This window comes from Roseomonas chloroacetimidivorans (assembly GCF_049629625.1).
In the GTDB taxonomy this organism is placed as follows: Bacteria; Pseudomonadota; Alphaproteobacteria; order Acetobacterales; family Acetobacteraceae; genus Roseomonas; species Roseomonas chloroacetimidivorans.
Genome location: NZ_JBNBZS010000008.1, coordinates 54,575 through 108,010, shown reverse-complemented (window position 1 = coordinate 108,010; position 53,436 = coordinate 54,575). Strand labels below are relative to the sequence as shown.

Annotated in this window: 56 protein-coding genes (1 of these 56 running past the window's edge); 19 read left to right on the top strand and 37 right to left on the bottom strand. The window is 68.7% G+C overall.

Going from position 1 to position 53,436, the window contains the following annotated elements:
- Nucleotides 1–16: 16 nt before the first annotated feature.
- Complete coding sequence (locus tag ACO1BU_RS07160; RefSeq protein ID WP_424135230.1) at nucleotides 17–703, bottom strand: cytochrome b/b6 domain-containing protein; 687 nt, start codon at nucleotides 701–703, stop codon at nucleotides 17–19.
- A gap of 183 nt (nucleotides 704–886) precedes the next feature.
- Between ACO1BU_RS07160 and ACO1BU_RS07155 the strand changes: the two genes are divergently transcribed.
- The 3 genes from ACO1BU_RS07155 to ACO1BU_RS07145 all read left to right on the top strand — a co-directional run bounded on the left by ACO1BU_RS07155 (nucleotide 887) and on the right by ACO1BU_RS07145 (nucleotide 3,742).
- Nucleotides 887–2,107 carry a LysM peptidoglycan-binding domain-containing protein gene (locus ACO1BU_RS07155; protein WP_424135229.1) on the top strand — a complete coding sequence of 407 codons (1,221 nt, stop codon included), beginning with the start codon at nucleotides 887–889 and terminating at the stop codon, nucleotides 2,105–2,107.
- Between the two features lie 85 nt (nucleotides 2,108–2,192).
- Nucleotides 2,193–2,879, top strand: a complete 687-nt coding sequence (locus ACO1BU_RS07150; protein WP_424135228.1) for a phosphatidylserine decarboxylase — start codon at nucleotides 2,193–2,195, stop codon at nucleotides 2,877–2,879.
- 8 nt (nucleotides 2,880–2,887) lie between these two features.
- The gene (locus ACO1BU_RS07145; protein ID WP_424135227.1) at nucleotides 2,888–3,742 is read left to right on the top strand and encodes a CDP-alcohol phosphatidyltransferase family protein; all 855 of its coding nucleotides are present in this window, start codon (nucleotides 2,888–2,890) and stop codon (nucleotides 3,740–3,742) included.
- An 84-nt stretch (nucleotides 3,743–3,826) separates the two neighbouring features.
- Here ACO1BU_RS07145 and ACO1BU_RS07140 read toward each other — a convergent pair whose 3' ends face one another.
- Nucleotides 3,827–5,062, bottom strand: coding sequence for a CaiB/BaiF CoA transferase family protein (locus tag ACO1BU_RS07140; protein ID WP_424135226.1), 1,236 nt, complete (start codon nucleotides 5,060–5,062; stop codon nucleotides 3,827–3,829).
- Nucleotides 5,063–5,558: 496 nt separating this feature from the next.
- On the opposite strand from ACO1BU_RS07140, the gene ACO1BU_RS07135 reads away from it, so the two are divergent.
- Nucleotides 5,559–6,233 carry an MBL fold metallo-hydrolase gene (locus ACO1BU_RS07135; protein ID WP_424135257.1) on the top strand — a complete coding sequence of 225 codons (675 nt, stop codon included), beginning with the start codon at nucleotides 5,559–5,561 and terminating at the stop codon, nucleotides 6,231–6,233.
- Between the two features lie 26 nt (nucleotides 6,234–6,259).
- On the opposite strand, the gene ACO1BU_RS07130 is transcribed toward ACO1BU_RS07135, so the two are convergent.
- Entirely contained in the window at nucleotides 6,260–7,420 is a 1,161-nt protein-coding gene (locus tag ACO1BU_RS07130; protein ID WP_424135225.1) for a mandelate racemase/muconate lactonizing enzyme family protein, read from the bottom strand.
- 86 nt (nucleotides 7,421–7,506) lie between these two features.
- On the opposite strand from ACO1BU_RS07130, the gene ACO1BU_RS07125 reads away from it, so the two are divergent.
- The 3 genes from ACO1BU_RS07125 to ACO1BU_RS07115 all read left to right on the top strand — a co-directional run bounded on the left by ACO1BU_RS07125 (nucleotide 7,507) and on the right by ACO1BU_RS07115 (nucleotide 9,855).
- Nucleotides 7,507–8,412: a LysR family transcriptional regulator gene (locus ACO1BU_RS07125; RefSeq protein ID WP_424135224.1), complete on the top strand. Its 906-nt coding sequence runs from the start codon at nucleotides 7,507–7,509 to the stop codon at nucleotides 8,410–8,412.
- Between the two features lie 84 nt (nucleotides 8,413–8,496).
- Nucleotides 8,497–9,453, top strand: coding sequence for a Bug family tripartite tricarboxylate transporter substrate binding protein (locus ACO1BU_RS07120; RefSeq protein WP_424135223.1), 957 nt, complete (start codon nucleotides 8,497–8,499; stop codon nucleotides 9,451–9,453).
- 12 nt (nucleotides 9,454–9,465) lie between these two features.
- Entirely contained in the window at nucleotides 9,466–9,855 is a 390-nt protein-coding gene (locus ACO1BU_RS07115) for a RidA family protein (protein WP_424135222.1), read from the top strand.
- Nucleotides 9,856–9,898: 43 nt separating this feature from the next.
- On the opposite strand, the gene ACO1BU_RS07110 is transcribed toward ACO1BU_RS07115, so the two are convergent.
- Together ACO1BU_RS07110 and ACO1BU_RS07105 are read right to left on the bottom strand one after the other, a co-directional pair.
- On the bottom strand, nucleotides 9,899–10,651 hold the full coding sequence (locus tag ACO1BU_RS07110; protein WP_424135221.1) for a CoA-transferase: 753 nt from the start codon (nucleotides 10,649–10,651) through the stop codon (nucleotides 9,899–9,901).
- On the bottom strand, nucleotides 10,648–11,475 hold the full coding sequence (locus ACO1BU_RS07105) for a CoA transferase subunit A (protein ID WP_424135220.1): 828 nt from the start codon (nucleotides 11,473–11,475) through the stop codon (nucleotides 10,648–10,650). The genes ACO1BU_RS07110 and ACO1BU_RS07105 overlap by 4 nt, the downstream gene beginning before the upstream one ends.
- 59 nt (nucleotides 11,476–11,534) lie before the next feature.
- On the opposite strand from ACO1BU_RS07105, the gene ACO1BU_RS07100 reads away from it, so the two are divergent.
- Entirely contained in the window at nucleotides 11,535–12,065 is a 531-nt protein-coding gene (locus ACO1BU_RS07100) for a GNAT family N-acetyltransferase (protein WP_424135219.1), read from the top strand.
- Nucleotides 12,066–12,073: 8 nt separating this feature from the next.
- Here ACO1BU_RS07100 and ACO1BU_RS07095 read toward each other — a convergent pair whose 3' ends face one another.
- Entirely contained in the window at nucleotides 12,074–13,297 is a 1,224-nt protein-coding gene (locus tag ACO1BU_RS07095; RefSeq protein ID WP_424135218.1) for a hypothetical protein, read from the bottom strand.
- 96 nt (nucleotides 13,298–13,393) lie between these two features.
- Here ACO1BU_RS07095 and ACO1BU_RS07090 point away from each other — a divergent pair, with 96 nt between their 5' ends.
- Both ACO1BU_RS07090 and yghU read left to right on the top strand, forming a co-directional pair.
- On the top strand, nucleotides 13,394–13,891 hold the full coding sequence (locus ACO1BU_RS07090; protein ID WP_424135217.1) for a flavin reductase: 498 nt from the start codon (nucleotides 13,394–13,396) through the stop codon (nucleotides 13,889–13,891).
- Nucleotides 13,892–13,999: 108 nt separating this feature from the next.
- Complete coding sequence (gene yghU, locus ACO1BU_RS07085; protein ID WP_424135216.1) at nucleotides 14,000–14,875, top strand: glutathione-dependent disulfide-bond oxidoreductase; 876 nt, start codon at nucleotides 14,000–14,002, stop codon at nucleotides 14,873–14,875.
- Between the two features lie 109 nt (nucleotides 14,876–14,984).
- On the opposite strand, the gene ACO1BU_RS07080 is transcribed toward yghU, so the two are convergent.
- The 9 genes from ACO1BU_RS07080 to ACO1BU_RS07040 form a co-directional block, all read right to left on the bottom strand.
- Nucleotides 14,985–15,890: a hypothetical protein gene (locus ACO1BU_RS07080; RefSeq protein ID WP_424135215.1), complete on the bottom strand. Its 906-nt coding sequence runs from the start codon at nucleotides 15,888–15,890 to the stop codon at nucleotides 14,985–14,987.
- 415 nt (nucleotides 15,891–16,305) lie between these two features.
- The gene (locus tag ACO1BU_RS07075; protein WP_424135214.1) at nucleotides 16,306–17,427 is read right to left on the bottom strand and encodes a branched-chain amino acid ABC transporter substrate-binding protein; all 1,122 of its coding nucleotides are present in this window, start codon (nucleotides 17,425–17,427) and stop codon (nucleotides 16,306–16,308) included.
- A 59-nt stretch (nucleotides 17,428–17,486) separates the two neighbouring features.
- Complete coding sequence (locus ACO1BU_RS07070) at nucleotides 17,487–18,191, bottom strand: ABC transporter ATP-binding protein (RefSeq protein WP_424135256.1); 705 nt, start codon at nucleotides 18,189–18,191, stop codon at nucleotides 17,487–17,489.
- 5 nt (nucleotides 18,192–18,196) lie between these two features.
- Nucleotides 18,197–19,024 carry an ABC transporter ATP-binding protein gene (locus tag ACO1BU_RS07065; protein ID WP_424135213.1) on the bottom strand — a complete coding sequence of 276 codons (828 nt, stop codon included), beginning with the start codon at nucleotides 19,022–19,024 and terminating at the stop codon, nucleotides 18,197–18,199.
- Entirely contained in the window at nucleotides 19,021–20,430 is a 1,410-nt protein-coding gene (gene livM, locus ACO1BU_RS07060) for a high-affinity branched-chain amino acid ABC transporter permease LivM (protein WP_424135212.1), read from the bottom strand. Before livM ends, ACO1BU_RS07065 begins: the two co-directional genes overlap by 4 nt.
- The gene (locus ACO1BU_RS07055) at nucleotides 20,427–21,341 is read right to left on the bottom strand and encodes an ABC transporter permease subunit (RefSeq protein WP_424135211.1); all 915 of its coding nucleotides are present in this window, start codon (nucleotides 21,339–21,341) and stop codon (nucleotides 20,427–20,429) included. The genes livM and ACO1BU_RS07055 overlap by 4 nt, the downstream gene beginning before the upstream one ends.
- Nucleotides 21,342–21,473: 132 nt before the next feature.
- A complete protein-coding gene (locus tag ACO1BU_RS07050; RefSeq protein WP_424135210.1) occupies nucleotides 21,474–22,034 on the bottom strand; it encodes an NADPH-dependent FMN reductase in 561 nt (186 codons plus the stop codon).
- 23 nt (nucleotides 22,035–22,057) lie between these two features.
- Nucleotides 22,058–23,137 (bottom strand): maleylacetate reductase, encoded by a 1,080-nt coding sequence (locus ACO1BU_RS07045; RefSeq protein ID WP_424135209.1) that lies wholly within the window; start codon nucleotides 23,135–23,137, stop codon nucleotides 22,058–22,060.
- Complete coding sequence (locus ACO1BU_RS07040) at nucleotides 23,134–23,748, bottom strand: nuclear transport factor 2 family protein (protein WP_424135208.1); 615 nt, start codon at nucleotides 23,746–23,748, stop codon at nucleotides 23,134–23,136. Before ACO1BU_RS07040 ends, ACO1BU_RS07045 begins: the two co-directional genes overlap by 4 nt.
- A gap of 164 nt (nucleotides 23,749–23,912) precedes the next feature.
- Between ACO1BU_RS07040 and ACO1BU_RS07035 the strand changes: the two genes are divergently transcribed.
- Nucleotides 23,913–24,665: a CatB-related O-acetyltransferase gene (locus ACO1BU_RS07035; protein ID WP_424135207.1), complete on the top strand. Its 753-nt coding sequence runs from the start codon at nucleotides 23,913–23,915 to the stop codon at nucleotides 24,663–24,665.
- Nucleotides 24,666–24,680: 15 nt separating this feature from the next.
- On the opposite strand, the gene ACO1BU_RS07030 is transcribed toward ACO1BU_RS07035, so the two are convergent.
- Nucleotides 24,681–25,472: a glycosyltransferase family protein gene (locus tag ACO1BU_RS07030; protein WP_424135206.1), complete on the bottom strand. Its 792-nt coding sequence runs from the start codon at nucleotides 25,470–25,472 to the stop codon at nucleotides 24,681–24,683.
- 335 nt (nucleotides 25,473–25,807) lie between these two features.
- Here ACO1BU_RS07030 and ACO1BU_RS07025 point away from each other — a divergent pair, with 335 nt between their 5' ends.
- Nucleotides 25,808–26,143, top strand: a complete 336-nt coding sequence (locus tag ACO1BU_RS07025; RefSeq protein ID WP_424135205.1) for a hypothetical protein — start codon at nucleotides 25,808–25,810, stop codon at nucleotides 26,141–26,143.
- 707 nt (nucleotides 26,144–26,850) lie between these two features.
- Here ACO1BU_RS07025 and ACO1BU_RS07020 read toward each other — a convergent pair.
- From ACO1BU_RS07020 to ACO1BU_RS06985, 8 genes are all read right to left on the bottom strand, one after another.
- Nucleotides 26,851–27,036 (bottom strand): hypothetical protein, encoded by a 186-nt coding sequence (locus ACO1BU_RS07020; RefSeq protein WP_424135204.1) that lies wholly within the window; start codon nucleotides 27,034–27,036, stop codon nucleotides 26,851–26,853.
- Nucleotides 26,999–27,427 (bottom strand): substrate-binding domain-containing protein, encoded by a 429-nt coding sequence (locus ACO1BU_RS07015; RefSeq protein WP_424135203.1) that lies wholly within the window; start codon nucleotides 27,425–27,427, stop codon nucleotides 26,999–27,001. Before ACO1BU_RS07015 ends, ACO1BU_RS07020 begins: the two co-directional genes overlap by 38 nt.
- Before the next feature lie 16 nt (nucleotides 27,428–27,443).
- Nucleotides 27,444–28,385 carry an NAD(P)-dependent oxidoreductase gene (locus ACO1BU_RS07010; protein ID WP_424135202.1) on the bottom strand — a complete coding sequence of 314 codons (942 nt, stop codon included), beginning with the start codon at nucleotides 28,383–28,385 and terminating at the stop codon, nucleotides 27,444–27,446.
- A gap of 4 nt (nucleotides 28,386–28,389) precedes the next feature.
- Complete coding sequence (locus ACO1BU_RS07005) at nucleotides 28,390–29,358, bottom strand: Bug family tripartite tricarboxylate transporter substrate binding protein (RefSeq protein ID WP_424135201.1); 969 nt, start codon at nucleotides 29,356–29,358, stop codon at nucleotides 28,390–28,392.
- Between the two features lie 65 nt (nucleotides 29,359–29,423).
- A complete protein-coding gene (locus ACO1BU_RS07000; protein WP_424135200.1) occupies nucleotides 29,424–30,527 on the bottom strand; it encodes an Ldh family oxidoreductase in 1,104 nt (367 codons plus the stop codon).
- A complete protein-coding gene (locus ACO1BU_RS06995; protein WP_424135199.1) occupies nucleotides 30,527–31,204 on the bottom strand; it encodes an RraA family protein in 678 nt (225 codons plus the stop codon). The genes ACO1BU_RS07000 and ACO1BU_RS06995 overlap by 1 nt, the downstream gene beginning before the upstream one ends.
- 200 nt (nucleotides 31,205–31,404) lie before the next feature.
- Nucleotides 31,405–33,486: a tetratricopeptide repeat protein gene (locus tag ACO1BU_RS06990; RefSeq protein ID WP_424135198.1), complete on the bottom strand. Its 2,082-nt coding sequence runs from the start codon at nucleotides 33,484–33,486 to the stop codon at nucleotides 31,405–31,407.
- Nucleotides 33,487–33,545: 59 nt separating this feature from the next.
- Nucleotides 33,546–34,061, bottom strand: coding sequence for a hypothetical protein (locus ACO1BU_RS06985; RefSeq protein ID WP_424135197.1), 516 nt, complete (start codon nucleotides 34,059–34,061; stop codon nucleotides 33,546–33,548).
- A gap of 187 nt (nucleotides 34,062–34,248) precedes the next feature.
- On the opposite strand from ACO1BU_RS06985, the gene ACO1BU_RS06980 reads away from it, so the two are divergent.
- On the top strand, nucleotides 34,249–35,391 hold the full coding sequence (locus ACO1BU_RS06980) for an ATP phosphoribosyltransferase regulatory subunit (RefSeq protein WP_424135196.1): 1,143 nt from the start codon (nucleotides 34,249–34,251) through the stop codon (nucleotides 35,389–35,391).
- A 4-nt stretch (nucleotides 35,392–35,395) separates the two neighbouring features.
- Nucleotides 35,396–36,685, top strand: coding sequence for an adenylosuccinate synthase (locus ACO1BU_RS06975; RefSeq protein ID WP_424135195.1), 1,290 nt, complete (start codon nucleotides 35,396–35,398; stop codon nucleotides 36,683–36,685).
- 264 nt (nucleotides 36,686–36,949) lie between these two features.
- On the opposite strand, the gene ACO1BU_RS06970 is transcribed toward ACO1BU_RS06975, so the two are convergent.
- Nucleotides 36,950–37,168, bottom strand: coding sequence for a hypothetical protein (locus ACO1BU_RS06970; RefSeq protein WP_424135194.1), 219 nt, complete (start codon nucleotides 37,166–37,168; stop codon nucleotides 36,950–36,952).
- Between the two features lie 125 nt (nucleotides 37,169–37,293).
- On the opposite strand from ACO1BU_RS06970, the gene glcF reads away from it, so the two are divergent.
- The 3 genes from glcF to ACO1BU_RS06955 all read left to right on the top strand — a co-directional run bounded on the left by glcF (nucleotide 37,294) and on the right by ACO1BU_RS06955 (nucleotide 39,910).
- The gene (glcF, locus tag ACO1BU_RS06965) at nucleotides 37,294–38,631 is read left to right on the top strand and encodes a glycolate oxidase subunit GlcF (protein ID WP_424135193.1); all 1,338 of its coding nucleotides are present in this window, start codon (nucleotides 37,294–37,296) and stop codon (nucleotides 38,629–38,631) included.
- Between the two features lie 37 nt (nucleotides 38,632–38,668).
- Complete coding sequence (locus ACO1BU_RS06960; RefSeq protein WP_424135192.1) at nucleotides 38,669–39,301, top strand: tetratricopeptide repeat protein; 633 nt, start codon at nucleotides 38,669–38,671, stop codon at nucleotides 39,299–39,301.
- A 78-nt stretch (nucleotides 39,302–39,379) separates the two neighbouring features.
- Nucleotides 39,380–39,910 (top strand): hypothetical protein, encoded by a 531-nt coding sequence (locus ACO1BU_RS06955; RefSeq protein WP_424135191.1) that lies wholly within the window; start codon nucleotides 39,380–39,382, stop codon nucleotides 39,908–39,910.
- A gap of 123 nt (nucleotides 39,911–40,033) precedes the next feature.
- Here the strand turns inward: ACO1BU_RS06955 and ACO1BU_RS06950 are convergent, their stop codons facing one another.
- Nucleotides 40,034–41,230, bottom strand: a complete 1,197-nt coding sequence (locus ACO1BU_RS06950; protein ID WP_424135190.1) for a DJ-1/PfpI family protein — start codon at nucleotides 41,228–41,230, stop codon at nucleotides 40,034–40,036.
- 93 nt (nucleotides 41,231–41,323) lie between these two features.
- Here ACO1BU_RS06950 and ACO1BU_RS06945 point away from each other — a divergent pair, with 93 nt between their 5' ends.
- Entirely contained in the window at nucleotides 41,324–42,283 is a 960-nt protein-coding gene (locus ACO1BU_RS06945; RefSeq protein ID WP_424135189.1) for a GlxA family transcriptional regulator, read from the top strand.
- 124 nt (nucleotides 42,284–42,407) lie between these two features.
- On the opposite strand, the gene ACO1BU_RS06940 is transcribed toward ACO1BU_RS06945, so the two are convergent.
- The 3 genes from ACO1BU_RS06940 to ahpC form a co-directional block, all read right to left on the bottom strand.
- Complete coding sequence (locus ACO1BU_RS06940; protein ID WP_424135188.1) at nucleotides 42,408–43,340, bottom strand: LysR substrate-binding domain-containing protein; 933 nt, start codon at nucleotides 43,338–43,340, stop codon at nucleotides 42,408–42,410.
- A gap of 58 nt (nucleotides 43,341–43,398) precedes the next feature.
- A complete protein-coding gene (ahpF, locus tag ACO1BU_RS06935) occupies nucleotides 43,399–44,985 on the bottom strand; it encodes an alkyl hydroperoxide reductase subunit F (RefSeq protein WP_424135187.1) in 1,587 nt (528 codons plus the stop codon).
- Between the two features lie 115 nt (nucleotides 44,986–45,100).
- Nucleotides 45,101–45,664, bottom strand: coding sequence for an alkyl hydroperoxide reductase subunit C (gene ahpC / locus ACO1BU_RS06930; protein WP_424135186.1), 564 nt, complete (start codon nucleotides 45,662–45,664; stop codon nucleotides 45,101–45,103).
- A 575-nt stretch (nucleotides 45,665–46,239) separates the two neighbouring features.
- Between ahpC and ACO1BU_RS06925 the strand changes: the two genes are divergently transcribed.
- A complete protein-coding gene (locus ACO1BU_RS06925; RefSeq protein ID WP_424135185.1) occupies nucleotides 46,240–47,319 on the top strand; it encodes an LLM class flavin-dependent oxidoreductase in 1,080 nt (359 codons plus the stop codon).
- A 42-nt stretch (nucleotides 47,320–47,361) separates the two neighbouring features.
- Here the strand turns inward: ACO1BU_RS06925 and ACO1BU_RS06920 are convergent, their stop codons facing one another.
- The 8 genes from ACO1BU_RS06920 to ACO1BU_RS06885 form a co-directional block, all read right to left on the bottom strand.
- The gene (locus ACO1BU_RS06920) at nucleotides 47,362–47,877 is read right to left on the bottom strand and encodes a VOC family protein (protein WP_424135184.1); all 516 of its coding nucleotides are present in this window, start codon (nucleotides 47,875–47,877) and stop codon (nucleotides 47,362–47,364) included.
- 121 nt (nucleotides 47,878–47,998) lie between these two features.
- Nucleotides 47,999–48,814 (bottom strand): N-acyl homoserine lactonase family protein, encoded by an 816-nt coding sequence (locus ACO1BU_RS06915; RefSeq protein ID WP_424135183.1) that lies wholly within the window; start codon nucleotides 48,812–48,814, stop codon nucleotides 47,999–48,001.
- Between the two features lie 13 nt (nucleotides 48,815–48,827).
- Nucleotides 48,828–49,802 carry a Bug family tripartite tricarboxylate transporter substrate binding protein gene (locus tag ACO1BU_RS06910; protein WP_424135182.1) on the bottom strand — a complete coding sequence of 325 codons (975 nt, stop codon included), beginning with the start codon at nucleotides 49,800–49,802 and terminating at the stop codon, nucleotides 48,828–48,830.
- Nucleotides 49,803–49,874: 72 nt separating this feature from the next.
- Nucleotides 49,875–50,654: an SDR family NAD(P)-dependent oxidoreductase gene (locus ACO1BU_RS06905; protein WP_424135181.1), complete on the bottom strand. Its 780-nt coding sequence runs from the start codon at nucleotides 50,652–50,654 to the stop codon at nucleotides 49,875–49,877.
- A gap of 40 nt (nucleotides 50,655–50,694) precedes the next feature.
- The gene (locus ACO1BU_RS06900) at nucleotides 50,695–51,537 is read right to left on the bottom strand and encodes an alpha/beta fold hydrolase (RefSeq protein WP_424135180.1); all 843 of its coding nucleotides are present in this window, start codon (nucleotides 51,535–51,537) and stop codon (nucleotides 50,695–50,697) included.
- The gene (locus ACO1BU_RS06895) at nucleotides 51,534–51,911 is read right to left on the bottom strand and encodes a hypothetical protein (RefSeq protein ID WP_424135179.1); all 378 of its coding nucleotides are present in this window, start codon (nucleotides 51,909–51,911) and stop codon (nucleotides 51,534–51,536) included. The genes ACO1BU_RS06900 and ACO1BU_RS06895 overlap by 4 nt, the downstream gene beginning before the upstream one ends.
- Nucleotides 51,912–51,923: 12 nt before the next feature.
- Nucleotides 51,924–53,159: an ABC transporter substrate-binding protein gene (locus tag ACO1BU_RS06890; protein WP_424135178.1), complete on the bottom strand. Its 1,236-nt coding sequence runs from the start codon at nucleotides 53,157–53,159 to the stop codon at nucleotides 51,924–51,926.
- Nucleotides 53,160–53,212: 53 nt separating this feature from the next.
- Nucleotides 53,213–53,436: the final stretch of an acetate--CoA ligase family protein gene (locus tag ACO1BU_RS06885; protein ID WP_424135177.1), read on the bottom strand. The gene runs 1,870 nt beyond the window's last position; only the last 224 of its 2,094 coding nucleotides appear in the window; its start codon lies off the right edge, out of view; its stop codon occupies nucleotides 53,213–53,215.

Here is a 53,436-nt window from a genome sequence, read left to right as displayed (position 1 = left end):
TCGGGCGAAGCGGCCGTCAGCCCTGCCGGGCGATGACCGTCACCACCCCGGCTGCGAGAAGCAGCAGGAGGAGCGCCAGCCAGGGATTGCCCAGGCGCGGCGCTCCTCCGGCCATGGTTGCGGGCAGGCGCTTGAAGCCAGTGACCATGGGCCGCACCAGATCCTGCCGCTTCAGGACGGCATAGGCCAGCACGGCCAGGATGTGCAGCGCGACCGCCACCAGGATCAGGTTGAAGGTCAGCACGTGCAGGCTGCTCGCGGCATCGACCGTCCCGGGCGCCACGCTGCGCGCCAGCGGCCCGCGGGTGAGAATTCCGTCATCGGTGAAGAGGCCGGAGACGGCCTGCACCAGAAGCACGGCAAGCAGGACCAGCACCATCCAGCCTCCGGCGGCGTTGTGGCCGATTTCCGTATCCGGCTCCCGCCGGTGGAGATGGGCGAGGTGCCGCAGGCCCTGAACGGGCGAGCGGAGAAAGCGCGAGAAACGGGCCGTGTCCGACCCCAGAAAGCCCCAGGCCAGCCGGAAGAGCAGCAGCGCCAGGATCACCTCGCCGGAGAGCATGTGCCACTCCATCCGGCCAGTTTCGGCCGTCCACCAGGAGAAGCCGACCAGCACGGCGATGAACCAATGGACCAGGCGGATCCAGCCGTCCCAGACCTTCACCTTCACCCGCTGCTCCGTCACGCCTTCCATGCCGTCCATCCGTCCTCAGGTCCGTGCCGCGGCTGCAGCGCCGCATCCCGCGTGTTGCGGAAAGGATAGGGGAGGGGCTGGCCCGGCGCCCAGGACCGGGGCTGCGAATCCCTTCGAATCCGCGTTGGATTTGGCGTAACGGGAAGCGCGCGCTCTTGTGATGCGGGGGCGCGAAGCCGTAGTTACGCAGGCATGACAGAGCTATCGCGGGCGCGAGTCGTCAGCGGCGCGGCCATCCTGGCCGGCGTTGCGGCGGCCGGGGCATTCTACGGGGCGTCGCATCACGATGCCGCGCCGTCCGTCGCCTCGCGAATGGCGGAAGCCTCCCCCGCATCGGACCGTCCGGCCCGGCCCGGATTGGCCAGCTCTGCTGCCCCGGTGGCCGGCAGCGGCGGAAGCACTGCCCAGGCTTTGGCGGAGGAGGGGCCTGCGGCCCAGGGCCGGGCGAGCGCAACCACTGCCGCGCGCGCGGCCGAGCCGCCACGCTTCGACATCGTTCGCATGGGCGTGCGTGGCATGGTGGTTGTGGCCGGGCGGGCGGCGCCGGGTGCGGAAGTTCTGCTTTACGAGGGGCGTCGCGAGATCGGGCGTGCCCGCGCCGACGGGCGGGGCGAATGGGTGATCCTGCCAGCCGACCCGCTCGGCGCCGGGGCGCGGGAACTCTCTCTGCGGGCGCGCTCCCGGGGCGGGGAGGAGATCGCAGGACCCGATACGGTGCTGGTGGTCGGGCCTGCCACCGAGCCGCCGGTGGCACAGGCCGGGGCCGGGAAGGACCATTCGGAACAGACGAGGGCCAGTGTGGAGGCGTCGCCTGCCCGCGGGGAGCCGCAGGCGGAGGGCACCGCCGGAACCGCCCCGTCGAACCCGGAGCAGAATCTCGTCCTGTTGCTGCCTCCAACCGCCACGGCCGCGCCGCGCGCGCTTTCCTATCCGGCGGCGGGGGAAGGACCGGCCAGGCTAGGGCTCGACGTGGTGGATTACGACGACAGCGATACGATGCGCTTTGCCGGCACCGCCCCGCCCGGTGCACGGCTTCGCGTCTATGCGGACAACCGCCATCTTGGCGATGCGGAGGCTGACTCATCCGGCCGCTGGTCGCTGACCCCCGCCGAGGCGCCGGCGGTCGGCCGCCATCTGCTGCGCGTGGACCAGCTCGGGGCGCCGGGCCCGGCCCGGGTCCGGCCGGTTTCCGGGCGGATCGAGGTCGCCTTCCAACGCGAATCCCTTCCGGCGGGGGCCCTGCGGGACGGGCGGGTGGTGGTGCAGCCCGGGAACAGTCTCTGGCGCATCGCGCGGCAGGCCTATGGGCGGGGCATCCGCTACACGGTGATCTACCGCGCCAACCAGGGGCAGATCCGGGAGCCGGACCGTATCTTCCCCGGCCAGGTCTTCGCGTTGCCCGGCGCGCCCTGAAGGGAAGGCGGCCCGGCGCTCCTGCAGGGTTGTCCGTCGGCGGTGGAGAAACCATAACCGGGCCTCCCCTCTTTCCTGGAGCGTCATGTCACTCGCCTATGGCCTGCGCCTCGTCCTGGCGCCCCCGCATCCGGCGGGTCGTCCCTTCCTGATCGGCGGCACGGTGGTGGCCGTTGTCGGCGGCCTCGCCTTTGGAAGCTGGGTCTTCTGGATCGGCGCGGCCTTCACCGCCTTCTGCCTCTATTTCTTCCGCGACCCGGAGCGCTTCACCCCCGCACGGCCCGGCCTCTTCATCGCGCCGGCGGATGGGCACATCACCTCCATCGAGCCGGCCGTGCCGCCGCCGGAGCTGGGGCTGGGGGATACGCCGCGCTGGCGGATCGCGACCTTCCTTTCGGTGATGGACGTGCATGTGAACCGCATCCCGATTGATGGGACGGTGACGCGCATCGCCTATCGCCACGGTGCCTTCATCAATGCGGCGCTGGACAAGGCAAGCGAGGACAATGAGCGCAACGCCCTGGCCATTCGGCTCGACGACGGGCGCGACATCGCCGTGGTGCAGATTGCCGGACTGATCGCCCGCCGCATCCTCTGCCATGTGCGGGAGGGCCAGCGGGTCCGGGCGGGCGAGCGCTTCGGCATCATCCGCTTCGGCAGCCGCACCGACCTTTATCTGCCGGAGGGCGTGCGCCCGCTGGTGGAAGTGGGCCAGACCATGATCGGCGGCGAGACGGTGATGGCCGATCTCTCCGCACCCGCAGGGAACTGAGGGCAGGAATGGAACAGGCCCCGCGTCGCTTCCGCTTCACCCCGCGCCGCCGGCCGCGGCTGCAGGGCCTTTCCTTCAACCGGCTGCTGCCGAACCTGCTGACCATGCTCGGCCTTTGTGCCGGGATGACGGCGATCCGCTTCGCGATGGATGACCGGTGGGAGCAGGCGGCGACGCTGATCGTGGTGGCGGCCTTTATCGACGGCATCGATGGCCGGCTGGCGCGGCTGCTCCAGGCCACCTCCCGCTTCGGGGCGGAGTTCGACAGCCTGTCGGACTTCCTCTGCTTCGGGGTGGCGCCCGCCTTCATCCTCTATCTCTGGACGCTGCATGACGCGCGGGGGCTGGGCTTCATCCCCTGCCTGCTTTTCGCGGCCTGCATGGCGCTGCGGCTGGCGCGCTTCAACGCTGCGATCGATGCGCCGGAAGTGCCTGGCGTCCCGAAGCCGGCAGGCTTCTTTACCGGCGTTCCAGCCCCGGCCGGGGCGGGGCTGGCGCTGTTTCCGATCTTCGCCTCCCTGACCTTCGATGGCTGGGGCCTCACGGGGCTGGCGGTGGCCATCCGGCACCCGCTTTTCTCGGCAATTCTGCTGGTGGTCATCGCCGGGCTGCTGGTCAGCACCCTGCCGACCTGGTCCTTCAAAAAGGTGAAGATCCCGCGGCAGGCGGTGCTGCCGCTGATGCTGGGCGCCGCCGCCTATGCCGCGCTGCTGGTGGCGGAGCCCTGGGCCGCGCTGGCGGCGGCGGGGATCCTCTATGCTGGGATGATCCCGCTCTCGTTGCGTTCCTACCGTGCGAAGGTGGCTGCGGCGCGGATGGGTGTTACGGCGCCTGCGGAGGCGGAGAGCCCCGCCCTCCGCTGATCCCGAGCTGGCTGATCCCTAGCTGACCGATCCCTTTCAGGCGGCCCGGATGTCCGACAACAAGGGCATCCGGCCGTTTCGGTTCTAGCGAGGCGCCTCGACCAGGATGCCCTGCTGCTTCAGCACCTCGATCTCCTCGGCGGAGTAGCCGGCGGCCTTGAGAACCTCCTCCCCATGCTCATTGAAGCGCGGCGGCGCGGTGCGGGCGCCGCCGGGGGTGCGGGAGAGCTTGATCGGCGTATTCAGCGCGCGGAATTCGCCGATCTCGGCCACCATGTTGCGGGCCTTGGTGTGCGGGGCCGCCACGGCCTCGTCCACATAGAGCACGGGGCCGGCGGGGAGGCCGGCCTTCAGCATCCTGTCGCAGAGGGCGTGGCCGTCCTCCTGCTTCAGCCGCTCCTCCAGGATCTTGTTCAGGGCGTCGCGGTTCACCACGCGATCGCCATTGGTGGCGAAGCGCGGGTCGTTCGCCAACTCATCCAGGCCCAGGAAGGCGCAGAATTTGCGCCAGGCGGGCTCGTTGCCGCAGGCCACGAAGATCTCGCAGGTTGCGGTCGGGAACTTGGAATAGGGGCTGATATTCGGGTGCGGGTTGCCGGTCGCGACCGGGCGCTTGCCGTTCAGGAAATGGTTAGCGGCCTGCGGGTGCAGCAGAGCCATGCCGCAGTCATGCAGGGTCATATCCACATACTGGCCCCGGCCGGAGCGCTCCCGCTCCTGCAAGGCCATCAGGATGCCGATAGTGGAGTAGAGGCCCGTGGCGAGGTCCACGACCGGGGTGCCCATGCGGAGCGGGCCGCTGCCGGGCTCGCCATTGATGGACATGAGGCCAACCATGGCCTGGACGATCGCGTCGTAGCCCGGCAGGCCGCCCAGCGGGCCTGTGGCGCCGAAGCCGGAGACGCGGCAGTGGACCAGGCGGGGGAAGCGCTGAGAGAGGACATCATAGCCGATGCCCCACTTCTCCATGCTGCCGGGCTTGTAGTTCTCGATCAGCACATCGGCGTCTTCCAGCAGGCGCAGCAGCACGTCGCGGCCTTCCTGCTTGGAGAGGTCCAGGGCAATGCTCCGCTTGTTGCGGTTCACGCCGAGGAAGTAGCTGGCTGTGCCATCCAGGAAGGGAGGGCCCCAGGCGCGGACCTCGTCGCCCTGGGGCGGCTCAATCTTGATGACCTCCGCCCCGTGGTCGGAGAGGATCATGGTGCAGTAGGGGCCGCCGAGGACGCGGGTGAGGTCAATCACCCTGATCCCGGCCAGGGCACCGGGGTTCACGGTGCGGGAGTCCGCCCCGGTCTCGGCGGTCGGTGGCGCGTCGGTCATGATTGTTCCTCCGTGTCCCGTTTCTGCCCTCGCCGGACGCCGCACTCAAGGCCGGCCCGGAGGATGGGGCATCCTTGACAGTAACTCCGTGCTGGCGCCCTCCTACCGCGCGGAGAGCGGGAGCGAGACGATGTTCCTTCGGCGCGAGACCGAGAAGCCAACCCTGCGGGCGGAGGCGGTCCAGCCCGGGCGCCGCCGCTTCCTGGCGCTGGGCTGCGCGTGCTGCGCCGCGATGGCGCTTCCCGCCCTGCCGGCCGGCGCCGCCGCCACGCCGGCGGTGCAGCGTCACCTCGACCTCGCCAAGGAGGCCGCGGGCACCGATCTCGGCGCCTATCTGCGGCTGGGCAACACTGCCCTCACGCCCCCGGCCGCGCCGCAGATCAATCTCGGCCCCCTCATCAACCAGCCTGTACCGCCCCCGGGTCAGGCCTTTGACAACCTGTTCTACGTCGGCGCCCGCTGGGTCAGCGCCTGGATCATCCGCACCTCCGATGGGCTGATCCTGATTGATGCCCTGAACAACGACGACGAGGCGGAGCGCGTCATCGGCGGGGGCATGCGCCGCCTCGGCCTGGACCCCGCGCAGATTCGGACCGTGGTAATCACCCATGGCCATGGCGACCACTATGGCGGTGTCGGCTGGGTCAAGCGAGTCGCCTCGCCGAAGGTGGTCGCGTCCGAAGCCGACTGGACGATGATGGCGACGAAGCTCGAATTCGACGCGCCGGAATGGGGACGCCCGCCCCAGCGGGACGTCTCGGTGAAGAACGGGGAGCGGATCGCGCTGGGCGACACCGCCATCGAGGTGCTGGAGACGCCCGGCCATACCAGGGGCACCATCTCCCTCCTCTTCACCGTCCGGCAGGCCGGGCAGGAGCACCGGGCGCTTCTATGGGGCGGTACGGCGTTCAACTTCGGGGCGCAGCCCGATCGTATCCAGCGCCTCCAAGGCTACATCGATGCCACCGCCCGCGTGCGCGACATCGCCCGCCAGCGCAACGTGGATGTCTTCATCTCCAACCACGCGGGCTACGACGAGGCGATCACGAAGCTTGCGGCCATGCCTTCTGCTTCCCGCAACCCCTTCGTGATCGGCACGGACACCACGGTGCGGGCCCTGACCGTCATGCACGAATGCGCCCGGGCGACGATGGAGGCCTGGAAGGCCTGATCCACCGCCGCCCGGCGCAACCCCCCTCAGGCCGCCAGGTCGCGCATCACCCTGATCAGGTCCGACTTGCCCTCGAAGCCGATGCCGGGGAGGTCGGGCATGGTGATGTGCCCATCTTCCACCCGCACCCCGTCCGGGAAGCCGCCATAGGGCTGGAACAGGTCGGGGTAGCTCTCATTCCCGCCCAGGCCGAGGCCGGCGGCGATGTTCAGGGACATTTGGTGGCCGCCATGCGGGATGCAGCGGCTGGGCGACCAGCCGGCGGTCTTCAGCACCTCCAGCGTGCGCTGGTATTCGCACAGGCCGTAGGAGAGGGCGCAGTCGAATTGCAGCCAGTCGCGGTCCGGGCGCATGCCGCCATAGCGGATGAGGTTTCGGGCATCCTGGTGGCTGAACAGGTTCTCGCCGGTGGCCATGGGCGCCGGGTAGAATTCGGCGAGCTGGGCCTGGAGGTTGTAGTCCAGCGGGTCGCCGGCTTCCTCGTACCAGAAGAGCGGATAGTCGCGGAGCATCTTGGCATAGGCGATGGCGTCCTCGAGGTTGAGGCGGCCATTGGCGTCCACGGCGAGCTGGGCCTTGCCGTCCAGCTCCTTCAACACGCCCTCGATGCGCGGGCGGTCCTCCTCGATGCCGTTGCCGATCTTCATCTTCACCACGGAGTAGCCACGGTCGAGGTAGCTGCGCATTTCCGCGCGGAGCTGCTCGATGCCCTTGCCCGGGTAGTAGTAGCCGCCGGCGGCATAGACGAAGACGCGCGGGTTGGCCTCAAGCCCGTGGCGCTCGGCCAGGAGGCGGAAGAGGGGCTTGCCGGCGATCTTCGCCACCGCGTCCCAGACCGCCATGTCGATGGTGCCGACCGCGACGGAGCGCTCGCCATGGCCGCCGGGCTTCTCGTTCTTCATCATGGTGGCCCAGATCTTGTCGGGATCCAGGTTGTCACCGGCTTCGTTCACCAGGGTCTTGGGATCGGCTTCGAGGAGGCGAGGGGCGAAGCGCTCACGGATCAGGCCGCCCTGGCCGTAGCGGCCATTCGAGTTGAAGCCGTAGCCGACCACGCGACGGCCGTCCCGGATCACGTCCGTGACCACGGCGACGAGGGACAGCGTCATCTTGCTGAAGTCGATATAGGCATTGGCGATGGAGGAGGCGATTGGCGCCGTCACTTCCCGCACGTCCACGATACGCATGATGGTCTCCTTGAGGCGGGCGGACCATGGATTGGACGGGGCGCGGAGGCCAATGCTAATCGCGCCTCGCGTGATAAGGCATCGGCATGACCCTGGACCTCGGCCAGCTTGAGGATTTCCAGGCGCTCGCGGAGACCGGTAATTTCTCCCGCGCCGCCGCACTGCGGAACGTGACGCAGCCAGCCTTCAGCCGGCGCATCCGGGCGCTGGAGGACTGGGCCGGGGCGCCGCTGTTCGACCGGGAAGCACATCCGATTGCCCTGACGCCCGCGGGAGAGGCGCTGCGGCCCCTGGTGGCGGGTGCGCTGCGCTGTCTGGCGGAAGGACGCGACGCGGCGAGGGCGGCGGCCGACCGTGCACGGGCGACGCTGCGCTTCGCGGCCACGCATGTGCTGTCCTTCACCTTCTTTCCGGCCTGGCTGCGCGCGCTAGAGGAGGAGGCGCCGCCAGGGGCCGTTGCGCTTGTTTCCGACAGCCTGCGGGCCTGCGAGGAACTGATGCTGCGCGGGCAGGCGCAGTTCCTGCTGTGCCACCGGCATGAGGCGGCGCCGTCGCGCCTGGATCCCGCACGGTTTCCGGCACATCGCGTCGGTGGCGACCGGCTGGTGCCGGTGGCTGCGCCAGGGGCGGGGGATGTGGCGGTTCCGGGTCAGCTGTCGTTCCTGGCCTACAGCCCGGAATCAGGGCTGGGGCGCATCCTGGCGGCGGCCTTGCCGGAAGAGGTGGCGTCGCGGCTGGACCCGGTGTTCACCGCCCATCACGCCGCCACCTTGCGGACCATGGCGCGGGGTGGGCGTGGAATCGCATGGCTGCCGGAGAGCCTGGTCGCTGAGGATCTGGCGGCCGGGGCGCTGCGCCGCGCGGCGCCACCGGCGCTGGAGGTGCCGCTGGATATCTGCCTGATCCGTCCCGCCGCTGCCCTGGGCGCGGCGGGAGAGGCCTTCTGGGCACTGGCAACGTGCCCGGCCGCGGCGGCCGGGCGCATGGCATAGAGGTTGCGAACGGTTCCTTTTGCGTGATGAGGTGGCTGCCGTTCCGGCTGCTTCGCTGATCCCGAAACTGCCGAAGGAGCCCCGATGCGCCGCCGTTCCCTGCTTGCCGTGCCCGCCCTGCTTGCCACGCCCGCGCTGGCGCAGGACTGGAAGCCCGCGACCCCCATTCGCTTCGTCATCCCCTTCCCGCCGGGGTCCAGCATCGACCTGGTGGGGCGGCTGGTGGCGGATGGCGCGCAGCCCGTGCTGGGGCAGAATGTGGTGGTGGAGAACCGGCCGGGTGCGGGTACGCTGGTAGCCGTGCAGGCCGTCAAGGCGATGCCGCCGGATGGGCAATCCGTGCTGGTGGTGGCCAACAGTTTCACGGTCAACCCGAACCTGCACAAGCCGAAGCCCTATGATCCGCTGGCGGATTTTACGCCGCTCGCCCTGCTAGTGGAGATGCCGCATGTGATGGTCTGCCATCCCTCGGTGGCCGCCAATTTCCAGGAGTTCATCGCCAAGGCGCGGCAGCCCGGGCCGGGCCTGTCCTTCGGCAGCAATGGCCAGGGCACCAGCCAGCACATGGGCATGGAGCATCTGAAGCTGATGGCCGGGCTGAACGCGCAGCACGTGCCCTACCGCGGCACGCCGCAGATGATGACGGATCTGATCACCGGCCGGGTGGATTACACCTTCGCCAATCTTCCCGACGTGCTTCAGGGTATCCGGGAGAAGCAGATCACGCCGCTGGGCATCATCGCGAAGCAGCGCCACCGGTTGTTGCCGGATGTGCCGACCTTCATCGAACTGGGTTACCCGCAGGCGGTGTCGGATTCCTGGTATGGCGTGGTCATGCCGGCCGGGGCCAAGCCGGAGGTGGCGGCGGCGCTTTCCAAGGCGTGGCTGGATTCGCTGAACCGCCCGGCCACGAAGGCGAAGATGGAAGAGGTGGGGCTGGACATTCTGGCCGGCGGACCGGACGCGCTGGTCACGCGAATCAAGCGGGACACGGCGATCTATGCCGAGGTCGTGCGCGCCGCCAATCTGCAACCGGGTTAATCAGGGAACGCCATGACACCGCTTGAGCACATCCAGCCCGCCGACCAGTTCAAGGTGGCGGCGCCCCTTTCACCGGCGGTGAAGGTGGGCAATCTTCTCTATGTGTCGGGCATCCCGGCCTATGACGAGAACGGGAAGCTCGCCATCGGCGACTTCACCGCGCAGATGACGCAGGTGATGAAGAGCATCACCGGCATCCTGAAGGAGGCGGGCGGCGATTGGAGCCGCGTGGTGAAGGTGAATGTGCTGCTGACGCGGCGCGAGGATTTCGAGGAGATGAACCGCATCTACGCGGCGCATTTTCCTGATGGGAAATACCCGGCGCGCACCACCGCCATCGTATACTCGCTGCCGCGCCCGAACTTCCTGCTGGAGATCGAGTGCGTGGCGGTGCTGGGCTGAAGCTGGCGCGCCGCGCCTGTTTGAGGCGCGGCGCAGATGCGGATCAGGCCGCGGCGGCGCGGCCCCAGACCCGTGCGCAGAATTCGGGATAGGTCTCGACCATCTCGTCACAGACCGGGCCACGCAGCAAGGACAGTTCGGCATCGGTCGGGTCGGGCGTGGCCGGAACCTCGGGCGGCGTGTCGAAATCGAAGCCGGTCTGGGCGCGAATGGTTTCCAGGCTTTCGCCGGGATGCACGCTTTCGAGCGTGAAGCGGGCGCGCGCGGGATCGAAGCGGAAGATGCAGCGGCCCGTGACGAGGGCCTGCGCGCTGCCGCGGCGATAGACCTCGGGCGGGGAGACGCCGGGGGCGGAGATGTGGTCCACGCGCGGCACCAGCACGCGGGGGGAGTGTTCCTCCCGGAAGAGGATGGTGCGCGGGGTCATGAAATACATGAAGGCGGAGCCGAAGCTGCCGGGGAAGCGCACGCCCTGGCCCGGCCATTCGCCCGTGCCGATCAGGTTGATGTTGGCCTGGCCGTCGATCTGGCCGCCGCCGAGGAAGAACAGGTCGATCCGGCCCTGGCCCGTCAGGTCGAAAAGTTCGCGCGTGCCTTCGGTGAAGGGGTTGCCGCTGCGCTTGTGCAGCAGGGAGAGGCGCACGGGGTGGCCGGATTTGGCGACCAGCCAGCAGGCGGCGGCCGGGATGGGGGAGGCGGCGCCGACGGCGATGTGGCGCACAGGCGGGGCGGCGGGATCGAGGATCAGGCGGGCGAGGGCGGCTGCGAGGCGTTCCTCGGGCTGGATGGTGCTCATTCGGCGGCCACCTGCGCGCTGCGGCCGAAGACATGTTCGGCAACCCAGGCGTCGAAGCCTTCCTCCGTACGCGCGGCACGGGCATAGGCGGCGACATAGGCGGCATCGAAGCCGTATTCATCCAGCAGGGCCACAGGGTGCGCGCCGCGCGGGGCGACCGCATAGGCCTCGACATAGGTGGCGGAGATGGCGCCGGGGGCGAGGCGCTCATCTTCCAGCATGTTTCCGGGCACCACGCGCTCCACCGTCACCAGCAGCTTGCGGGAGGCATGGGCGAGGGTGGCGCATTCGCGGCGGCGGCCGACCCAGACATTTCCGGCTTCGTCAGCCATCACAGCGTGGATGGCGGAAACATCGGGGTGCAGCGCCGGCAGGACCAGGATCGGGTCCGGGCGGTCGGAAAGCGGGTTCTGCACCACGCGCCAGTCCGGGCGGTGGGCCAGGATGTCGCTGCCGATCACGCCGCGGAGCGGCATGAAGGGGACGCCCTTTTCGGCGGCCTGAAGCATGGTGTGGATGGCCGGGCATGTGGCATCGCGCAGGGTGATGCTGCCGGCCTTCACGGCGGCGGAGAAGCGCGGGGCAAAGCCGGCCTCGCCGAGGGAGACGGCGCTGGTCTGCACTTCCGTCACGCAGCCGGCGCCGATCAGGAGGTCGGTGGCGAAGCCGGAGACGGGGACGCCGATCAACCGCAGGCCCTTCGCACCCCGGCGCACCAGGGCCTTGGCCAGGGCGACCGAGGGCAGGGAATTGTCCGGCGGCAGGGCCAGCAGCGCGCCATCCGGCACGGCTTCGGCAAGGGCTTCGAGGCTCAGTTCCGGCATGTTGTCTCCTCCGCTGGCAGGCTATGCCCTGGGGCGGCAGGCTGCCAGGGGGAAGGAAAATGAACGCACCGGGCCATGTCATGCTGCGCGACTGGCGGGAGGAGGACAGGCTGGCTTTCGCTGCCCTGAACGGCGATCCGCAAGTGATGCGCCATTTCCCCGCGGTGCTCAGCCGGGCGGAGTCGGACGCTTTTCTCGACAGATTGCTGGCGCATCAGGCCGCGCAGGGTTTCACTTTCTGGGCCGTGGAGGTGGATGGGGTGCTAGCCGGGCTGTGCGGCTTGCTCCGCGTCTCCTTCGAAGCGCCTTTCACGCCGGCGGTTGAAATCGGCTGGCGCTTCCGCCCGGAGTTCCAGGGACGCGGGCTTGCCACGCAAGCGGCGCGGCTGGCCCTGGCCCGGGGCTTCGGGCCGCTGGGGCTGGACCGAATCGTCGCCTTCACCGCGCCGGCGAATGAGCCGTCCTGGCGACTGATGGAGCGGCTGGGAATGCAACGGGGCGGGTTCTTCGGGCATCCGCGCCTGGCGGCGGAGCATCCCTTGCACCGGCATGTCTGGTACGCGCTGGATCGCCGGGACTGGCGTGTATAGGGGCGAGGTCAGTCAAAGGGGCTGGCATCCAATGCGGCCAGGGCCGCCCAGGCATTCGCCGCGAGATGCCCGCGCGCGGGGTAGAGGAAATCGGCAACGCCCGGCCTTAGCCCGGTGCCCAGGCCTGTGGTGAGCCAGGGGATGCTGGAGGCTGCGATCCAGCCATCCGGGCGGCGGTGGCGAGCGATGGTGGCGGCAAAGCGTCCGGCCGACGCTGGCCGGCCCAGACGGCGCAGCAGCAGGGCGGCCTGGGCGGTGCCCTCCAGCCAGATGCCGTCACGGTCGTCGTTGAAGTCCAGGCCCTCCATCTCCTCTGGTGGGGCGCCGGAGGGCAGGCCGTGGCGGGCGAGGACCCATTCGAGGGCGGGCCCGAAGCCCTGGCCGGGCCAGGCCAGGGCGGGCCAGAGATTGGCATCGAGGGCGCTGCCGGGATTCATCCTGCCGTCCGGGGTCAGGCCCATGGCGAAGCGGCGTTCCGAGGGCAGCCACATGGAGCGAACGAAGGTGGCGGCATGGGCGGCCGCATCGGCACGGCCCAGCCGCGCGAAGGCGATGGAGAGGTCCAGGTTCTGCTCGCTGCTTACCCAGGGCAGGGCGTCCGGTGCGGGTTCATGGCCGATCGTGCCGCCGCGATAGCCGGCGGGCGCGCGCAGGGTATCGAGCCAGTCCGCGGCGCGTTCGGCTGCCTGGCGCAAGGGCGGGTCGCCCAGCGCGGTCCAGAGCAGCATGGCGAAGGCCACCGGGCCCGCGGCGCTGCCGGCCTGGTAGCCGTCCTCCAGCCATTGGCCGCGTGCGGCATCCCACCAGCCCGGGGGGCGGGCACTTCGCGGGGCCTCGGGGAAGACGCGGCCGGCGGGGTAGGCGTTGCGGAGGCGCCCATCCTGCCAATGGCGGTCCTGGCTCTGGGCGAGGCGCAGGGCCTCGGCGATGCGGGTGGCCAGGGCGCGCTCGCCACCGGCCAGCAGGGCGAGGCCGGCCAGGGCGTTGTCATAGGTAAAGGCCACCTCGGCATGAACGCAGTCGAAATCCTCCCGCCCCTCGGTGGTGAAGGATTTCAGGAGCACCGGGCCGTCCGCGGCGGACGCGGCCGCGCGGATCGGTGCCAGGGCGTCGCGCGCCAGGGCCGGCCAGCCCGGCATCGGAGGAGCCGCCGCGCCCGCGAGCGGTGCCGCGAGGATGGCGCGACGGGGCAGGCGAGGGGGGGTGCGCCCAGGGGTGGTGTCGGCGGTCATGCATGCCATCTGGACCCGTGCACCGCCCGGCATCCAGCCCCTTCCGATGGGCGCCGAAGGGAGCGATATCATCGGGCATCAGAAGGAAACGCCGCCATGGAACCGAGCCGCCAGGAATTCCGTGATGCCATGGCCCGGCTGGGCGCCGCCGTGACCATCGTCACGACGGATGGGCCGCTCGGCGGGCGGGTGGGGATCACCGCCAGCGCGGTATGCAGCGTGACGGATTCGCCGCCCACGCTGCTGGTCTGCATGAACCGTAGCAGCAGTCTCAACCCGGCGGCGAAGGCGAATGGCGTGCTCTGCGTCAATGTGCTGTCCGGGCAGGATCAGGCGCTGTCCAACCTCTTCGCGGGCTTCACCGGTGCTAATCAGGCGGCGCGCTTCGCCGAGGGAAGCTGGACGACCCTGGCCACCGGGGCGCCGGTGCTCGAGGACGCGGTGGCCGCCCTGGATTGCGTGGTGGAGGAGGTGCTGGAGAAGGGCACGCACAGCGTGATCTTCGCTCAGGTGCGTGCCATCCGCCTGGGCGCGCCACGGCCGGCGCTGATCTGGTTCTCGCGCAATTACCACCCGGTCGGGCTGCCTGGCTGAGTGTCTGCTTTGAGAGCATTTGAAGTGAACGCTTGTGCACGGAGAATGCTTTGAACGCGGTCGTACGCCGCGATCGCGTGCCCTGACCGACTACCTGGAGCTTTGCATATGACCAGCTCGTCCGATTACACGCCACCGAAGGTCTGGACCTGGAACAAAGCCAGCGGAGGCCGGTTCGCGAGTATCAACCGCCCCATCGCGGGGCCGACGCATGACAAGGAACTTCCGGTCGGCCGCCACCCTTTCCAGCTCTATTCGCTGGGAACGCCGAACGGCGTGAAGGTCACCATCATGTTTGAGGAGCTGCTGGCCCTCGGCCACCGTGGCGCGGAATATGATGCCTGGCTGATCCGGATCGGCGAAGGCGATCAGTTCGGAAGCGGTTTCGTCGCCGTCAATCCGAACTCCAAGATCCCGGCCATGGTGGACCGCAGTGGCCCGACGCCGATCCGGGTCTTCGAGTCCGGCGCCATTCTGATGCATCTGGCCGAGAAGTTCGGGGCCTTCCTGCCGACCGATGTCGCTGCCCGCGCCGAATGCCTGTCATGGCTGTTCTGGCAGGTCGGGAGCGCGCCCTATCTGGGCGGGGGATTGGGCCACTTCTACGCCTACGCGCCGACGAAGATCGAATATGCCATCGATCGGTTCGCGATGGAGGTGAAGCGTCAGCTGGACGTGCTCGATCGCCGGCTGGCCGAAAGCGAATATGTGGCGGGCCCCGATTACACCATCGCCGATATGGCCATCTGGCCCTGGTATGGCGGCCTGGTGAAAGGCTGGCTGTATGACGCGGCGGAGTTCCTGCAGGTGCAGGAATACAAGAATGTGCAGCGCTGGGCCGATGCGGTCGGCGCACGGCCGGCAGTGCAGCGTGGGCGGATGGTGAACCGCGTCTCCGGCGAGCCTGCAAGCCAGCTGCATGAGCGCCATGACGCCAGCGATTTCGAAACGAAGACGCAAGACAAGCTTGCGGCGCGCGACTGAGTGGTTCTGGCGCGGCTGAGCCGCGCCAGCCCGCTACATCCGGCTCGCGCCCGAAGGACCCGGGGGAAGCGCCGCTTCCCCCGGGCCAGCCGAGCGGCCCGCGTGAGCCTCAGACCATCCGGCGCTGGCTGGTCAGGTGGATCAGGTCCCGCGTGCCGGTGCGGGCCCCGAGGATCGCGGCGAGCGCGCCCAGGGCGAGTACGGCGAAGCCCCAGTAGGCAGCAATGGAGGCAGCGCGCGCCGCAGCGTCGGCGGCCTCGCGCGCCCGCTGCTCGGCCTGCTGGGCGGTCCGCTGGGCCTCCTCCTCATAGGCCCGGACGCGGGCGCCAGCCTCGTCCTCGGGGATGCCTGCCTCGGCGGCGACAAGGCGGTTCAGGCGGGTGCGGTCCGCGTCGGACAGGTTGCCATTGGCCGCCCGCTTGGCGACCAACTCGCCGATCTCGGCTCCGCGCTGTTCCGGCGTCATGCGTGCCGGGTCGGCGGGGCCGGACAGGGCGATGCGGGCGCGGTCCACCAGGGCGTTGGGGTCAACCTGCGGCGCCATGGACTGGGCTGCTTGCCCAGCGGCCTGGCCAATTCCCCCGACGACGTTTGAAACGGCACTCGTGGCCGTCTGGGTCGCGCTTGTGGCCATGCTGCCCAGCAGCAGGACGGAGATGAGGCTTGCGGTGGCCCAGACGGCGGCGCCGTGCAGGGTGGCATCCTGCCCATCCGCGGTGCCGGAGAGGCGCGCGGCGACATAGCCGCCCAGGGCGAGACCGAGGAGGTTCGACACGAGCATCCAGATGCCGGCTGCGATGCCGAGCGTGCTGGCGGTGGGCGTGTCGCGGGCCTGGGCATCGACCGTGGTCAGGCCGATGCCAGCCCCCAGGAGGTTAAGGGCGATACCAATGGCAATGGCGACGAGCGCCCCCGCCAGGATAGCCGCCCAGGAGACGCGGTGCCGCAGCACAGGGGCCCCTTCGGGCATGCCGGGCGGGGATGACTGGTATTGTGACTGACTGGTGCCGGACATGGTCCTGCTTTCCTTCATTGGGCCTTGCTGGCCTGGCCGTGCAACGACATCCGGACGGCCCGGTTGCCCCAGCGGAACGGCTGAACGGAAAGCTATGTCTTGCCGGCAACACCGGCTGTGGCCGCAGGGCTGCCTTCTTCTACGGCCGGTGCCCTGAAACGCAGAAGCCCCCGGCGGTTTCCCGCCGGGGGCTTCCCATCGCGTGGCCGGTTCGCGGCCCGCGTCAAACGGTGACCCGCCGGATTGTTGGAGGAGCACGCTTCATGTCTTCAGCCCTTGGCCTCAGACAGTCGTGCTCACCCGCCGACGGTGATCCGAGTGGCGGCCGCGAGGACCTGGTTGATGCGATGAGACACCGGATCACCTCCTTTCATGTTGTTGACGTGAGCGCAGATGGATCGCTGGAAGGCCGTTTTCAAGACACCTCGGCATAGCTGCCGTTCTTCCAGACATAGAAGACGTAGTCCGGCACGGTCACATCGCCCTTGCGGTCGAAGCTGATCGGGCCGAGCACCGTCTGCCACGGACCGCCCGACTTCATCGTGTCGGCCACCTTGCGAGGTTCGATGCTGTTCGCCTTCTTCGCGGCTTCAGCCCAGATCTGCAACGCCGCATAGGTATAAAGAACGTAGCCCTCCGGATCGATATTCTTGGCGCGGAAGCGCTGCACCACCTCCGCCGCCTGCGGGCGCTTCCGCGGGTCGGAGGAGAAGGTCATCATCGTGCCCTCGCCGGCGGCGCCCGAAATCTGCCAGAACTCATTCGTCACCAGGGCATCGCCGCCGATCAGGGTGGCGTTCAGCCCCTGCTCCTTGGCCTGCCGGATGATCAGGCCGCCCTCTGTATGGTAGCCGCCGAGATAGATCACCTCGATATTCCCGGCCTTCAGGCGGGAGACGATGGCGTTGTAGTCGCGCTCGCCCGGCGTGTAGGCGGCGTAGATCGTCTCCGTCACGCCTGCGGCGTTCAACGCCTTCTTCGTCTCGTCCGCCAGCCCCTTGCCATAGGCGGAGTTGTCGTGGAGCAGGGCGACCTTCTTTCCTTTGAAATGCTCGGCGATGTACTTGCCGGCCACGGCGCCCTGCTGGTCGTCACGCCCGCAGGTGCGGAAGGTGTTCCAGGAGCCTTCGTCGGTGAAGCGCGGGTTGGTGGAAGCGGGGCTGATCTGCAGCACGCCTTCCTCCGTATAGACCTTGCTCGCAGGGATGGAGGCGCTGGAGCAGAAATGCCCGAGCACCAGCCGGACCTGCCGCCCGGCAAGCTGATTGGCCACCGATACCGCCTGGCGTGGATCGCAGGCGTCGTCGCCCACCTCAAGCGCGAGCTGCTGGCCCAGCACGCCGCCAGCGGCGTTGATGTCGGCCAGGGCCTGCTCGGCGCCGTTGCGCATCTGCGCGCCGAAGGCGGCGTTGGAGCCGGTGAGCGGGCCGGCCACCGCGACGCGGACGGTACGGCCCTGCGCCATGGCGCCGCCGGCCGAAAGGATCACGGGTGCCGCAAGCGAGGCACCGAGAAGGGTGCGGCGCTGAATGGTCATCGGGGAGATCCTCCGGTTCACTGGGGTAACGGAAGCCTAGGGCTTGGTCCGGCTTGTCTTCAATGGGTTCCGAGATAGGCGTCGCGGATCTCCTGCCGGGCCAGTAGATCGGAGCCTGTGCCTTCGAGCGTGATGCGCCCGGTCACCAGCACATAGCCCCGATGCGCGAGCCGCAGCGCCTGGTTGGCGTTCTGCTCCACCAGCAGCACGGTCAGCCCGGTTTCCGCGTTCAGCGTGCGAATGGCAGAGAAGATCTGCCGGACCACCAGGGGCGCGAGGCCGAGAGAGGGTTCGTCCAGCAGCAGAAGGCGCGGCTTCGACATCAGGGCCCGCGCGATGGCGAGCATCTGCTGCTCCCCGCCCGAGAGGGTGCCGCCGCGCTGCGCTTCGCGTTCCTTCAGGCGAGGAAAGAGAGCGAAGGCTTGTTCCAGCCCGGGCGCGGGATCGACGCCCATGGCCTGCGCGCCCATCAACAGGTTCTCCCGCACCGTCATGCGCGGGAAGATGCGGCGGCCTTCGGGTGATTGCGCGATTCCGGCCCGTGCGATCTGGTGCATGGGAAGGGTGGTGATATCGCGGCCCTCGAAGGTGATGCGGCCCTGCTGCGCACGGGGGGAGCCGAAGATGGTCATCAGCAGCGTGGACTTGCCGGCGCCATTGGCGCCGATCAGGGTCACGATCTCGCCGGCACCCACATGGATGGAAACGCCCTTCAGCGCTTCCACCGCGCCATAGGCGGCGGTGACGCCTTCCATCCGCAGCATGGCTGTCACGCCGCGTCCTCCGCCGCCGCCGACGATTCCTCGTCTTCGTCTCCGGTGCCGAGATAGGCGGCGATCACCTTCTCATCCGCCCGTATCTGGGCAGGCGTGCCATCGGCGATCTTCTTGCCGTGGTCCAGCACCACCACGCGGTCTGAGATTTTCATCACGACGCCCATGTCGTGTTCGATGAGCAGGATGGAGCACCCACCCGCACGAATCAGGCGCATCAACTTGGCCAGCTCCTCGGACTCGCGGGGGTTCAGGCCAGCGGCGGGTTCGTCAAGGCAGAGCAGGACGGGGTCGGTGCACATGGCGCGCGCGATTTCCAGACGCCGCTGCGCGCCATAGGGAAGGCTGCCGGCGGCGTCGTCGGCGCGGTCCAGAAGCCGGGTGGCTTCCAGCCACCGCCTCGCACGCTCCACCGCCGCGCGCTCGGCGGCGCGGTAGCCGCCGATTCCGAGAATGGCGGCGATGCCGAATCCCGTCGCGGCCTGGAGGCGGTTATGCTGCGCGACCAGCAGGTTCTCCAGCACGGTCATGCCGGGGAAAAGACGGATGTTCTGGAAGGTGCGCGCCACACCCGCCCGGGCGATGCGGTGGCCGGGCGTGGTGTGCAGCGCACGCTGGCCGTCGCGGCCATGCAGGATGATCTCGCCCGCCGTGGGCGTGTAGAAGCCGGTGATCAGGTTGAAGACGGTGGTCTTGCCGGCGCCGTTCGGGCCAATGATGGCGGTGATGTCGCCCGCCACCGCTTCGAAGGAGACATGATCCACGGCAGTCAGCCCGCCGAAGCGCATGACGAGGTCGTGGACCTGCAGGATGGGCGTGCTCATCCGTGGCCCTCTCCGACCAGATCGCCCGAGATGGCTTTGCGCTTGCCGAGGGAGATGGAAGGCGAGCGGGTGGAGACGAGGCCGCGCGGGCGCCAGACCATGATCACCACCATGGCGCCGCCGAAGACGAGCATTCGCCATTCCTCGAGGTCACGGAAGGCCTCGAAGCCACCGATCATCACCAGCGCGGCCAGGGCGACGCCGAGCTGGCTGCCGAGGCCGCCCAGCACGACGATGGCGAGGATGATGGCGCTCTCGATGAAGGTGAAGCTTTCCGGGCTGATGAAGGCCTGGCGGGTGGCGAAGAAGGCGCCGGCAAAGCCGCCGAACATGGCGCCGATGGCGAAGGCCGTCAGCTTCGTGTTGGTCACGTTAATGCCCAGGGCGCGGCAGGCGATCTCATCCTCCCGCAGCGCTTCCCAGGCGCGGCCCAGGGGCTGGCGGCGCAGGCGGAGCGTCACCCAGTTCGTCAGCAGGGCGAGGACCAGGATGACGTAGTAGAGGAAGACCACGCGATGGGTGGGGGAGGGTTCCAAGCCGAAAAAGTCGGCGAAGGAGCCGGGGCCGCCGCCCGCACTGAAGCTGAGGCCGAAGAAGGTGGGACGGGGAATGCCGGAGATGCCGTTCGGGCCGCCGGTGAGGGAGACCCAATTTATCAGGACGATACGGATGATCTCGCCGAAGGCGAGTGTCACGATGGCCAGGTAGTCGCCGCGCAGGCGCAGCACGGGAAAGCCGAGGGCCACGCCCCAGAAGGCTGCGAGGATGCCGGCGAGCGGCAGGCAGATCCAGAAGGAGAGGCCGAAGGTCGTGGAGAGCAGCGCGTAGGCATAGGCGCCGACGGCGTAGAAGGCGACATAGCCGAGGTCCAGCAGCCCAGCGAGGCCAACCACGATGTTCAGCCCCCAGCCCAGCATCACATAGGTCAGGACGAGAATGCCGAGATCGAGCCCGTAGCGCGACGTGCCGGGCAACATCGGGAAGGAGATGGCAAAGATCAGCAGGAGAGGCGCCACGAAGGTGCCAATGCGGGTCAGCAGTGCCGTGCGGCGGGCGGAGCGCGGCGAGGAAGCGGGGCGGAAATGCTCCCAGATATTGAGGAGCAGGCGGCCCGCGAAGGTGATGGCGACGAGGATGGCCACGTCGCTCCAGCGCGTGCGGAGGATCAGGCCGCCGCCGCCGGGGCCGACATCCGTGCGCAACCCGACCAGCGGGACAAAGAGCACAGCGGCGACGAGGGCGGCGATGGCGGCGTCGCGCAGCGCATGGGTCAGGGGCGGGCGCGGGCTGGCGGGGATGGGCGCGCGCGGGATGCCGCCCATCTCGCCGGGTTCGGGCACGCCATCGTCGCTGCGGGGCACGCCGCCCTCATGCGGCGTGCCGAGGACGGATCCGGCGCCGCTCATACCTTTTCGACCTCCGCGCGGCCGAGCAGGCCGGTGGGCATGAAGATCAGCGTGACCACCAGAATCGCGAAGGTAGCAACATCTTTGTATTCGACAGTGAAATAGGCGCTCCAGAAGGTCTCGATCAAGCCGATCAGGAGGCCGCCGAGCACCGCGCCGGGCAGGGAACCGATGCCGCCAAGCACGGCGGCGGTGAAGGCTTTCACCCCCGCGAGGAAGCCGATGTAAAAGTCGATCACGCCATAGCGCAGCAGGTACATGGTGCCGGCCACGGCGGCGAGCGCCGCGCCGATGACGAAGGTGATGCTGATGGTGCGGTCGGTGTCGACGCCCAGCAACCCTGCCATCTTCCGATCCTGTTCGCAGGCGCGCATGGCCCGGCCAAGCGGTGTTCGTGTGACGAGCCAGGTGAAGATCGCCAGCACAGCCAGCGTCACAATGACGATCATGGCCTGCATGGTGGAGATGGAGACGGCGAAGCCATTGCCGTGCCAGATTTCCACCCCGCCGGTGACGAGGGACTCGATCGGCTTCACCCGCGCGCCCTGGGCGACCTGCACATAGTTCTGCAGCACGATGGACATGCCGATGGCGGAGATCAGGGGCGCCAGGCGGAAGGAACCCCGCAGCGGGCGGTAAGCCACACGCTCCACCGACCAGCCATAAAGGGCGGTGACGGCCATGGAGACGAGCAGCACGAGAAGGATTGCACCGGGGCCGGCCGCCCATCCGCCCGTGCTGATCAGCACGAAGGAGATGAGGGAGATAAAGGCACCGACCATGAAGATGTCGCCATGGGCGAAGTTGATCATGCCGATGATCCCGTAGACCATCGTGTAGCCCACCGCGATCAATCCGTAGATCATGCCCAGCGCGACACCGTTGATCAGCTGCTGCAGGGCATAGGCCAAGCGTTGTCTCCGTCCGTCCCAGTGTTGGTTTCGGCGCCCGGTTTGCCCGGTTCCACCATCGGCCGTGAAGCGTCCCGCATGCAGGCTAGGCCGGGATCGCGCGCCCCGCCAAGGGGGCGCGCGACGGTCTCCTCAGGCCTTGATGCGCTGGGCCCAGTCCCGCAGCGCCACGACGAGCTGCGCGATGAAGCCGCGCGTGGCCTCATCGGTCAGCCGACCATCGGCGCCGATCTTGGCGCCGGACTGGGCGATGAACACCTCCGGCTTGTTCAACGGATAGGCATTGAGGAAGACGCACATCTTGCGCAGGTCGTATTGCGCGCGGGCGGTGCCGAGCAGGCCCTGGCTGGCGCCCATGATGGCGATGGGCTTGTTGTCGAAGGGCTGCTCGGGCGGGCGGGAGGCCCAGTCGATGGCGTTCTTCAGCACGCCGGGGATGGAGTAATTGTACTCGGGCGTCGCGATCAGCACCGCGTCGGCGGCACGGAGGGCGCGGCGGAAGGCCTCCACGGATTCGGGGTAGCCGCTGCCCGTACGGACGTCGTCGTTATAGGGCGGGATGTCGCCCAGCCCCTCATAGATCGTGACAGTCACGCCCTCGGGCGCGAGCTCCGCCGCCGCGCGCAGGGCGGCGGTGTTGTGGGAGCCGTTCCGGAGGCTGCCGGAAATGCCGAGGATCCTGAACTCGCTCATGCGTGTGTCTCTCCAGAAGGCTGTCAGGGCGGATCGGCCAGCGGCGGCTCGCCGGCCAGCGCCCGGGCGAGCAACGCTGCCACTCCCGCCTCCGTCACCGGCCGCGGATTGGCATAGGGGCTGGCGGTCGCCAATCGCACGGCACGGGGCAGGTTCGCCTCCTGCAATCCCAATGCCGCGAGCGAGCGAGGCACGCCCAGCCGCCCGGCCAGGGCCCAGAGGCCAGTGGGAGCGTCCTGCACGCCCAGGGCGCGGGCGATCCGGACCATGGCCTCGGGCGCTGCGGGGGCGTTGAAGGCGGCGGCATGCGGCAGGATAACCGCATGGGTTTCGGCATGGGGCAGGTCGAAGCCGCCGCCCAGCGCGTGGCAGAGCTTGTGGTGCAGACCCATGGTGGACTGGCCAAGCACCGTCCCGCAGAGCCAGGCGCCGTAGAGGGCTTCCGCCCGCGCCGCGAGGTCGCGCGGCGACTCGAGAATGCGGGGCAGGGCGGCGGCCAGGGCGCGGAGCCCCTCCTCCGCCATCAAGGCTGTGATCGGCGTGCGGTCGGGGGCGTAGAGCACCTCTACCGCATGGGCGATGGCATTGAGGCCGGACACGGCGGAGATGGCGGGCGGAAGGTCCAGGGTCAGGGCTGGGTCATAGAGCACCACCTTCGGCAGGGCGCGCGGGTCGCGCCCCGTGCTCTTCGCGCCGCCCTCGGTCAGGCCCCAGATCGAGGTGTTTTCCGATCCTGAATAGGTGGTGGGGATCGCGAGGATCGGCAGTCCGGTGGAGAGCGCGACCGCCTTGCCCAGCCCGATCGCGCTGCCGCCGCCCACGACCACCAGGGCATCGGCGCCCAGTTCATCGGCACGGGCAGCGGCCGCCTCTGCCACCCGAACGGGCACATGCATCCGCGCCTCGGCATGCAAACCGGCGGCGAACGGACCGATGGTGGCTGTGACCCGTTCCCCAAGCGCGCGCTGGCCGGGGGTGGAGAGGATGAGGGCGCGGCGGGCACCCAGCGCCTCCAGCTCCGGCGCGGCGCGATCCAGGCTGCCTTCCCCGAAGACCACGCGCTGTGCGACCGGTGCGTGGACGAAGGCGAGGGGTGGGGTCATTCTTCCCAGGACAGGGCCTCCCCGCGCAGCCAGGCCGCGCCGGCAGCGTAGAGCGCCTGTACCTTCTCCCCCTTCAACCCGGGCATATCGGTCTTCACCTCATAGCCGATGCCGGTCTGGAGATAGGCGAGGTGGCGGTAGCCCTCGGGGAAGCGGGCGAGCAAGGCCTGGTCCAGCTCAAGCCGCGCGGCGGGGTCCACCGGGTCCATCCGGTCCTTCTCGTAAATCGGCTGGCGGAGGACCAGCTTCCAGCCATCCGCCTTCTCCTCGATGAAGTCGTAGAAGCGGCCGGTGCAGACCACGTCCACCACCACGCCATGCACCGGGGCACGCTGGGAGATGGTCATTTTCGTTTGCGCAATGGCACGGCGGCCGGAGAGGTCCACCGAGCAGCCGCCGAGAAAGTGAAGGATGGAGACGCCCTTGGCCCATCCTTCCTGGCTGGCCTTGATGAAGCCCGCGGCGGGGGCCTGGCACCAGGTGGCCATCATCCGGCCCTCGGGCGCCCAGACAGTCGCGAAGCGTTCCCAGTCGCCGGCATCGCGCCAGATCGCCCAGTTCTGCACAAGTTCCATGACCTGCATGCGGCGCATCAGGGCGTCTTCCCTCATCCCGGCTTTCCCTCCGACCCTCGCTTTCCTTCGACTATGGGCGAGCGGGGCCGTTCTGGCGAGCGCGCGGCCTGAGGAGGCGGCAGGAGGGTTCTCCCTTGGTGCTTCTCACGGAAGCGCGATAAGGCCCGGCGCGGTGCAGTTCTGCCCTTGGAAAATTGCCTATGGACGTGACCCTGACCGAGCGCAGCATCGCCTGGCTGCGTGAGGCCCGCCTGTTCTTCGAGTTCAATAAGGCGATGTTCCGGCTGAAGCCGGGAATGACGCTGTCCTTCGGCAACACCACCACGGTCGAGCCCTATTGCGGCATCCTGAATGGGACGCAGATCTGCGAGATCGGGGCTTTCTCTTATTCCCGATCGCCTTTGCCAGCGGCGATGAGGATCGGCCGGTACAGCTCGATTGCTCACGGCCTTTCCGTCCCGAGCCCGCGGCACCCCCTCGAGAAGATCAGCACCTCCCCGGCTTTCTATGATCCGCGCTTCTCGGTTGTTCAGAGCTTCATGGAGGATGCGGGAGAACGGGACATCCAGTTCGAGAAGACCGTTCAGAGGCCCGCGCCCGTGATCGGGAACGACGTATGGGTGGGGGCGAATGCGGCGCTTCTGCCGGGGGTGAGCATTGGCGATGGTGCCGTGGTGGCCGCACATGCGGTGGTCACCCGGGACGTGCCACCCTATGCGGTCGTGGGTGGGAATCCTGCTCGGGTCCTACGATACCGCTTCGAGAAGGAGATGGTGGACGCGTTGCTGGAGGTTCGCTGGTGGCAGTACCGGTTCACCGACCTCAAGCATGTGAGTCCTTCCGACCCCGCCGCGGTGATCGAGGTTATCCAATCCGGCAGGACGGCAAGTGGCGCTCCGCTGGAGCCCTATGCGCCAGAGCCGGTGTTGCTTGCGCGGATACCCCGGGGCTAGGGAGGGCCACGGCTTTCAGGGCAGGGCTGGGCCGCTGAGCCATTGCCGCTGCTGTTCCATGAAATAGTCCAGCGGGCGCACACGGATGCTGTCCAGCAAGCTGTCGGCGTCCATGCCTGCGTTCGACAGGATGTCGCGGACCTCCGTGACAACGATGTCCCATCGCCGCGCCAGGTCGCCGAGCTTCGGGCGATGTTCGAGGACCCAGGGCTTCATGCCCGCGAAATGATAGAAGACGGCGTCCGGCGCATCCGCGGTGGTCCGGGCGTTGTACTGCCGGGGAAGATTGGCGACGCCGGGGCGGCCGATCCAAAATCTGTTCAGGAACTGCTGGTCGGGCAGCTTGAAGCCCTGATGGCTGGCGGCGTAGCGCTTCAGCATGTCAGCGGCGACGCGGCGATCCGGCCGGATGATCATCACGCCGCTGTTCCACCTTCCATCCTGTGCCTCGACCGCGGCAAGACATTGCTCGCTCCCCAGCAACGGGATGTCATCCGGATTTCCGAGGATCAGCAGATCGCTGTCCAGCACGCAGACCTGTTCGAAGTCCTCCAGCTCCCACATGCGGAGCTTGGTCATGGTGAGCCTGTACCGGAAGGCCGCCACATGGGGGTTCTTCATCTCGACGGGCCTGGTCTTCACCATCTCCTTGCTGAAGAGCCGAAGCGCATGGATCTGCTCGGGCGCCAGCGGGCCCGCTACCACGAAGAGGAGCGGCTTCGCGCTGTGCCGCATCTGGTGCGCCAGGCACATCGCCAGTGCGACATCGGCATAGACCAGATTGGCCCAGGCAAAGTCCTTCTTCACGTCGTCCCTCCAACCTGCCCGGCCTGTCCGGCCACTTAGGACGAGTGCCAGCATCGGCCCGCCTGCGCGCCATCCCACCGTGGGGAGCGACCTAGCACGTGAATTGCGTGGAGATCAGATACGGCCGGGCGGCAGGCAGCATGGCCGGGAATTCAGCCCCGTGCCGCGACAGGGTGCAGTCCGGCGGCCCCGAGGACCGGCGCGTGTTTCGGCGAGGCCTGCAAGCGATCTGGTGAGTGGGGCGCTTGACCCGTCCGCGGGTGAACGTCCCAATCGGGAATGTCCACGCGATGGAAAGGCCCGGAAAGGGCGGGGGCAATGGGAGAGGAGTGTCCATGCCCGAATCCCCGCCCCTGGTGCGTCGCGCCGCGCTCGGACAGCCGGCGGTGGTGGAAAGGCGGCCAGGGGCGGGGGCACCATCGCGGCAGAAAGCCTGGCCCGCGCGCCATCCGCCGTCGGGGGCAACCACCGCGAGCGAGGTGCCGGTCTGGCTCAAGATCGTGGGGACGGCCGGCGGTATTCTTGTCGCGGGCCTGACGATCCTTGGCATGGTCTGGAACCTGGCCATGACGCCGGTCACGGCGCGGGACTACGGTCTGACCCAGCGAACGGGGTACTGCGGGCCGGGCTCGATACCGGCTCTGCCGCCGGCAAGGGCAAGCAGGGTTTAACGCTGTTCCATCGCCACTGGGCCTTGCCACCCTCGGCAACTACTCCAGCCACCGCGTGTCCGTCCACGCCGCCGCAGTGGGCAGGAGATCGGCGTCCTACACAGAACATGCAATAATGTTGAAGTTTAAACATTCCGCAAAGCGGAACGGATAGGTGCTGTTGACCAGCAATCATCCCGCCGCGCGGCAGCAGCACCTGATGAGCGGAACAAGCTCCTCGCCCCAGAACGCGTCGAACATGCGGAGGGCATGCATGCGCTCAAGGGACACCAGTGTCTCGGTCAGCCCGTCGGCGGTTTCACATTCTACAACGTAGCGAATGGGGCCAGGTTCGGAGCTCCGACTGACAGTGATCCCGGTGATACGGGCGAAGCCAGGCGGCGGCGGAAGAGGCACCCGGCGTGAATACCTAAGTTGCTGCATGGCTCCGGGTAGTACCAAAACAGATCGTTCTGCAACCCGGAATCCCGTTGCGAGCGCGCCCGCCAGAACCTTGGCGAACTGGAGAACGACGATGGCACCCCCTGGTGGCCGTCGGCGCCTCGTTGCTGCCCAGCCTCATCGACCTGCTCGCAGGCGATAAGACGGATAGGGGGGACGGCACCGTTGCTGATACTGTGCGGCCGGTTGACGGCACGGACGACCCTGTTGGCGCCGGGAAGATCAGAAATTCTCCTCCGGCCCTTCTCACGGCGGTGCGCCGGGGGTCAGTGGGACGCAGTGATCGGCTCGAGGCCGGCGGCCTCCAGGGTGGGGGCGGCTTCGGGGGAGGAAAGGAAACGGATCAGCCCGCTGGTGACGGGCTGCGCGGCACCCTGGAAGGCGGCGGCCGTGAAGATCGCGACCGTGCCCATCTCAGGGGGCAGGCGGCCGATCACCTCGATGCCGGGCACGGCTAGCAATTCGCTGACCTGCTGCACGGCAAGGGCGGCCTCGCCGCGCGCCGGTGCGCGAATAGGCGATCGAGGGCGCCGCCAGCAGCGTCGCACGCAGCTCCTCCACCGTGGCCATGGGTGGATGTGGCGCCCCGGCCCGCACGGCGAGCCCGATATGGAAGCGCACGAGATCCGTGCGGCTCTCCGCGTCAAGCAGGCCCTCGGCAATCAGTTCCGACACGCCCTCGGCGGTCAGGATCACCAGATCCGCCCGCTCGCCGCCGCGGATGCGGGCGAGCAGCCCGACGGTCGGGCTGAAATCCGCGTCGATGCGCGTGCCGGCCGCGGTCTCGCCCGCCGCCGCCGCCAGGGACCGCATGGCCCCGACCACCGCAAGGGTGGAGAGCATCCGCAGCCCGGCCGGATTAAGCCCGAGGCTCCAGTCCCGACAGCTCGGCCACCAGCAGGCTGAGGGCGGCCGAATCCATGCCGCCGCGCCCGCTATTCACCAGTGCTTCCATCATCTGCGCCACCATGGCGGTGGCGGGGGCGAAGACGCCGTGGTCGCGCATGGCGGCCAGTGAGAGGCGCGTGTCCTTGCGCATGAGCTCCGCTCGGAAGCCGGGCTGCAACGTGCCCTCGATCATGCGCTTCGCATGGTTTTCCAGCACGAAGGACTTGGCCGAGCCGCCCAGCAGAGCCTGGCGCATGGCCATTGGGTCCAGCCCGGCCTTGCGGCCCAGCGCCAGCGCCTCCGATACCGCCTGCATCGTCGCGGCGACGAGAAGCTGGTTCGCCGATTTGCAGACCTGCCCGGCGCCGGGCGGGCCGAGATGGGTGAAGGTCCGACCGACGGATTCCAGGAAGCGCCTTGCGGCGGCGAAGGCGGTAGCATCGCCGCCAATCATGCAGGTGAGCGTGCCGTCGCGTGCGCCGGCGGGGCCGCCGCTGACCGGGCTGTCCAGCAGATAGGCGCCGCGCTCTTCCAGCAGCCGCTTCGCGAAGCTGGCGGCGGGGGCGGCGGCAATGGTGCTGAAGTCGATGACCACCGTGCCCGGCGCCACGCCTTCGGCCACGCCCTGGGGACCAAAGAGCACCCGTTCCACATCCGGCGTGTCGGGCAGGCACAGGCCGATGCAGGCAGCGCCATCCGCGGCCTCGGCCGCCGTCGGCGCCCAGCGGGCGCTGGCCGCCTCCAGCGCCGCCGCCTTTTCGCGGCTGCGATTGTGCACGGTGAGCGCGAAGCCGTTCTTGGCGATGTTGGCCGCCATGGCGGCGCCCATGACGCCAAGCCCGATGAAGGCGACATGCGCGGGCGGCGTGATCGGATCCAGCGCTTTCGTCCCCTCCGACATGGCGGTGTCCATGGGGTTAACTCCTTCCTAGTGCGGCGCGGATGGAATCCAGCAGCCGGTCCATTGATTGCTGGAAGGCCGGGCCATCGGCATAGCCATCGGCCTCGCCCACTCGTTCCATGAAGCGGGACCAGGTGGCGGTTTGCATGCCCTGCCGGAAGCGGTCATGCAGATAGGTCACCATCTCATCCGTCATGCCGGCGGGGCCGACCCAGCCCTTCATGTTGTCGGCGACGATGTCGTAGCCCAGTTCACGCAGCGTTGGCACATCCTTGTAGGCCGGCGCACGCTTTTCCGAGGCGATGGCAAGGGCCTTCAGCTCGCCGGAGGTGACCTGGCTGCCCAGCTCGTCCGTCGCGTTGACGTTGAGTTGTGTCTGACCGGCCAGCAGCGCCTGCAGCGCCGGGCCGCCGCCGGTATAGGGCACATGCAGGAACTGCACGCCCGCCGCACGCTCGATCAGGATGAAGATGGCGTGGGAAAGGGAGCCGATGCCCGCGGAGCCATGCGCCAACCCGCCTGGGTCGGCCTTGGCCACCGCGAGCGCCGCGGCGAGGTCGGGATAGCGCGGCTGCGCGCCGCCCTTGCAGGACAGGATGTGCCCGTTCCGAGTTAGGCGGATCACGGCGCGGAAGGATTTCTTGGGGTCGTAGGGCACGTCGCGGAAGGCGGGCAGGGAGGTGCTCTCGCTGCCCCCATGCATGACCAGCGTGTGACCATCGGGCGCGGCGCGCGCCACGAACTCGGCCGCAAGCGCACCACCCGCGCCGGGCTTGTTAACCACCACCATCGGCACGGGCATCAGTGGCGCGCAGGCTTCCGCGATGGTGCGGGCGATGATGTCGCTGCCCCCACCCGGCGCGTAGCCGACGATCAGCTGGATGGGACGTGTGGGCTGCCAGGGGCCGATCTGCTGCGCGAGCGCCGGGCAGGCGAGCGCCGTGCCGGCTGCGCCGAGGAGGCCCCGGCGGGTGGTCGTCATCATCTTGTTCTGTCCTCCCCTTCTCGCCTCGCGCCTGTCATCAAGAAACAGCCGCGCGGCGATGCGCGCTAGCCGTCGGTCAGCACGTAGCCTGCCCCCGATCGCTTGCAGATGTCGCGGATAAGCGTATCCAAAGTGACGGGCACGGGGATGCCTTCGGCCAGGCGGCGCTCCCGCTCTGCCTCCTCCGGATCGCCGGCCACCAGCACGGGGCGCGCCGGATCGGCGGGCGGCGTCGCATGCAGTTCGTCGATCATGGCGTCCAGTTCCTCCTCGAACCCACCCTCGGGCCGGAAGGCTCGCGGGTCGATCGCCATGAAGAAATGGCCGACATCATCGGGATCGCCGGGCTTGCGCGTCTTGTTCCGGATGGCTCCGAAGGCCGCGCCGGTGAGGGTGGTGGAGAGAATCTGCACCATCACGCCCAGGCCATAGCCCTTATGCCCGCCCGTCACCTCCGCGCCGCCCAGTGGCGTAACCCCGCCACCCGGACGCTTGAAGATGACCTCCATGGCCTCGGCGGAATCGGTCACGGGACGCCCGGCCTCGTCCACCACCCAGCCCTCGGGGATCGGCTTCCCGTTCAGGTCGTAGACCTTCACTTTGTTGGCCGCGACGGTGGTAGAGGAGATATCCAGCACGAAGGGGCGGTTCCGCAGTGCCGGCGCCGCGAAGGCGATGGGATTGGCGCCGAGCAGCGGCAGCGTGCCGCGCGTGGGCACCATCAGCACGGTGCGCGCGGAGCTGGTGATGAAGCCGATCACCCCTGCTGCGGAGGCAATGCGGGCGTAATGGCCGGCCGCACCGAAATGGTGCGAATTCCGCACGCCCACGGCGCCGATCCCGGCCGCGCGCGCCTTCTCCACCGCAAGGCGCATGGCGAAATCCGCGTTGGGATGGCCGAGATTCGCGCCGCCATCCACCAGCGCGGTGGCGGGCGAATCCAACACCACGCGCGGCCGTGCCGTCAGGTCGAGCTGCCCGCTGTTCCGGAAGGTCTCGTACATCATCAGCATCGACAGCCCGTGGCTGTCGATGCCCATGAGGTCGGTCTCCACCATCGCCTCGGCAGTGGTGGCGGCCAGATCCTCCGCCATGCCCCAGGCGTGGAGCACGTTCAGGATCTGGCGCCGGACGCGTTCGGCAGGGACCTGCAGCGGGGCGGCGGGCATCAGCGGGTGACCGACACGCCCTTGGCCGCCAGGGTCTCCTCGACCCAGCCGCGCACCCAGCCGCCGCCATGGATGGCGGCGGTCGTCTCCGCCTCCTTGGCCGCGTGCTTCTCGGCATCCGCGATGACCTTGGCGGCCTCGGCCCGCGGAATGACGACCACGCCGTCCTCATCCGCCGCGATCAGGTCGCCGGGCATCACCACCTGACCGCCGCAGGCGATGGGGTAGCCGATCTCGCCCGGGCCGTCCTTGTAGGGGCCCGAGGGATTCGCGCCGCGCGCCCAGACGCCGATATCCATCTTGCGGACGCCCTCGATATCGCGGATGGCGCCGTCGATCACCAGGGCGCCGACGCCGCGCGCGGTCGCATGGCCGATCATCAGGTCGCCGGCGAGGGCGATGTTCAGGTCCCCGCCGCCATCGCAGACGATCACCTCTCCCGGGCGGGCCAGGTCGATCGCGCGGTGCAGGAAGAGGTTGTCGCCCGGGCGCGCCTTCACGGTCAGGGCGGGGCCGACAAAGGCCCTGCGGCCGCCATAGGCCAGGAAGCCGCCGCGCATGGACTGAAGGCGGCTCATGACATCGCCGATATTCGCGACGGGCAGTTTCGCGGCGCGGGCGATCAGGGCGGCGTCGGATTCGGGGCGCGTCTCCGCGATGCGAAGGCCGATAGTCATACGGAACACTCTCCTGGCGAGGTGCCGGAAGCGGCTGGAGCGGCGCGGGTCCCGTGACGCGCGCGGCGGGGTGCCCCGCGTATCATGACGTTCCTCTCCGTGCCGTTCTGGCGGCGTCGCGCAGGATCGACCCGTTCGCGCCGGCTTGGCAAGGCGCCGTCCCATAATGATGGAGGCGGCGTGATCTGCCCTGCGCGGTTTCAGGCCGCGAGGCGCTCCGCTCCTGCCAGGCAGGTGGCGGCACGCGCGATCACCGCCTCCCAGCCTTCCTCGCGCGTGCGGCGGTGCAGGCGCAGGCTCGGGTACCAGGGGCTGTCCGTGCGGTGGAGGAACCAGCGCCAGTCCGGCAGGGGCGGGATGAGCATATGGACGGGGCGGCCCAGCGTCGCGGCCAGATGGGCGACGCTGGTGTCCACGCAGAGCACAGCATCCATGGTGTGGAGCGCGGCGGCGGTGTCGGTGAAATCCCGCAGGCGCGGGCGGAGATCGGTGAGCGCTGGCGTGGTGGCCAGAAAGGCCTCGTCCTCCGGGCGTAAATCGGTCTGGACAAGGAAGGCCTCCACGCCCGGGCGCAGCACGGGGGCAAAAAGGGCGAGGGGAATGGAGCGGTGGCGGTCGCCCAGATGGGCGGGATTGCCGGAGCAGGCGATGCCCAGGCGCATGCGGCCGCGCGGCAGGCTGGCCTCCCAGGCGGCGATGCGGGCGGGGTCCACGGATGGGGCGACCGGGGAGGGAATGGTGCCGAGGGTGGTGCCGAGCACCAAGGGCAGGCTCATGAGCGGGCATTGCGCGTCATGGGGCGGGGTGGGGTCCTCGGGGGTGAGGAGGGCGTCGATGCCGGGGAAGCCGCGCAGCAGGGGGACCAGGGAAGGCTGCACCTCCAGCACCAGACGGCCACCGCGTGCGGCGGCCTGGGGGAGATAACGGAGCATCTGGATGGTGTCGCCCATGCCTTGTTCCGCATGGAGAAGGAGGGTGCGGCCTGCCATGGGCTCGCCACCCCAGAGGAGGCTGGCGGCGTGGCGATGGGGCGGGCGGCCCTTGCGGCGCCAGCGCCATTCATAGCCCGCGAAGCCGGCCTCCAGCTCCCCAAGGGCAAGGCGGCTCAGCGCCTCGTTCCAACGGGCATCGGCGAATTCGGGATCGATCGCCTGCGCCTCGGTGAAGGCCGCGATTGCCTCGGCATGGCGGCCGAGGCCACGCAGCGCGTTGCCACGGTTGTAGGGGATGCTGCGATTGCCGGGATGCAGGGCGGCGGCACGGGCGAAGCAATCCAGCGCCTCCTCGAAGCGGCCCAGTTCGGTCAGGGCGTTGCCCCTGCCGTTCCAGGCCTCGCCGGAGGCGGGATCGGAGCGCAGGGCGGCACGGTCGGCCCGCTCGGCTTCCTCATGGCGGCCCAGGCGCGCGAGGGCAGCGGCGCGGTTGCGATGGGCGTTGGCGGTTTCGGAAATGGTAAGGGCCCGGTCGGCGCTGGCCAGCGCCTCCTCATGCCGGCCGAGGTCGCAAAGCGCGGCGGTGCGGCTGGCATGAGCGTCAGTCAGGTTCGGGTTCAGGGAAAGGGCGCGGTCGAAGCTCGCCAGGGCCTCGGCGGGGCGCCGCAGGCCGCGCAGGATGATGCCGCGGGTGGTCAGTGCGCCGGGATCGTCGGGGCGGAGCATGAGGGCGATCTCGATGCTGGCCAGGGCTTCCGCGTCCCGGTCCAGGTCGGCCAGGGCTGTGGCGCGGTTGGCATGGGCGGTGGCGTAGGTGGGATTGCGGGCGATCGCCTCGTCATAGGCGGCCAGGGCCTCTGCCGGCCGGTTCAGCTCGCGCAGGACATTTCCGCGGTTGTTGTGCAGCTCCGGCAGGTCGGCCCCCAGGGCGCGGGCGGATTCATGGGCGGCCAGGGCCTCGGCGGCGCGGCCCAGGGCATGGAGGGCGTTGCCCCTGCCGATCCGGGCCTCCACCAGCCCCGGGTCGAGCGCGATGGCGCGGTCGAAGGCGGCCAGGCCTTCATCGGCATGGCCGAGCTCCACCAGCGCATTGCCGAGATTGCTGTGGACGAAGCCCTGGCGCGGATTCTCCGCGATCGCGCGGCGGAGCAAGGGAACGGCGCCGGCTGGGTCGCCTGCCATGGCCCGCAGCAGCCCGAGCAGGTGCAGGGCGGCGAAGTGGCGGGGGAAGCGGGCGAGGACCGCACGGTAGATGGGCTCGGCCGCTACGAGGTCCCCGGCGCGGTGCAGCGCGAGGGCGCGGGCCGTATCTGGCTCCGGGTCCTGCGGGTCGGGGCTGTTATGGGGCAATTCCGGTCCTCCGGCTTCCTGGCCGGCGGGAGGGTACGGCCGTCGCGGTGAAGAACCCGTTAGCCGTTGCCGCGATGCCGCTCGTTCACCTCGATGGCCAGGGCCTGGGCGGCTTCCTCCACCCTGGGGAGGCGAGGGAGGTTCGAGAGACGGGCGAGGGTGGCGGCGCCGCCGACCGGGGCCAGCGCTGCCTCGGCTGCCGGGGTGTTGTACTGGCTCAGCGCCTGAGAGGCATCGGCGAAGGCGCGGATGGCGACCTCGGGCGGGGTGGATGGCGGAACGCCCAGGGCTTGGCGGAACTCGCGGCGCGCGATCTGAAGCTGGGGCTGCAGCAGCGCGTTGCGGGTGTGGGTCCAGAGCGGGTTGATCTCGGTCGCCCTGGCGAAGGCCTCGATTTCCGCGGCGACCCGAGCGGCCTCGGCGGGGCGGCCGGCGAGACGCTCCGTATCGCCGAATTCGAAGGGAGCCTGGCGCGCCACGTCGCGCAGCGGGTCGGCGAGGCCGATGCGGTCGGTGAGGCGAGCGTCGCCGCAGGCCGCGAGAAGAAGCGGGAGGGCGAGCAGGGCATGTTTCATGACAGGATTCCTCTCCTGCCGAGCTGGGGTGGGGAAACGTACTTTCCCAGGTCCAGCCAATGACGGCGCGGTTAAGGCGGCGCCATGACCGGGCGTTTCGGCTGACCCGAGCACGGCGGGGTTGCGGCGCGGGGCCCGCGCTGCCATTCACGGCGCGAAAAAGCTGCGAGCGTCCCGTTTCCTCCCGATGACCGACGATCCGCCCAACCCGGCCCTGCTGCCCGCCGGCCTGTCTGACCTGCTGCCGCCCGAGGCGGCGCGGGAGGCGGCGCTTGTGGAGGCGATGATGGCGGTCTTCGCCAGCCATGGCTACGAGCGGGTGAAGCCGCCGCTGCTGGAATTCGAGGAGGGGCTGCTGACCGGCTCGGGCGCGGCCCTGGCGGACCAGACCTTCCGGCTGATGGACCCGGTCAGCCAGCGCATGATGGGGCTGCGGGCGGATACGACGCCGCAGGTTGCGCGGATCGCAGCAACGCGGCTGCGCGACGTGCCGCGGCCGTTGCGACTTTCCTATGCCGGGCAGGTGCTCCGCGTGCGCGGCACGCAGATCGCGCCGGAACGGCAGCTGCCGCAGCTTGGCGTGGAGCTGATCGGCGTGGATAGCGCGGAGGCCGATGCGGAGGCGGCGGCGCTCGGCGTGGAGGCGCTGGCGGCCGTCGGAATCCAGGATGTGGCGCTGGACATCACCCTTCCCGCCATGTCGCCCGCGCTGCTGGATGCGGCCGGGCTGGAGGGGGCAGATCGCAACCGGCTGGCCCGGGCGCTGGACCGGAAGGATGCAGCCGCCGTGGAGCGGCTGGCGGAGCAGGCTGGGCCGCCCGCCATTTTCCTGATCGGGCTGCTGGCGGCGGCCGGGCCGGCGGACGGGGCGCTTAAGGCACTGCGCGCCGCGCCTTTGCCTGAAGGGCCGCGCCGGATCGCCAACAATGCCGCCGAGGTGATCGCGGCGCTGCGGCGGCGTGTGCCGGGACTGCGGATCACGCTGGACCCTGTGGAGTTCCGGGGTTTCCGCTATCACACGGGCGTGGCCTTCACGCTTTATGGACCCGGACGCACAGGAGAACTGGGACGCGGCGGGCGTTACATGAGCGGTGAGGAACCGGCGACGGGGCTCAGCCTTTATCCGGACGCGGCGCTCCGGGCGGCGCCGGTACCGGCGCCGCCGGACCGCGTCTTCCTTCCCGCCGGGCATGATCCCGCGGCGGCGGCCGCGCTGCGGCGGGCCGGGTTTGTGACGGTGGCGGCGCTTTCGGCCGCCGATGAGGCGCGTGCGCTGGGCTGCACGCATGAATTGCGCGGCACGCAAGCCGTGCCGCTGAGCAAGGAGTAGTTCCATGGCCAATGTCGCCATCATCGGCGCCCAGTGGGGTGACGAGGGCAAGGGCAAGGTGGTGGACTGGCTCGCCAGCCGCGCCGATATCGTCGTGCGGTTCCAGGGTGGCCATAATGCGGGCCACACGCTGGTGGTGGGCAACCAGACCTACAAGCTGAGCCTGCTTCCCTCCGGCGTCGTGCGCGGCAAGCTCGGCATCATCGGCAACGGCGTGGTGCTGGACCCCGATGCGCTGCTCTCGGAGATTGAGAAGGTGCGCGCGCAGGGGCTGGAGGTCGGCCCCCACAACCTGCGCATCGCCGAGAACACGCCGCTGATCCTTCCGCTGCACAGCGCGATCGACAAGGCGCGCGAGGCGGCGCGCGGGAAGAATGCCATCGGCACCACGGGCCGTGGCATCGGTCCGGCCTATGAGGACAAGGTGGCGCGCCGCGCCATCCGCCTCTGTGACCTTGCTGAGCCGGAGACGCTGGACCGCAAGCTCGACGAGCTGCTGTTGCACCACAACACGCTGCTGAAGGGCCTCGGCGCCGAGACTTTCGAGAAGTCGGCGCTGATGGAGAAGCTGCTCGGCTGGGCGCCGAAGCTGCTGCCCTTCATGGAGGCGGTGTGGGAGCGGCTGGACGCCGCGCGCCATGAGGGCAAGCGCGTGATGTTCGAGGGCGCGCAGGCCGTGATGCTCGATGTCGATCACGGCACCTATCCCTATGTCACCTCCTCCAACACCGTGGCCGGCAATGCGGCGGCGGGGGCGGGGGTGGGGCCGCATTATATCGGCACCATCCTGGGCATCGCGAAGGCCTACACCACCCGCGTTGGCTCCGGCCCCTTCCCGACGGAGCTCTTCGACGACACGGGCAAGCTACTGGGCGAGCGCGGCCATGAGTTCGGCACCGTCACCGGCCGCCCGCGCCGCTGCGGCTGGTTCGATGCCTGCCTCGTCCGCCAGGCCGTGAAGGTCGGCGGCGTGCAAGGCCTGGTCCTGACCAAGCTGGACGTGCTGGACGGGCTGCCCGAGCTGAAGATCTGCACGGGCTACGAGATCAATGGCGAGGTGCTGAAGCGCCTGCCCTCCGGCATGAAGGCCCAGGAGGCCGCCAAGCCGGTCTATGAGACGATCGAGGGCTGGTCGGGCAGCACGCGCGGCGCCCGCTCCTGGGCAGAGCTGCCAGCGCAGGCCATCAAGTATGTGCGCCGGATCGAGGAGCTGGTGGAGGCTCCGGTGACGCTGCTCTCCACGAGCCCGGAGCGCGACGACACCATCACCGTCAGCGATCCCTTCGCGGGCTGACGACTTGGCCCGGCGGCACGGGCAGGGGCGCCCGTCAGCTTCCGGGACCGCTGCGGCGACCTCCGCTGGGCTTTGTCAGGCCGGGCTGCGACATCGCGCGGTTCGTTCTGACCGCCGCAAATCTGGATGTCCCCGAGCCCTCTCGCCTGGTCTTTGGGAAGTATGAGTATTCCGGCCTCGCCTGGGGCTGCGAGGGGGCAGGCAGCGGTCTGTTTGCTGACCGCCCCAGGATGCCTCGCCACGGAGGTCCGGAAGAGCCAGGCGTCAGTTATCGCGCGACCAGACGAGGCGGACTTGCCGCTCCACGGCGCGAGGGGCATGGCCGCCGCCAGTCCGAAGGACTTGGCCGCCATCTCCGGGCAGGCGCGACGCAGCGCGGCCGGGGATGGTGAGGAGCATGGCCTGACGCTCCGCCTCAGCCCGCCCGAGGCGATGCATGTCCGCCTTGGCCGGCCGTGCGAACTGCATGGGCAGGGTGGTCATGCTGATAGGAATTCCCTTTGTGAATGGTGGGCGCCGCTGGCGCAGGCCAAGGCGGCCCATTATCTGCTTATCTGAGCAACGAGACCGGGTGCGTGCAGTTGCGCCCGGCTAACCGGGGGAGCGGCATGCGGACAGAGTTCACGGAGGCCCAACTCGCCGATCCCGAGATGCGGGAATCCAACCGCATCCTGCGGACCTGTGTGCATTGCGGCTTCTGCACCGCGACCTGCCCGACCTTCGTGCTGCTGGGTGACGAGCTGGATAGCCCGCGCGGGCGCATCTACCTGATCAAGGACATGCTGGAATCCGGCCGGGCGGCTGCGGAGGAGGAGGTGCGGCATGTGGACCGTTGCCTGTCCTGCCTGTCCTGCATGACGACCTGCCCGAGCGGCGTCCACTACATGCATCTGGTGGACCATGCCCGGCATCATATCGAGGAAACCTATCAGCGGCCGATCGTGGAGCGGATGCTGCGCGGGGTACTGGCGCTGGTGCTGCCACGGCCCCGGCTGTTCCGGGTGGCCCTCGCCGGGGCGCGGCTGGCCAAGCCGCTGCGGGGGCTCTTTGGCGGAACCTCGGTGACGGCCCGGCGGGTGCGGGCGATGCTGGATCTGGCGCCGCCAGCCCTGCCGCCGCCCAGCGATTCCGCGCGGGCCGCGGTACATCCGGCCCAGGGATTGCGGCGCGGCCGCGTGGCGCTGCTGACAGGCTGCGCGCAGACCGTGCTTGCACCCTCCATCAACGAGGCGACGATCCGGCTGCTGACCCGAATGGGGCTGGAGGTGGTGGTGACGGCCGGGCAGGGCTGCTGCGGGGCGCTCACCCACCATATGGGTCGGCAAGAGTCCTCCCACGCGCTGGCCCGGCGCAACATCGAGGCCTGGGCCGCGGAGGCTGAGGGCGAGGGTCTGGACGCCATCGTCATCAATGCCTCGGGCTGCGGCACGACGGTGAAGGATTACGGGCACATTTTCCGGGAAGCCGAGCCGCGGCTGCGGGACCGGGCGGCGCGGGTGGCGGAACTCGCCAAGGATATTTCAGAGGTGCTGGACCGCTTTGGCTATGAGCCGCTGCGGGAACGGCCGGGGCTCACCGTGGCCTATCAGGCCGCCTGCAGCCTGCAGCACGGCCAGCAGATCACGGGCGTGCCGAAGGCGCTGCTGGAGCGGGCAGGCTTTGGTGTCCGGGTGCCAGCCGAGGCACATCTCTGCTGCGGCAGTGCGGGCACCTACAACATCCTGCAGCCCGAGATCGCCGGGCGGTTGCGGGAGCGGAAGCTGGAACACCTGCACCGGACGGGCGCGGATCTCATCGCCTCCGGGAATATCGGTTGCCTGACGCAGTTGGGGGATGGCGGGCTGCCGGTGGCGCATACGGTGGAACTGCTGGACTGGATGGCCGGTGGGCCGGCGCCCGCGGCTGTGACGGCGGCGCGGACGCGGCAGGCGGCGCCGGCAGGCTGAGACGGCCCGGCGGGCTTCGGATGCGAAGGAGGTTGCGATGAGGCGCATGGGAGCGGTAGCGGGCCTGGTCCTGCTTCTATCCGGCCCGGCTTCGGCGCAGGTCCTGCCGCCGCAGGGCGGACCATCGGTCATGCCCGCCATTCCGCCGCCGGCCATGGCGATGCCCAAGCCCGGCGCGGCAGAGCGGCGGCGGGCGGAGCTGGACCAGTTGCTGGACGCGCTGGCCAAGGCGCCGGACGAGGCAACGGCGGCGCCCCTGCAGGCCCGTATCCAGGCACTCTGGGCCGAGGGCGGCACGCCGGCGGTGGGGCTGCTGCTCCGCAAGGGGCTGCGGGAGCTGGCGGCGAACGCGACCGAGGAGGCGGTGGAGGACATGGATGCCGCCATCACGCTGCAGCCGGATTTCGCTGAATCTTGGGTCCTGCGATCCCAAGCGCTGTCCGCCGCCGGAGACCGGCGCGCGGCGGCGGCCGATCTACGGGAGGCGCTGCGACTGGAACCCCGGCATTTCGGGGCGTTGCTGGCACTTTCGGAACTGCAGGAGGAGGCGGGGGATCTGAACGGTGCCTTGCGGAGCATGCAGGCCGCATTGCGGATCCATCCGCATCTGCCGGGGGGCGCGCAGCGGGCAAGGGAGCTGCGGCGCCGTGCACTGGGCGACGCGACCTGAGGGCATCTTTGCGGGCCGCTCCGTTTTCGGCGCGGGGCGGGCCAGCGTTGGTGTTCCTGGCCGGCTGAGGGGACCGATGTGCCGCGTTCCAATGCTGTGATCCGTGTGAACCGGGCGCCTGTCCTGACCCTTTGGTCCACCGTGGTGGCGGAGCGCCTGGGCCACCCGCCTGATACGGCCCTGAGCCTGGCCAGTTATGTCGCGGGAACAGCGGCGCGGGCGAAGGCGCGACGGCTTGGGATCGCGGAGGAGAAGGACCGGGAGAGGGAAGGCGCGCCAGCCGGAGAGCGGAGGATGGTGCGGCTGCTCGGGCGGGACGTGCCGATGACCCATGACAAGGATGGCCAGGACCTTGCCGATGCGGGTGATGGCCGGCCCGCGCCGGCCGCGCCGGTGCGGGCCTATTTGGAAAAGGCCTTCGGCAAGCGCCTGGATGATGCGCGTGCCGCGATGGAGGAGATCGCGGCCTCGCTGGAACCCGAGGAGCTGAACCGGACGGGGTTCCGCCTCTACGAGCGATTCAGGCCGGACGTGCCGGCCGATGTCAAAGGCTGGGGAGCGAAGGGCGAGCTGGACCTCGACCGGATCCGGCGGGCGGGAGAGCAGTGAGCGCCTCCGGCGTGGCGCTCTGCAGGGCATTCACGAACTGGACTATGGATGTACCAGGGTGTCCGTCGGAAGCCTTCTCATGACGCGAATTCACGCGAGGCGCACCGGAAGCGGCGCTTCGCGTCACGACGCACTCTCTCTCCGCCGCGCTGTTTGCATCGCTTGGCGCTGAGGCAGGGCGGCGTCCTTCGGGTATTCGAGTTGCATGGCCACGAAGGAAGCCGTCGACTTTCCGTAGCGTGCCGCGATGTCCTGGAGCACCTGCTCCAGGGCTCTTGCCGGTTGCAGATGCTCGGTCGCTGGAAGCAGCCGCTCCGCCGGCCAGCTTGTGGCAAGCTGATCGGGAACGATGCCTATGCCGTTGCGGCTCCGCTGTGCAGCGGCCGTGCTCGCGAAGGTCACCGCGCGCGAACGATAGGTCCGGGACCAGGCATCCGCGACGAGGGCAAGCGACACTTCATCAACGCCCGGCAGAAGCCGCATGCCGAGTTGCTCATGGTTCCAGAAGGCGAGCCGATTCCTGATCGCCGTCAGGGCGAATGGGCGCGTGAGGGTGAAGGCGCCGCTGTCATGGCTCGCATCCCAGCCCGCAAGGCCAAGATCGCGGCCGACCGTCTCGGCCTTGTTCCGCCCGGCAATAGCCTGGATCAGCGTGAGCGCCATCGGCATGGACGCGGTAATACCCGTCGTCGTCGCGACGCCCGCATCCACCACCAGCCGCCGGTCCGCGACATAGCGCGTCGTTGGATGCCTCTCCTGCAACTCCTTCCGGTAGTACCAGTGGGTTGTCGCTCGCTTGCCGTCGAGCAGCCCGGCCGCGCCGATGATCTTTGCTCCGGCGCAGACGCCGATGATGATCGCGCCCTTGGCGGCCTGCTTCCTGATCCATTGCAGGACGGCCGGATCGTCGTCGCGGTGCATGGCGGGAACGATGACATGGTCAGCGCCATCCGGGTGCCGCTGATCGAATTCCGTGACCGTCGCCTGTGGCTCGACCTGAAGGGCCGGGTAAAGCATCACCCGCCCAGGCTCCGTTCCGAGCGCCACCACATCGGCGATACCGGCGCGCTGGAGGATGCCATAGGGCATGAGGTAGTCGGTGACCTCGGTACCGGCATTGGCGCCGACGATCGCAATCAGCGGACGCTGCCGCTTCGGCGGCCTCAAACCTGTCAGCGTGGCATCCGCCTCATCCCGGGCGACCGGCGGTGGGGCTTTTGCGGCTGGCGCCGCAGGCAGCGAGAGCATCCAGCCCGAGCCGGCAGCCAGGGGCAGGGCCGCCAGGCCCAGGCAGCTCCATATTGCAAGGCGACGATTCATCGTTCCCTGGCCGTGCGTCGCTGTTCTGACTTGACGCGGAGCCTACGGATCTCAATTCACGGCTGAAATGACATAATTCCGGCGAATCCTGCCATGGGCCGCTCCGTCGCCATTGTCATCTTTCCCGGGTTTCAGCTGCTTGATGCGGCCGGCCCCACGGCGGCCCTGGAAATGGCGGAGCGGTTCTGCCCCGGAAGTTATAATCTGGCGCTGCTGGCGCCTTGCGGAGGCGAGGTGGCGAGTTCCTCCGGGATCAGACTCTCAGCCACACCCTTGAGGAAGCGTTCCTTTGACACGGTCATTGTATCGGGCGGCGACATCCTTCGCTCAATGGTGGCCGCCCAGGAGATCGTATCCTGGCTGAAGCGCGTTCGGGCCCGGCGGATCGCCAGCGTTTGCTCCGGTGCCTATCTCCTCGCCGAGGCGGGGCTGCTGGATGGCCGCCGCGCAACCACGCACTGGGGCAGCACGGACGACTTTGGCCGCCGCTATCCGAAGGTCAGGCTGGAGGCGGAGCGCATCTTCATCAGGGATGGCGATGTCTGGACCTCGGCCGGGATCTCAGCAGGTATCGATTTGGCCCTGGCCCTTGTCGAGGATGATCTGGGGATGCAGGTCGCCCGCCAGACGGCGCAGCAGCTCGTGGTGCACCAGCGTCGGCCTGGCGGCCAGTCGCAGTTTTCGGCTCTGGTGGGACTGGGCGGCCGGACGGGCCGGTTCGTCGGGCTGATTGAATGGATGAGGGCACATCTGGCCGAAGTGCTGACGGTTGAACGGCTGGCCGACCGCGCCGCCATGAGCCCGCGCCACTTCGCCCGCACCTTCACCGCGGAAACGGGAACCACGCCCGCAAAGGCGGTGGAGCGCTTGCGCCTTGAGACCGCCCGGACGGCCGTTGAAACCAGCCACGCTCCGCTGGAGCATATCGCGGAGAAAGCCGGCTTCGGCGACCCGGGGCGCATGCGCCGCGCCTTTCTCCGGAGTTTCGGCCAGCCGCCGCAGGCGCTGCGTCGGGCAGCCCGGGCGCTGGGTGGCCATCGCCGGGTTCTTTAGAGGGGGGCTGCTGCCAGAAGCCGGGCGATGCCGCGGAGAGCCGTTTCTGGCCGAACCCGGCGGTCCAGGCGGGGGGCCGCATTCGCGATACTCCGCCGATCGCGGGCGAGTCCCGCGGCACCCGTCAGGCGGGCGCGGGGGAAAGAGGCTCGTTACTGGGTTCCAGCAAACCGTCGGGCAGCGCGCGCAGCACCTCTGCCAATTGCAGCAGGAGCGGCCCAAGGGCCGAACTCTTCCGCCAGAGGAGTGCGATTTTCCGGCTCGGATTCCCGTCCTCGAAGCGCAGCAGGTGGAGGTTGTCGGAGTAGGGAGCCATGCCCCTGGCTGCGAGGGCCGGCATCAGTGTCACGCCAAGCCCGGCCAAGACCATCTGCCGCAGCGTTTCCAGGCTGGTGGCGCGGAACTCCGACTGTTCCCGCGCTCCGGACATCTGGCACACCTCCAGCGCCTGGTCCCGCAGGCAATGGCCGTCATCCAGCAACATCAGGTTGAGCTGGGACAACTCTTTCATCCGCAACGTTTCCCGCGCGGCGAGCGGGTGGTCCTTCGGCACGGCGAGGCGGAAGGGTTCCTCGAAAAGAAGTTCGCAATGCAGGTTGGCGTCGTGCACGGGCAGGGCAAGGAGCGCGGCATCCAGCTTGCCATCGCGCAGCCGCCCTAGCAGCGAGTCGCTCTTCTCCTCGACCAACAGGAGTTCCAGCTGTGGGAAGCGGGCGCGGATGCGCGGCATCACATGTGGCAACAGATAGGGGCCGAGGGTAGGGAAGACCCCCAGCCTTACCGTTCCCGCCTCCGGACGGCGCAGGCGCCGTGCCGCCTCCTTCATCTGCTCCACCTCGCCGATGATGCGCCGCGCGCGTGCGACGGCGTCCTGTCCGGCTGGAGTCAGCATCACGTTTCGGGGGGAACGTTCAAACAGCGCCACGCCCAGCTCCTCCTCCAACTTCCGGATCTGGGTGGAGAGCGTGGGCTGGCTGATGAGGCATGCCTCGGCGGCCCTCCGGAAGTTCCGGTGGTCCGCCAAGGCGATCAGATACTGCAGTTCTCGCAGATTCATCGGGATGGGGGCGCCCGCCTCCTCGTGGGGCCTTGGGGAGGCGGGCGGATGGCGGGCGTCAGGCTGCCTTCTTTTCCGCGACCGCGGCTTCCGGGGCGGAGCTGCGGATCAGGTAGTCGAAGGCCGCCAGTGAGGCCTTTGCGCCTTCGCCCGCCGCGATGATGATCTGCTTGTAGGGCGCCGTGGTGCAGTCGCCGGCGGCGAAGACGCCGGGCAGCGAGGTCTGGCCATGGGCATCCACGACGATCTCGCCGCGCGGGGAGAGCTCCAGCGTGCCCTTCAGCCATTCCGTGTTCGGCAGCAGGCCGATCTGCACGAAGATGCCCTCGAGCCTCAGCGTGTGGTGCTCGCCCGTCACCCGGTCCTCATAGACCAGGCCCGTCACCTTCTGGCCGTCGCCCTTCACCTCGGTGGTGCGGGCGGAAACCAGCACGGTGACGTTCGGCAGGCTGCGCAGCTTGCGCTGCAGCACCTCGTCGGCGCGCAGCTTGGTGTCGAATTCGAGCAGCGTGACATGCTTCACGATACCGGCCAGGTCGATCGCCGCCTCGACGCCCGAATTGCCGCCGCCGATCACCGCCACGTCCTTGCCCTTGAAGAGCGGGCCGTCGCAATGCGGGCAGTAAGCGACACCCTTGTTGCGGTAGATGTCCTCGCCGGGCACGCCCATCTGCCGCCAGCGCGCGCCGGTGGAAAGGATGACGCTCTTGGCGCGCAGCGTGGCGCCACCGGCCATGCGCACCGTGAACATGCCGTTCTCGGCATTCAGTTCCTCGGCGCGCTGGAGGTTCATGATCTTCACCTCGTTCTCGCGCACATGCGTCTCAAGCGCCTGGGCCAGCTTCGGGCCTTCGGTGTGCGGGACGGAGATGAAGTTCTCGATGCCCATGGTGTCCAGCACCTGGCCACCGAAGCGCTCGGCGGCGACGCCGGTGCGGATGCCCTTGCGCGCCGCGTACACAGCCGCAGCGGCGCCGGCGGGACCGCCGCCGACGATGAGCATGTCGAAGGGCTCCTCGGCGGAGAGCTTCTTCGCCTCGCGCGCCGCGGCACCGGTGTCGAGTTTGGCGACGATCTCCTCGACGCCCATGCGGCCCTGGCCGAAAACCTGCCCGTTCAGGTAGACGGTCGGCACCGACATCACCTGCCGCGCCTCGACCTCCTGTTGGAACAGGGCGCCGTCGATGGCGACGTGCTTGATGTTCGGGTTCAGCACCGCCATCAGGTTCAGCGCCTGCACGACGTCAGGGCAGTTCTGGCAGGACTGCGAGAAATAGGTCTCGAAAGTCATCTCGCCATCCAGATCCTTGATCTGATCGATGACGGATTGCTCAAGCTTCGAGGGATGGCCGCCCACCTGGAGCAGGGCCAGCACCAGCGAGGTGAACTCGTGGCCCATCGGTAGGCCGGCGAAGCGCAGGCTGATGTCCTGGCCCGGGCTGGTGAGCGCAAAAGAGGGGGCGCGCTCCCCGTCATTGTGGCTCTCAGTCAGGGAGATCTTGTCGGAGGCGTCCTGCAGATCGTGCAGAAGCTCCAGCATTTCACGCGACTTGGGGCTGTCATTGACGGAAGCCGTGATCTGGATGGGACGGACAACCCGCTCCAGATAGGCCTTGAGCTGAGTTTTCAGATTAGCATCCAGCACGGGGAATCTCCGGTGAATGGAGGGGAAAGGGCCGGGCCCGCGGCGTTAACGCGCAACCCGGCATGGCGGTGCCGGCCAGAAACCGGCACCACCTGGCCCGGAAGGGCCGCCCTGGTCAGATCTTGCCGACGAGGTCGAGCGACGGGGCGAGGGTCTTCTCGCCTTCCTGCCACTTGGCCGGGCAAACCTCGCCCGGATGCGCGGCGACGTACTGAGCGGCCTTGACCTTGCGCAGCAGGTCCTGGGCGTCACGGCCGATGCCCTCGGCGGTGACTTCGTAGGCCTGGATGATGCCCTCGGGGTCCACGATGAAGGTGCCGCGGTCGGCCAGGCCCTGGCCCTCGCGCATCACCTCGAAGTTGTTGCTCAGCGTGCCCGTCGGGTCGCCCAGCATGGTGTACTGGATCTTGCCGATGGTCTCGGAGCTGTCATGCCACGCCTTGTGGGTGAAGTGCGTGTCGGTGGAGACGGAGTAAACCTCCACGCCGAGCCTCTTCAGCTCCTCGTAATGATCAGCCACGTCGCCGAGCTCGGTCGGGCAGACGAAGGTGAAGTCAGCGGGGTAGAAGACGAACACGGCCCACTTGCCGAGCACGTCCGTGTCGGACACCTCGACGAACTTGCCCTGCTTATAACCCTGGGCCTTGAAGGGCTTGATCTTGGTGTTGACGAGGGACATGCAATCTCCTTTTGCAACGCGGTGCAGGGGGGCCTGCCACCATGCCGGCGGAAGGTAGTGTCGCCGGGTGGATATGCCAAATAGATAAAAATTTGCGGAATGATAGCCTGCGTCTATCACTGGGGGCGCCGGGTAGCCTCGCATCTGGCGGGGCGGGCAGGAGGGCAGTGGCCAGAAGCTGATCGCCGGGCCGGTTACCTGACGCTGGCCGCGAGGTCGGCTTCACAGGCATTCAGCGCCGCTGAACCCGCGCAGGAGCGCTGTAGCGAAAATTCCTGAGCATCGGCCAGAGAGAAGTTACGTCAATTCTGGCCCGGATCTTGCTGTCGGTTCTTGCTGTCGGTTCTTGCCGCGGTTGGCGCTCATCATGCCTCTTCGCCCAGCCAGGAGGGCCAATGCGCCATCGCGGCCAGACAGTCATGCCCGCCGCCATGCGGCTGCGTTGGTCGCGCCGTGGTGCATCCGCGAGGCCGCCGCGCAGGTGCTGGAACGGGTAACGAACAGGCTCAGCAGAGGCTGATCGGCTGAAGCCTGTTCGCCTTCTGCATACCCCGCTTAGTCAGAAAGGTCGGATCGTGGAGTTCGGTATTTTTTCAAACGGCTTTCGCCCGCATGTCAGCGCCGCCCACAGCTATGACGAGGACATCGCCGAGATCGTTCTGGCGGACAGGCTCGGGTTCCGCGATGCCTATATCAGCGAGCATCACGGTGAGCCGCCCTATATCGGGACGGTCGACACGATTCCCTTGCCTGAACTGATGATGTGCAAGGCGGCAGCACTGACAAAGTCGATCCGCATGGGCTCTGCCGTCAAGCTGATCCACCTGCACCATCCCGTCGATGTGGCCATTCAGGCGGCGGTGGCAAATCACCTGGTCGGCGCTGGCCGATTCATCTTCGGATTCGGTTCGGGCTTCGCAGCGCCGATGATGTCGGAGGGCCGGGGGCTGAGCTTTGAGGACCGGCATGCGCGGCTGGCGGAATCGCTGGAGGCAGTGCTGAAATGCTGGAGCACCGAGGAGCCCTTCGATTGGAATGGCCGCTTCTGGCGGGGAAGCGGCATCGTGGCCCTTCCGAAGCCGCCGGATGTCGCGAACATGCCGATGGCAACGGCTACTTCCTCTGACTCCATGATCCGCCTCGCGGCGGAGCGCGGCTACATCCTGCTCTCCGCCTTTCTGGAATCCGCCGCCATCGTCCGGGCGCGGGGCGAGACATACACGGCCCATGCGATCGCAGCTGGAAGGGATAGGCCGCGGAACAAGCTCACTGTCGCCCGCCTCGTCTACATGGCCGACAGCCGCGAGGAGGCGATCGAGGATCTGCGCGAGGCAGTGGCCTATGAGGTCAGCATCCAGGCCAAGCGCGGCTTCCTGACAATGCTGAAGAACCAGATGAACCTGGAAGTGCCGAATGACGAACGCGCCATCGACTACCTGACGGATGCGAATGTCTACATGCTTGGCACGCCCGAGGAGGTGACGCGCAAGCTCGAGGCCTTCTATGAGGAAACCGGGGGCTTCGGCACCTTGCTGATCACCACCGGCAAGGACTGGGCGACCCGGGAGAAGCGCCACCGTTCCATGCGGCTGTTCATGGAACAGGTGGCGCCCCGGCTGCGGCATCTGCAGCCGCACGCGGCCGTGGCGGCCTGAGGCGGTATTCCCCCGGGCGGGCCTGCCCGGGGGAGGGCGGCGTCACTGGGCGAAGACGCTTTCGAAGTCGCGGAAGCCCTTTACCTCGATCGGATTGCCCGAGGGGTCGAAGAAGAACATCGTGCGCTGCTCGCCGGGCTCGCCTTCGAAGCGCACAACCGGCGGGATGTCAAAGCCGATTCCTGCCTTCTCCAGCCGCTCCGCCAGGGCGAACCAGTCATCCAGCGGCAGCACGGCGCCGAGATGCGGCATCATCACCATGTGGTCGCCGACCTTGCCCGTACGCGTGACAGGGAAGGGCTCGCCGAGATGCAGGGAGAGCTGGTGACCGAAGAAGTCGAAATCCACCCAGGTCTCGGTGGAGCGGCCTTCCTTGCAGCCGAGCACGTCGCCGTAGAAGCGACGGGCCTCCTGCAGATCCGTAACGTGATAGGCGAGGTGAAAAAGGGCCTTCATCACTTGTCCTGAGAGCGGTTCGGCGGGCGCCTTGGAATGACGCTGGCCGGCGATGGCCGGCCGGCGCTTCTCCAACCTCGTGCCCGGGATGTCCAGCAGCATTCATCGGGCGGGAGCAGCTCTCCTGGGGCATGACGGATGCATGCCGGGAGATGTGAAGCTATGGCCGGCTGGAAGGCAGCGTAACGGAACGGCGGCTCCGGGCCGCTGCACTAAACCATCTTCAGCCGATGGCGGTGTCGCGCGGGGGCAGATCGAGCCGCACGCCATCGAGGCCTCCATCAATGGCGGGATACTGCTCCAGGACCAGCGGGTCGTGGCCGGGAATGATATGCGCGGGGCTATCGGCCAGCTCGCGGCAGGTCCGCAGGGCTTCCAGCGCTCCGGCGAGGTCGGGCGCGCCCGGAAAGGGGTTGGCGTTGGTCAGGCTGCGATAGAAATGTGCCGCGTCACTCGCCAGGACCACCCAGCCGCGTGCCGTGTGCACCCGCACGACCTGCAAGCCACCTGTGTGCCCGCCGGTCCGATGCAGGCTGACGCCAGGCGCGATCTCGGCCGTGCCATCATGGAAGCATACCCGGCCGCCATGGACGTAGCGCACCATCTGGACGACATGGTCCAGCTCGAAGGCGCCGCGCAGGCGGGCATGGCACATGCAGCGGCCCGTGCAATAGGCCATCTCCCGGTCCTGCACATGGAAGCGGGCGCGGGGGAACATCGCCGTGCCGCCGGCATGGTCCAGGTGAAGATGGGTGAGCACGACATCCGGCACCGTTGCGGCGTCGATGCCGATGCGGCCGAGCGCCTGGTCCACCCGCTGCCGCAGCGGCCAGCCCCGCTTGCCGGAAACCGTTTCGTCGAAACCCGTGTCCACGATGATGGTCCGGCCGCCACCGCGGATCGCCCAGACATAGAATTCGAGCTGTTCTTCCACCTCATGCGGGTCCGGGAAGCTGTAATTGATCCGCGCGGGGCGAGGCGCGCTGCTGGAAAAGCGCAGCGCGTGCACTTCGTAATCGGGAAGCTGATGGCCGCTCATCCCGCTTCGCCCCTCATTCCGGGCGTACGCCTGTGGCAGCGACGACGCGGCGCCACTTCTCCAGCTCTCCGGCGACGAAGCGCCCGAAGGCTTCCGGCGTCTCCTGGCCGGGAGTGGCGCCGAATTCCCGGTAACGGCGGCTCACCGTCTCGGAACGCAACGCGGCGTTCAGCACGTCATGCACCTGCGCCACCAGCTCGGGCGGCGTGCCTTTGGGGGAGAAGAGGCCAAACCAGGCGGTGGCCTCATAGCCATTCACCGTTTCTCCCACGGTCGGTACCTCGGGCAGGCTCTCGTCGCGGGTCCGGGTGGTGACGGCAAGCGGTTTGATGCGGCCGCTTTTGATATGCGGCACGGAGGTGGTGGTGGCATCCACCATCAGCGGGATATGGCCGGCCAGCAGGTCATTCATCGCGGGGCCACCGCCCCGATAGGGGATGTGAACGAGGTTCGCGCCGGTCATCATCTTCAGCAACTCGGCGCTCATATGGGTGGTGGTGCCGACGCCCGCCGTGCCGTAGCTGACCGGTCCCTTCTTCGCCTGGGCGAGCAGGCCCGCAATATCGTTGGCGGGGAAGCTTGGATGGGCGACGAAGATGTTGGCGGTGGTGCAGGCCAGCGCCAGGGGCGCGAAGTCATTGGCCGCGTCGTAGCCGGGGTTCGGATAGAGCGCCTGGTGGATGCCGTTGGTGCCACCGGAGCCGAAGAACCAGGTGTAGCCATCGGGCGCGGCGCGTATGGCGGTCGATGTGCCCACCGTACCGCCGCCGCCCGAGAGGTTCTCGATAACGATCGTCCAGCCTTTCGCGGCGTGGATCTCGGCGGCGAGAATGCGGGCGAGCACATCGGTGGGGCCGCCCGCCGCGAAGGGGATGATCATGCGGATCGGGCGGTTGGGGTAGGCGCCCTGCGCCCAGCCGGAAGCCGGGAGCATGAGGGGCGCCGCCAGCGAGGCGCGCAGCAGCTTGCGCCGCTGGATGGGCGGCATGGGACGTTCCTTCCTCTGCGGGCTCATTTTTGTGGTGGCGCCGGGCTGGCCCCTTTGGCCCGGCGCTCTTGTTCAAGCGGTCGTGCCGCCATCCACCGGCAGCGCGGCGCCGGTGATGAAGGAGGCTTCGTCGGACAGCAGGAAGAGCGCGGCATTCGCGATCTCCTCTGGCCGCGCCGGGCGGCCCATCGGGTTCACGGCGCCACGCTTTTTCACCAGCTCCTCCACGTCCAGCCCAGCCGTGGAGGCCTGGTCGGGCCGCGCGACGAAGACGCGGAGCATGGGCGTGTCCACGCTTCCCGGGCAGATGGCGTTGCAGCGGATGCCCTCGGGCGCAAGGCGCTTGGCGAGCGCGCGCATGAAGCCGACCACGCCGAACTTCATGGCGGAATAGACGGGGCTGAAGACGGAGCCCTGCAAGCCGGAAGTGGAGGCCGTATAAAGGAGCGCGGCCCCGGGACGGCCGCGGAGCTGCGGGATGGCGGCATCCGTCGTGGCCATGATGCTCCGCAGGTTTAGATCGAGAGCGAGGTCGAGATCTTCCTGCTGGAGGCCCTCGACGACGGAGGGGCCGGGATGGCCGACATGGTTCCAGACGAAATCGAGGCCGCCGAAGGCCCTCACCGCCTCCGTCACGATCTGCTTGGAGAAGCCGACATCCCGCAGGTCACCCGGCAGACCGATGGCACGGCCTCCGGCTGCCTCGATCTCAGCGACCGCCGAGGCGACACCGGCTTCATCGCGATCCACCACGGCAACCGCGGCGCCTTCGCGCGCGAAGCGGATGACACCGGCACGGCCCATGCCCGAGGCGGCCGCCGTAACCAGCCCGACCTTGCCCTGAAGTCTCATTCTTCGTTCCTCTCCCTGCCGCGTTCTCGCGGCTTGTGCGTCAGCGCGCGGCGCGGATGCGTTCGAGCACCGGCTGCAGGAATTCCGCGAAATGCGCGTAGTTCTCGCTCATCGGAAAGTGGCCGAGCCGCGTCATGATCTCGACCTGGCTGCCGGGGATGTGGCGGGCCGTTTCCTGCGTGGCCTCGGGCGAGCAGGAGTAGTCGTATTCGCCGGTCAGCAGCCAGACCGGGCATTGCGCCGTGTCGATCTTCGCCAGCCGGTCGCGCAGGTCGCCTTCGGCCTTGTAGAAATGCAGGTCGCCGCGGAAGACGCCGGGGCCGCCCTGCATGTAGTGCCAAAGGGTTTCCCAGCGCTCCGCCTCCGGCGATTGCGGGGCCATCAGGCCGGAGACGATGCCGGCGCAGACCTCGCCGCCATGCACATCCGGGCGGTGCGTCCATTGCGTGTCGTAATAGGGATCGACATGCGAGGAGGATTGCAGGCCGATGACGCCGCCGAGGCGCGCACCATGCGCCGCGGCCAGCTCCAGCACCACGCGGCCGCCGATGGAGCAGCCCATGACGATGGGCTTGTTCAGCCCGAGCGCATCAGAGACGCCCAATATGGCTTCCACATAGGAGGCGGTGGTGAGCTTGTACTCCTCCTTCCACCAACCGTCGGGCGGGGAGGACTTGCCATGCCAGGGCAGGTCGAAGGTGATGCAGCGGAAGTGCCGGGTGACCGAGGCGTCGTTCAGCAAGCCGCGCCACTGGCGCGTGTCGGAGCCGGCGGTGTGCAGGCAGAGCAGGGGGATGCCTTCACCCGCTTCCTCGACATAGATGCGATGCGGCACGCCGCCGAGGGTGACGGACATGTAGCCGCCACGAATGGGTTCCATCATGCCGCGGCTTCCTTCTGCGTGGCGCGGAGCGTGGCGAGCGCGGCCTTGAACCAGAGCAGGTGGCTGAAGAAGGGATGCAGGTTCCCTTCCACGCGCAGCTTGCCGTGGCGGAGCATGGCCAGGAGATCGTGCCGGCCGGGCGGCGGCTCGGCTTGCAGGAACTGCGCCCAGGCCTCGGGGTCGATATGGATGGCCAGGGTCCAGGAAGGCATCAGGAAGGGACCGCGGCGGACCCATTCCACGGCACCGTCATGCAGGCGCAGCAGCCATTCCTCCGGGCCGATGGTGAGCAGCAGATCGGCCTCAAGGAAGCGGCCCCAGCGTTGCAGCATGGGGTCTCCATTCACCAGCGCGGGAAGGTTTTCCGGCGTCATGCGGCGTTTCCTTTACGCGGGCGCCAGGGAGCAGCCACCGCCTTGCATGGGGCGGAAGGCCTGCTCGGGCGGAATGGTGCGCACGGTGGCGTAGTAGTCCCACGGTCCCTTGCTCTCCTCCGGCGTCTTCACGCGGAAGAGATACATGGGATGAATCTTGCGGCCGTCGGCACGGACCGTTCCCTTGCCGAAGAGCGGATCGTCGGTGCCGTTGGCCTTCATCCAATCCACCGCCGCCCGGCCGCTGGCATTGCCGCCCAGGGCCGCGCGGGCCTTCAGGTAGTGCCATACGGCGGAATAGCCGCCCGCATGGATCATGCCAGGCTTGAAGCCGTTCATCTGCGGCGCGAAGCGGGCGGAGAAGGCGCGCGTGCCCTCATTCATGTCCCAGTAAAAGGCCTCGGTGAGCGCCAGGCCCTGCGCGGCCTGAAGGCCGAGCGCGTGGACATCGGTGATCTGGAAGAGCAGGCCCGCGAGGCGCGTGCCGCGGCGGGTGACGCCGAATTCGGCGGCCTGCTTGAGGCAGGTGACGGTGTCGGTGCCGGCATTGGCGAGCCCGATCACCTTCGCACGGCTGGACTGCGCCTGGACGAGATAGGAGGAGAAGTCAGTGGTGCCGGGGAAGGGGGTGCGCACGCTACCCAGCACGCGGCCGCCGGCCTCCTTTACGAAGCCAGCCGTATCGGCCTCCAGCGCATGCCCGAAGGCGTAGTCGGCCGTGATGAAGAACCAGGTGTCGGCGCCTTCCGCCACCAGGGCGCGGCCGGTGCCAGCGGCGAGGGACCAGGTGTCATAGGTCCAGTGGACATGGTTGGGACCGCAATTGGCGCCGGTAAGGGCCGCGGTGGCCGGGCCGGTGAAGAGGCCGACCTTGTCCTTGTCCTTCACGAGCCCGCCGACGGCGAGGGCCACGGAGGAGACGGGGACATCCAGGATGGCGTCCACGCTTTCGTTGTCGAGCCAGTTGCGCGCGATGGAGAGGCCGATATCCGGCTTGTTCTGGAAATCGGCCTGGACCACCTCCACCCGGAAGCCCGGGTTCTTGTCCATGAAGTCCTGGGCAGCGAGCCGGGCGCCAATAACAGAGCCCTGGCCGGTATTGCCGGCATAGGGACCGCTCATGTCGCTCAGCACGCCGACGCGCACGAGGCGCGTGGGCTGGGCGTGGATGGCGGGCGCGGCGAGCGCCGTGGCGGCGAAGGCGCCGCTGCCGAGCAGCAGGCGCCGACGGCCGGTGGTGATGATCATCTTTTCTATCCTCCCATTCTTCCCCGGCCTTTCCGGCCGGCGTTATGCGTCGCTTAATCGGTGGGCGCGGTCTCCGGCACCTGGACGCCGGCGAGGCGAATCACGGCGTCCACGGCCATGACGCCCTGTCCTTCGGCCAGGACCATCAGCGGGTTGATCTCGCACTCCGCGACATCGCCGCGCTCGGCCAGGCGGGAGACGGCGACGATGGCGGCGGCCAACGCCTCCATGTCGCCGCGCGGCTTGCCGCGATAGCCTTCAAGGGCGCGCAACGCAC

Excerpts from the sequence above, each read along its gene's own strand:
- ACO1BU_RS07160 (WP_424135230.1), bottom strand. The coding sequence starts at position 703 with ATGGACGGCATGGAAGGCGTGACGGAGCAGCGGGTGAAGGTGAAGGTC.
- ACO1BU_RS07155 (WP_424135229.1), top strand. The coding sequence starts at position 887 with ATGACAGAGCTATCGCGGGCGCGAGTCGTCAGCGGCGCGGCCATCCTG.
- ACO1BU_RS07150 (WP_424135228.1), top strand. The coding sequence starts at position 2,193 with ATGTCACTCGCCTATGGCCTGCGCCTCGTCCTGGCGCCCCCGCATCCG.
- ACO1BU_RS07145 (WP_424135227.1), top strand. The coding sequence starts at position 2,888 with ATGGAACAGGCCCCGCGTCGCTTCCGCTTCACCCCGCGCCGCCGGCCG.
- ACO1BU_RS07140 (WP_424135226.1), bottom strand. The coding sequence starts at position 5,062 with ATGACCGACGCGCCACCGACCGCCGAGACCGGGGCGGACTCCCGCACC.
- ACO1BU_RS07130 (WP_424135225.1), bottom strand. The coding sequence starts at position 7,420 with ATGCGTATCGTGGACGTGCGGGAAGTGACGGCGCCAATCGCCTCCTCC.
- ACO1BU_RS07125 (WP_424135224.1), top strand. The coding sequence starts at position 7,507 with ATGACCCTGGACCTCGGCCAGCTTGAGGATTTCCAGGCGCTCGCGGAG.
- ACO1BU_RS07120 (WP_424135223.1), top strand. The coding sequence starts at position 8,497 with ATGCGCCGCCGTTCCCTGCTTGCCGTGCCCGCCCTGCTTGCCACGCCC.
- ACO1BU_RS07115 (WP_424135222.1), top strand. The coding sequence starts at position 9,466 with ATGACACCGCTTGAGCACATCCAGCCCGCCGACCAGTTCAAGGTGGCG.
- ACO1BU_RS07110 (WP_424135221.1), bottom strand. The coding sequence starts at position 10,651 with ATGAGCACCATCCAGCCCGAGGAACGCCTCGCAGCCGCCCTCGCCCGC.
- ACO1BU_RS07105 (WP_424135220.1), bottom strand. The coding sequence starts at position 11,475 with ATGCCGGAACTGAGCCTCGAAGCCCTTGCCGAAGCCGTGCCGGATGGC.
- ACO1BU_RS07100 (WP_424135219.1), top strand. The coding sequence starts at position 11,535 with ATGAACGCACCGGGCCATGTCATGCTGCGCGACTGGCGGGAGGAGGAC.
- ACO1BU_RS07095 (WP_424135218.1), bottom strand. The coding sequence starts at position 13,297 with ATGACCGCCGACACCACCCCTGGGCGCACCCCCCCTCGCCTGCCCCGT.
- ACO1BU_RS07090 (WP_424135217.1), top strand. The coding sequence starts at position 13,394 with ATGGAACCGAGCCGCCAGGAATTCCGTGATGCCATGGCCCGGCTGGGC.
- yghU (WP_424135216.1), top strand. The coding sequence starts at position 14,000 with ATGACCAGCTCGTCCGATTACACGCCACCGAAGGTCTGGACCTGGAAC.
- ACO1BU_RS07080 (WP_424135215.1), bottom strand. The coding sequence starts at position 15,890 with ATGTCCGGCACCAGTCAGTCACAATACCAGTCATCCCCGCCCGGCATG.
- ACO1BU_RS07075 (WP_424135214.1), bottom strand. The coding sequence starts at position 17,427 with ATGACCATTCAGCGCCGCACCCTTCTCGGTGCCTCGCTTGCGGCACCC.
- ACO1BU_RS07070 (WP_424135256.1), bottom strand. The coding sequence starts at position 18,191 with ATGCTGCGGATGGAAGGCGTCACCGCCGCCTATGGCGCGGTGGAAGCG.
- ACO1BU_RS07065 (WP_424135213.1), bottom strand. The coding sequence starts at position 19,024 with ATGAGCACGCCCATCCTGCAGGTCCACGACCTCGTCATGCGCTTCGGC.
- livM (WP_424135212.1), bottom strand. The coding sequence starts at position 20,430 with ATGAGCGGCGCCGGATCCGTCCTCGGCACGCCGCATGAGGGCGGCGTG.
- ACO1BU_RS07050 (WP_424135210.1), bottom strand. The coding sequence starts at position 22,034 with ATGAGCGAGTTCAGGATCCTCGGCATTTCCGGCAGCCTCCGGAACGGC.
- ACO1BU_RS07045 (WP_424135209.1), bottom strand. The coding sequence starts at position 23,137 with ATGACCCCACCCCTCGCCTTCGTCCACGCACCGGTCGCACAGCGCGTG.
- ACO1BU_RS07040 (WP_424135208.1), bottom strand. The coding sequence starts at position 23,748 with ATGAGGGAAGACGCCCTGATGCGCCGCATGCAGGTCATGGAACTTGTG.
- ACO1BU_RS07035 (WP_424135207.1), top strand. The coding sequence starts at position 23,913 with ATGGACGTGACCCTGACCGAGCGCAGCATCGCCTGGCTGCGTGAGGCC.
- ACO1BU_RS07025 (WP_424135205.1), top strand. The coding sequence starts at position 25,808 with ATGCCCGAATCCCCGCCCCTGGTGCGTCGCGCCGCGCTCGGACAGCCG.
- ACO1BU_RS07015 (WP_424135203.1), bottom strand. The coding sequence starts at position 27,427 with ATGCTCTCCACCCTTGCGGTGGTCGGGGCCATGCGGTCCCTGGCGGCG.
- ACO1BU_RS07010 (WP_424135202.1), bottom strand. The coding sequence starts at position 28,385 with ATGGACACCGCCATGTCGGAGGGGACGAAAGCGCTGGATCCGATCACG.
- ACO1BU_RS07005 (WP_424135201.1), bottom strand. The coding sequence starts at position 29,358 with ATGATGACGACCACCCGCCGGGGCCTCCTCGGCGCAGCCGGCACGGCG.
- ACO1BU_RS07000 (WP_424135200.1), bottom strand. The coding sequence starts at position 30,527 with ATGCCCGCCGCCCCGCTGCAGGTCCCTGCCGAACGCGTCCGGCGCCAG.
- ACO1BU_RS06995 (WP_424135199.1), bottom strand. The coding sequence starts at position 31,204 with ATGACTATCGGCCTTCGCATCGCGGAGACGCGCCCCGAATCCGACGCC.
- ACO1BU_RS06985 (WP_424135197.1), bottom strand. The coding sequence starts at position 34,061 with ATGAAACATGCCCTGCTCGCCCTCCCGCTTCTTCTCGCGGCCTGCGGC.
- ACO1BU_RS06980 (WP_424135196.1), top strand. The coding sequence starts at position 34,249 with ATGACCGACGATCCGCCCAACCCGGCCCTGCTGCCCGCCGGCCTGTCT.
- ACO1BU_RS06975 (WP_424135195.1), top strand. The coding sequence starts at position 35,396 with ATGGCCAATGTCGCCATCATCGGCGCCCAGTGGGGTGACGAGGGCAAG.
- ACO1BU_RS06970 (WP_424135194.1), bottom strand. The coding sequence starts at position 37,168 with ATGACCACCCTGCCCATGCAGTTCGCACGGCCGGCCAAGGCGGACATG.
- glcF (WP_424135193.1), top strand. The coding sequence starts at position 37,294 with ATGCGGACAGAGTTCACGGAGGCCCAACTCGCCGATCCCGAGATGCGG.
- ACO1BU_RS06960 (WP_424135192.1), top strand. The coding sequence starts at position 38,669 with ATGAGGCGCATGGGAGCGGTAGCGGGCCTGGTCCTGCTTCTATCCGGC.
- ACO1BU_RS06950 (WP_424135190.1), bottom strand. The coding sequence starts at position 41,230 with ATGAATCGTCGCCTTGCAATATGGAGCTGCCTGGGCCTGGCGGCCCTG.
- ACO1BU_RS06945 (WP_424135189.1), top strand. The coding sequence starts at position 41,324 with ATGGGCCGCTCCGTCGCCATTGTCATCTTTCCCGGGTTTCAGCTGCTT.
- ACO1BU_RS06940 (WP_424135188.1), bottom strand. The coding sequence starts at position 43,340 with ATGAATCTGCGAGAACTGCAGTATCTGATCGCCTTGGCGGACCACCGG.
- ahpC (WP_424135186.1), bottom strand. The coding sequence starts at position 45,664 with ATGTCCCTCGTCAACACCAAGATCAAGCCCTTCAAGGCCCAGGGTTAT.
- ACO1BU_RS06920 (WP_424135184.1), bottom strand. The coding sequence starts at position 47,877 with ATGCTGCTGGACATCCCGGGCACGAGGTTGGAGAAGCGCCGGCCGGCC.
- ACO1BU_RS06915 (WP_424135183.1), bottom strand. The coding sequence starts at position 48,814 with ATGAGCGGCCATCAGCTTCCCGATTACGAAGTGCACGCGCTGCGCTTT.
- ACO1BU_RS06910 (WP_424135182.1), bottom strand. The coding sequence starts at position 49,802 with ATGCCGCCCATCCAGCGGCGCAAGCTGCTGCGCGCCTCGCTGGCGGCG.
- ACO1BU_RS06905 (WP_424135181.1), bottom strand. The coding sequence starts at position 50,654 with ATGAGACTTCAGGGCAAGGTCGGGCTGGTTACGGCGGCCGCCTCGGGC.
- ACO1BU_RS06900 (WP_424135180.1), bottom strand. The coding sequence starts at position 51,537 with ATGATGGAACCCATTCGTGGCGGCTACATGTCCGTCACCCTCGGCGGC.
- ACO1BU_RS06895 (WP_424135179.1), bottom strand. The coding sequence starts at position 51,911 with ATGACGCCGGAAAACCTTCCCGCGCTGGTGAATGGAGACCCCATGCTG.
- ACO1BU_RS06890 (WP_424135178.1), bottom strand. The coding sequence starts at position 53,159 with ATGATCATCACCACCGGCCGTCGGCGCCTGCTGCTCGGCAGCGGCGCC.